The following is a 57,671-nucleotide window of genomic DNA, read 5'->3' as shown; positions in this document are numbered from 1 at the left end:
TTCTTGCATCACCATCGGCATGTCGAAGTGAAACAGCGTGATAAATGGCGTAATACCTTGTGCCAGCAGTTCGTCAATCACTGCGTTGTAAAACGCGACCGCCTGCGGGTTCACTTCACCCGTTCCGTCCGGGATCAGGCGTGACCAGCTCAGCGAAGTGCGAAAGCTGTTGTGATTGAGCTGTTTTAGCAGCGCGATATCCTGCCGCCAGTGGCGGTAAAATGTCGAGGTCTCCTGCGGCCCAATCTGCTGATGAAAACGCCACGGTTGGCTGGCGTACCAGGCATCCCATGTGGTGGCGCTTTTACCGCCTTGCTGGCTTTCCCCTTCGGTTTGCAGTGCCGAACAGGCGCTGCCCCACCAGAAGTTTTCGGGAAAAAGATATTTCATACCGACTCCTTAATTACTGCTGACTGTTTCCGTCATGGGTACATTGCTTTGTGCTTTTTGCTCTTCTGTTTTGATAAGTGACCGTTCATAAGCGCGCAGGAAAGGGAGGTAAATCAGCGCAGACATCACCATACAAATCACACACATCACGACCGGACTGAACGCCCAGTTTGCCGCCCAGGACGCGCCAATCGGTGCCGGTGTCGTCCACGGGGTGAGTGACACAACCTGTGCCAGCAGGCCCATTTTGGTCGCGGCGTAAGCAAGGATTGCGTTAATCAGCGGAACGCAGACAAAAGGAATAAACAGCATCGGGTTCATAATGATCGGCGCACCGAACAGAATCGGTTCGTTGATATTAAAGAAGCTCGGTACCACGCCCATTTTGCCGATAGTACGCAGATGTGCGACGCGGCTGCGCAGCAACAGAAACGCCAGCGGCAGAGTGGAACCGACGCCGCCAATCAGCAGGTAGTGATCCCAGAAACCTTGCAAGTAGACATGCGGTAGCGCTGCGCCCGCTGCCAGAGCCGCCTGGTTTGCGGAGAGGTTAGCCATCCAGAACGGATTCATGATGCCGGTGACAATCAGCGAACCGTGAATACCCGCGAACCAAAAGATTTGGCACAGCAATACAGACAGCAGAATTGCCGGCAGGGAATCGGAGGCAGAAACCAGCGGTTCCAGCAGGTGCATAATCGCCTGCGGCAGGATCATCCCGGTCTGCGCTTCGATAAACAGGTTCAATGGATGCAGGGTCGCGATAATCACCAGCACCGGGATCAGGATCTCAAACGAGCGCGCCACACCGGTTGGCACCTCTTTGGGCAGGCGGATAGTAATGTTGTGCTGCTTGAGCCAGGCATACACACGCGCCGAGTAGATTGAGGTTAGCAGCGCAGTAAAAATGCCCTGGCCGGAAAGATACTGGGTCGAGATTTTGCCGTCGGCATAAGGTGCCGCAACGAGCAAAAACGCCATAAACGCCAGCAAACCGGTCATCACCGGATCAAGATTAAACTGGCGACCCAGGCTTGCCCCAATGCCGACAGAGATAAAAAATGTCATCACCCCCATGCTGAGGTTGAAAGGCAGCATCAGCTGTTCACGGTACTGTTCTGAGAAATCAAGCCACGCGCGGGCGAAACTATTGGTTGTTTCTGCAGAAAAAGGCGGGAAGATAAACACCAGCATAAAGGAGCCGATTATCATAAAGGGCAGCGCAGCGGTAAAACCATCACGGATAGCAATAACATATTTCTGCTGCCCGAGTCGCCCTGCCAGCGGCGTAATCGTCTGCTCAATGGAGTTGATCATTGATTGATAGAAGGAACTCATAACAACACCTTTTTAGTTTGCCGCGCTGATAAGCGACAGTGCGAAGTCCAGGACCTTTTCGCCACGCTGCATGCCGTAATCCATCGGATCAATGGGTTGTACGGGAATGTCCTGCGCGGCGGCCTTTTCAGACAATGTTTTTAACATGTATTTAACTTGTGGCCCGAGCAGCACCACCTGGTAACGCGGGAATTGCGTGTCAAACTCGGCGACGCCATACGCGTCTATTTCAACGTCTAAGCCCCGTTCTCCGGCTGCCTCCACCATTTTTCTTACGAGTAAGCTGGTGGACATACCGGCAGAGCAACACAACATAATCCTGAACATCGGCTACCATCCTCAAAATGTAAAAAGTTATTGCGGTCTTAATTGGATATCATAAGGAAACCGGTTTCCATTGCTTCGAACAGGATCTGTGAGGCTTGTCAATATCCAGTATTTATAAGGACTGGTAATTGGATTTACATCACAGCTTTTGATGCTTTTTTGATATCAATTAAGACGAAATGGAAATTCGGTTTCCACGAAAAAGGGAAACCGCTATACTGCGTGTGGTTATAGTTTGAACTGCTGTGGTACTTGAGTAAGCGCAGGCGCGTTGTTCGCGTCTGCCAGGGGAGAAAGATGTCTACAATCAACGATGTATCACGTTTAGCTGGGGTGTCCAAAGCCACAGTCTCACGGGTGTTGAGTGGTTCGCGTGGCGTTAAGGAAGCCAGTCGCCTCGCCGTACTGAAAGCGGTCGAAGAGCTGAATTATCGGCCCAATGTTATCGCGCAGTCGTTGCTCAGCCAGTCAACAGGCTGCATCGGCGTGATTTGCGCCCAGGACAACGTTAATCAGACTACCGGCTATCTCTACGCGCTGGAAAAACATCTCAGTCAGTGCCAGAAGCATCTGCTGTTGCGCTTTGCCAATAGTAAAGCGGAGGTGATGAGCGCGCTGGATGAACTGACCTGCGGGCTGTGCGACGATGTGCTGATCATCGGCGCTCGTTTTCCGCTAAACATTGATGATGAGAATGTGATTCTGGTGGATTGTGATGAGTCCGCGGATTCCACGCCAAATAGTATTCAGTTCGATCACGCCTTTGCTGCCGAAACTGCCTGCAATTACCTGATTAGCCAGGGGCGGCGGCAAATTGCGCTTATTCATCCAAACAGTGCTGCCGCAGAGCAGGTTCTGCTTGGTTATAAGCTTGCGCTGGAAAATAATTTTCTGCCGTTTAATCGTAACCTGGTGTTTATGGATGACACATCGTCGTCTGTGGCATTACAGGTACTGTTGAACAACGCGACGACGCTGAATTTTAATGCCTTGCTGGTGGCAGACGAGCAGGAAGCTCAGCGCGTGATCCCGCAGCTGCAGGCGTTTAATAAATCGGTTCCGGGCGACATTATGGTCTTTAGTCTTGCGGGTTCGCTGCATTTACCCGGCATTCCCGTGATCCCGGCTATCGAATATTCGATGGATGCCATGGCTGCGCGTATTGTGGCGTGGTTAAACGAAAAAACGCAAAGCGTGCTCGGCTCGTATCGGATGCGCGGTGATTTAATTATCCCTGACGTTCGGAAGCGCTAAAAAGCCTCAGTTGAGGCTTTTTTATAAATGAGGTGAATAAAAAATAGCTGTTTTATTTGCCGGAGTGTTTTAAAAAATCAATCATCCCCTCGCTTTTTATTTTTTATAATCAACCTGTCAACGTTTCTTTCGTTAGCGTGATTTTTCAGCGTTGTATCAAATCACTGCTGCTCAATATTTATAGATAACGCATATAATCAGATATACGCTGTTTTTGAAACGCTTTTCGCCTGTTTGCTCATTTGCTTAGGTCTCTTTTATNTTTGCTTAGGTCTCTTTTATTTAATAATATTACATCGTATACATAAATATACTTTATTAATTATTGACGTTCTGGCGTAAATAATAAGCACTTTCTACGCTGTGTAACGGTATGCATTCTAAAAAAATAAATTATTTATTATTAAATACAGAATAAATTAAGAGGCAACATGCAACGGATAATACAATTGTTAATCATTTTAATGATTCCCAATATCGCCCTGGCGCATTCATTTTTTGATGCGTCAGGCAGGCGAGTGCTGGATGTTAAAACCAGCACATTTAAAAATGGCACGGATATTCTCCTGTATACGCCCTATGGAACAGAAAATCAGAATTTTATTTATGATGCCGGGCAGTTTAAGCTCGCCACCCGGCAGTCGTTTTGCCTTGATGTCAGCCGTAATAAAAATTACAAGTATAATCAAATAATTTTGTGGGAATGTAACGGTGGTCAGAATCAAAAATTTACTATTGCTAACGGTTTTATCTACCCGCACGACAACCCGGTACAATGCCTGACTTATTCCACTGCTGGTGCATTAACCGCTGCGGATTGTAAACGGTCGGCTAATCAAAAATTCGTTGTGCCAAAAGTGTGTCTTTATAAGGATGCAAATTATAAAGGTGCGGCAACGTGTTTAAAAGAGAGCAAAGCTCTGGTCGATTATAATGATACCGCCTCTTCTGTCAGTGTGGTTAATACTGTCGCGCGCTTATACCAGCATGCTTCTTATCAGGGAAAAAGTCGCAGAGTCGATAGTAATATCAGCTGGCTGGGCAAGGCTGAGGACAATATGGTTTCCAGCGTTAAGATCCCAACGGAAAGAACGTTTCTGATTACGTCAGACCCTCAGTTAATCTGTACGAAAAGCTGCGGCGTATCTACCTCCACCTCGCTTGATAATATCCGTCAACAATATACGTTTTTTGCGCAGAAATACCCTGATGTTGACGCTGTAATTATTAACGGTGATGAGACGGAGTATGGTCATAAAGACGAGTGGGATAAGTTTGAAGAAATGGCCGGTTATTTGAAGGGGCTTCCCTATTATTTTGGCCTGGGCAATCACGATATCTTTAATAATCTCAATAACTGCTATGAAAACAATTGCACGATCAGGAGTTTTCTCAAGCTAAAAGATCATGTTCGGTCAAAAAAGAATGTCTATTCATTTGATATGCTCTTTACCGCCGGGTATGTTTTTCCAACCGTCAGGGAAACCTTAAAAGGATCGTTTTCCTATTCGCTGGATTTTGGCGATGTGTTGGTTATTCAGCTAAACGACTTTGAGAAGAAACGCAACCCCATCAATATTGATCAGTATTCCAGTCTTGCGCCAGCCCAGGGCGGTAACGGGGCACAACGTTTTGTTATCGAAAGATACCAGGATGCGCAATATCAGTGGTTAAAAAATCAGTTAGAGCAGGCAGACATTAAGAACCAGGTGGTGATTCTGAACCAGCACCGCGATGATGCGGATGCCGGAAAACTGAATGAGCTTCTGAGTAAGCATAATGTTAAGTTACGTTTTTCCGGCCATTATCACTATAATGTTCTGAAGACAAAAAATGGATTTTTTACTTCCGGAAGTACTGCTCGCGGTGATTATCTCAAGCTTAAAATAAACACCCAAAAAAGAGTGGTTGAGGTTTATAAATATAAAAAAGGAACCACGGCGCAAGGGCAGGAAGAATTGATGGAAAAAATAAACATTTCTACCAAAAAAGGGCCTTCGCAATTAACCAGTGCGCCTGTTCGTATCAAAGTGAAAAATTCCGGTGCCTATATCTCTTTTGTGAACGTAAGATGGATTGATAGCAACGGGAAGTACCATAATGTTTCCTCCGGTGATTTATATGCAGGTAATGTTTATGATTATACTGTTCCGGCAGGAGGGAAACTGTCTCGTCTTGAAAGCAGTAACTACACGGGTTTATTATGGGAGCCCACCAAAAGAATTTTTGATATTTACGACCGGAAAAGTGATATCTGTATTAATACCTGGGGAACTACGCTAAGCCCCTCCTGGGATCAGACATCCTGTTATTAAATTAAATAAGCGTTACCGCTTTCAGTTATAGACTAAAAGCGGTAATACCTTACGGGTTATATAAGAGTTCAAGCTGCTGAACGGCCACTATGCCAGGCGTCGTTGCAATAACCGCTAACTGGTTAACCCGTAAACCCTCTTCTTCACGCAACTGGTTTAGCCATTTCATTAGGTTATTGAAATCCACTGGCTCTAAATCTATCTGAATAATGCCATCCTGAATTTGGATATTCTGAAGGGTGATGTCGAACTTTGCTGCCCTCCCGGTAATTAGCTGAGATAAATATTCAGGCATATCTTTCTCTGTTTCAGTAATGTTTTTCCTCAACGGCATGCTTTTTTCATGAATATCAAGTCTGGATTGTAATTGTTCAAGCTGCTGCTGCTCTGTTTTCTGTTGTTCTATACTTATATTGACTGGTTGCCAGAATATCCAGAAATAAACGCTGAGTAAAAGAAGAGTGGCCGCAATGACTATGCCTTTTTTCTCCCTTTCCTGGCGAGGTTCCCAGTAACGAAGCCGGAATGTATTCAGGGTTTCAGGATGTTTCATCGTTTGTTTGTAAAAAAAGGTGCATAAATTAAGTTTCATTATCGTGTTTTTTCCCCAGTGTAAATCCCAGAATGACAGCATTATCCTTATTCTGGACGTCATTTTGTTTAACCTGGAAAGCATGTGAAAATGCGTCATGTAATAGTGGAAAATAGTCATAAGCGGGCACGCGCAACTGCAAAAAAAGAGACTGCTGCGGTTGATCTATTTTTAAACTAATAATGTCAGCGTGCTGTTGCAGAGGAGCCAGCGTTGAGGCTACCAGCGGCAAAAGCATCATAACTTCGTCATCCAATGGCTGTTGGCTACTGTTGCGTAACGCTGTATTAATCTGCGCGCGTAAATTTACAATGCGTTTTTGCGTCGGGAACAGTTGCTGAAATGTATTTTCCACCCGCAGCTGGGTTTGCTGAACCTGAGAATGAAGACTCCACAACGCCATACATCTCTCCACGCTCAGCAACACAAAACCGGCGGCGACGGTAAGAATGATTTTTCGCCAGCGTTGCCATTGCTGCCGGTAATCAGTGCGCGGTTTCCATCGTCCCCATAACAAGCTTTCGCCAACACTGTCTGCACGCGGTTCAGTCTCGTACTGGCTGGAAAGCGTCGCGCCATTTTCCGTTAGTAACGCCGCTAGCGCAGGAGGTAGTTCGTCGTCATAAAAGACCCGGAGCGGCTGCGGATAATGCTGAAGCTGGGCAGCAAGGAACACAGATGCCAGCGCCAGAGGGCAACTCCAGCCGAGCCAGGATGTGGCCCTGAACAGGCAGCGACCATCGCGAATCAGCAGCGTCCCGCAGGCAAGCGCCATCCAGTCCGGCAACACTGTGCAAGACGCGATATTTGCTGCCTGCATCCACGCCGTTATTTGCTGCATTTTCTGCTGTGCAATGACCGCGACGGTGGCCTGCTCGCTTTCCAGATCCAGTAAAGCAAAATGCAGGTGCTCAATACTTTCGCCAACATCCTCTTCAAGTAAAGCGGGCAGTAATGTCTCAGCCTGTTTCCTGGCGCCACGCGGAAGCTCGGTTTGATGAATACTCACCCATTCACCGGGTATAAATACCCGCACCGTCTCCTGGTGCAGGAACGCCTCTGGTATGGTCGCTTCACCGCAATACTCGACGGGGACACTCTCCGTGGCGGCATAATATTTTCCCCGTACAGCGTCGCTGTCATGTAGCGGGAAAAAGATATCTAATGCAGGGTTCACTCTATTTCTCCCGTCTGATGCCATAAAACTGAAAATTGCTGTTCGGCGACCCGGCTAATAAGCGAACGCGATACCAGTGCCACCTCAGCGAAATGTATTTCTGCGCGCACCAGGAAATAATGGCTCTGCACGCTTAAGTCGTTTTTAAGCTGCATTTTTATTGCGCCATCAATCTGTGCAAATGGGCGTTGGTTAAGAAATTGCTCAATGCTCTCCCAGCCTGCTTTTGGCCGTTGCTGGATTAATGCACGCGCCTGGCTAACCCTTAATTCGGGGGCGAAAAGCGCGGCCAGCACGACGCTCTGCTGTTCATTCAGCGTGTTGATATTGATCCGCAGGCGAGTCTGGGGCAGCGCACACATAAACGGCGCGATCGTTTTATACAACCCGGTATCCATACCCGTTATAGCGCGTAATTCACTGATATCTGACAGTAATATCCCGGCGTTGCCTTGCTCAGGAGGGTTAATGAGTTGCCGAAGTGCGTCTGTGAACGCTTCAGCCTGTAATGCCGGGACGGCCAGCAGCGAGAGCAGAGCGACGAGCTGTTTGCGCGCCTGTGCCTGGTATTCGGGCGAACTGTTTGCCAGCGCGTTAATATTAAAACAGCGCTGCCCGTCGCTCAGCGTTGCGGTAATGGAACCTTGCGGGACGGGAAAGCGCAGTGTCTTTTCCGCCCAGGGCCGCTCTGTGTGTGCGAAATGCTGGCGTAAGGTGGCGAGCGCCAGGCTTTCCGCGCTGGTGAGATACCAGCTTGCCTGCTGATAGCGCTGCGTGTCCGTTGCCAGCATGGTCTGCTGTGAAAGCCGTGAAAAGAGCTGGATAGCGAGGGTTGTCATCACCACCATTAATACCAGTGCTGTGATCAGCGCCATGCCGCGTTTAGGCAGCCCGTTCATTGCTCACTCACCGTGCGGCCCTCTGAGCAACCAGATGCGTTCGATAACACCAAAATCCGCGGTGACGAGCTGCATTTTTATGGCCTGAGGAATCGCCTGTTGCGCCTGCCAGTAACTCATCCACAGGCTGCCATCATAATATTGCAGCGTGATACGGCGCGCAGGCATCAGCCGTTGCACCACAGGTGAAGCTTCTGGCTGCGGCCAGCTTAATCGCTCAAGAAACCCCTGGCGTATACGATAGCCGACTTTCATCAGATGGCTCTGCGCCAGGGCCATTTGCGGGTTGGGAACACCCGCACGAATAAAACGAAAACTCACCGTTTCTGTGTCGTTCTGCTGAACCTGTAATGCAGGCTCGATGCCCTCTGCGCTGCGCACGGCACGCGGCACCATTTGCGTGACGTCGTGGCCTAAGAGCTGCATTGTCCGGCGCGCGATACGAAGCTTCTGCTCGTGCCCGGCGCTTAATGCATCGGCCCGCAACATGCCATCCGTTACCTGCTGGCCCAGTAAGGCGAACAGCGCGAAAATAGCAATCGCGACCAGCATCTCCAGCAACGTGAAGCCGTGGCGGTTAGCTGCCATGGCGCTCATCTTCTGCGGCAACAAACCAGGCTCTGAGAGCACTCCGTGTGTGGGTAAAAGCGGGATCATCGCTCACTTCAACCTCTAGCGCTTGCAACAAGTCGCCGGTTGTCGCGACGGGAGACGCCTTCCAGTACCAGGTCGTACCGGCCATTTCGCTCTGCCCGGTCTGTGGCAAAATTCGCTTATGCGCGGGCATCAGGGCGAGCAGCGCCATTTGGTTATCCGCCACCCAGCCCGCCACCATTTTCTCCTGCAACAGTTGCGTGTTGCGCAGCGACACACTGGCGACGTGCATTGTTGCCAGCGCCGTGAGCGCAAAAATAGCCAGTGCCACCATAACCTCCAGCAATGTGAATGCGCGTTTCATACTTTTTTCTCCCGGCAGGTTTGTAAATCGACCTCTGTGCTTACGCGCAGGGAGACTTCCCAGCAGGTATGTTGCTGGCGAAATTGCACGCTAAAAGGCACCGGCGGCGCATGTGGCGAAAACCACACCTGTGGCGTGAAGCCGTCTGATTGCTGCATCTCAAGCTGCATATCCTGTAGCGTGAGGCGGTGTTCCTGGTGCCATAAATGCAGAGCAATCTGCACCGTTTGCGGCAATGAAACATCGGTGGGAACGCGTAGTATCGCCGGTTGCCACTCGCCTTGCGCATATTGCATAAAGCGATAGCGCCGGTTATCCACCCGCACGCCTGTGATGCGCCCGGATATTTGCGAGCTGTCGCGCAACTGCGTTAACAGGCCATAAAACCGTTCGGCAGCTTGCTGCGCTGGCGGTGACTCTGCCCGCATCATTGTCGGTACGATAAAGGTCGTCACCAGCGCAATCAGAAAGATGACCAGCATCATTTCCAGCAGGGTAAAGGCATGCCTGAACACTTAGGGTTGAAACTCCTGAATGTTCCAGTTACCGATATCCGCTGCGGACCCGTCACCGTTTTCCTTGTTATCTGTCCCCAGGGTATAGATATCCACCGCGCCTTTTTCGCCAGGGCTTAAATAGAGGTAGGCATTGCCCCAGGGATCGGTAGGTAAGCGTTTGATATAGCCACCCTGGCGGTAGTGACGCGGCTGCGGGGCGCCGTCTGGTTTATTGACCAGAGCCTGTAATCCTTGCGCGGTGGTGGGGAAGGTGCCGTTGTCCAGCTTGTACATCTCCAGGCCGTTTTCCAGCGCGATAATATCCGTGACCACTTTTTGCCGATCGGCTTTTTCTTTGTTTCCCAACAAATTGGGAACCACAAAGCTTGCCAGCACGCCGAGAATGACAATGACCACCATCACTTCCATCAGGGTAAACCCCCGGTGAGGGCGTTTAATCAGGGAAATTGAATACATATTTTTGCTCCGAAGTTAGTGACTTATCATATTGTTCAGTTGCAGCATGGGTTGCAGGATGGCCACCACAATGAACAAGACCACGCCCGCCATCACCACGATCAATGCGGGTTCAAACACGCCGAGCGCCAGCCCGACTTGCATATCAAACGCTTTGTCCTGGTTCTCTGCCGCCTGCGCCAGCATGGTGTCCAGCTCGCCGCTTCGTTCACCGCTGGCAATCATGTACAGCATCATTGGCGCAAACAGCCCCGACTCTGCCAGCGACGCTCGCAGGCTGCTCCCCTCGCGTATGCGTTCAGCGGCGAGTAATAACTGTTGTTCAACGTAGTGGTTGGAAGAGACGCGGGCGGCGGTTTGCAGGCTGTCCAGTAGCGGCACGCTGCTGGCCGTGAGGATGCTCAGCGTGCGGGCAAAGCGCGCGGTATTCAGCCCCCGACTTACCCGGCCAATCAAGGGAAGATACAGGACAAAACGATCCCAGCGCAGCCGCCACCGGGCGTGGCGCAGTACTTTTTGGGCCGCCATCAGAAGCAAAAAAACCACGGCCAGTATCGCCAGCCCGCTGGCTTGCAACATATCGCTGATGGCAATCAGCAAACGTGTGGAAGCGGGTAACGCGCCGCCGAGATGCGCAAACTGCGCAATAACGGTGGGCACGACCACTGTCAGCAAAATGCTGACGACCGAGATGGCGACCAGCATCAGGATCACCGGGTAGAGAGCGGCCTGCACAAGTCGGTTTTTCATACGTTGCCGCTGCTCAGTGTAATCAGCCAGCCGGTTCAGCACATTGTCCAGACGGCTGGATTTTTCCCCGGCGGCCACCATGGCGCAAAACAGAGAATCAAAGACCTGCGGGTGTTCGCGCAGGCTATCCGACAAGGTATAGCCCTCCTGAATTCGGCTACATAGCGACAGGGCGAGGCTTTTCATTGCGACCTTCTCGCACTGCTCACCCACGGCGCGCAGGCACTCTTCCAGCGGCATCGCCGCCTGAATTAATGTTGCCAGTTGGCGGGTAAAAAGCGCCAAATCTGCGCTGCGCACACGTCGCTGAAATATGCGTCGCTTCGTGTGGTTTGCGCTATTGGCGTGGCGTTCTTCCAGTTTGAGCGGCGCCAGGTCCTGGCTTCGCAGCAGCTGGCGCGCATGGCGGGCAGAATCCGCCTCAATCATTCCTTTGTGCTTCTGACCATTGCGCCGCAACGCGTGGTAATAAAAGAGCGCCATTACGCCTCCTGCGTGACCCGTAGCACTTCATCCAGCGAGGTTTCCCCGCGCAGGACTTTGTCGAAACCGTTGCGGCGTATGCCTGCAGTTGCCTGGCGAAGATGGCGCTCGATTTCATGCTGCCCGGCCCGGCGATGGATCATCTCCCGCAGCGCATCATCCACGGTCATCAGTTCATGAATCCCCGTACGGCCACGGTAGCCCTTGTGATGGCATGCCGGGCATCCGGCGGGGTGATAGAGGGTGATAGCACGGGCGTTATCGATTCCCAGCAGGCGTTTTTCTTGCTCAGTGGCCTGCATCGGGCGGCGGCATGAATGACATAACGTTCTCACCAGACGCTGCGCCATCACCCCGACCAGGCTTGAGGCCAATAAAAAAGGCTCGATCCCCATATCCTGCAAGCGCGCAAGGGTGCCGACTGCGGTATTGGTGTGCAGCGTGGAGAGCACCAGATGCCCGGTTAATGAGGCCTGCACGGCGATTTCTGCGGTTTCGGTATCGCGGATTTCCCCGACCATGACCACATCCGGGTCCTGGCGCAAAATCGCCCGTAAGCCGCGCGCGAAGGTCATGCCGATCCGTGCATTGACCTGCGTCTGGCCAATCCCTTCCAGGGTGTATTCGACGGGATCTTCGACGGTGAGAATATTTCGGCTACGGTTATTGAGTTCCTGTAAGCCAGCATAAAGCGTCGTGCTCTTTCCTGAACCGGTCGGGCCAGTCACCAGCAAGATACCGTGCGGTTTTTCCAGCAGGTGGCGGAACTGACGAACTAACGCTTCGTTCATGCCAAGCAGGCTTAAAGAGAGGCGCGCCTGTCCTTTATCCAGCAAACGCAGGACGACGCGCTCCCCCCAGGCCGAGGGCATGGTCGAGACACGCACATCAATAGCGCGTCCGCCGAGCAGCAGCGAAATACGGCCATCTTGCGGCACCCGTTTTTCCGCAATATCTAAACGCGCCATGACTTTAATGCGGGACACCAGCAAAGGAGCCAGCTTGCGCCCCGGTTGCAGGACTTCTTGCAGCGTGCCGTCCAGGCGAAAGCGGATCGCCAGGCGTTTTTCGAAGGTTTCAATATGAATATCCGAGACGCCTTCTTTGATTGCCTCTGCCAGCATGGCATTGATAAGTTTGATAATGGGCGCATCATCATCGCTATTGAGTAAATCCTCCGTCGCGGGAAGCTCTTCGGCGAGGCTAAAAAAATCATCATCCGCGCTAATACCTTCCATCAACTGCCGGGCTTCAGATGAGTCGCGTTGCCAGAGCGTGTTCAGCACCTGTTCAAAATGCACTTCGCTGACCTGTTGCAGCTGAAAAGTGCTGCCCAGTTCGCGCTGCAATTCCAGCAGGACCGGGAGGGAAAGGGGGTGCACATGCAAGACGCGCAACGCGTCATCCGCTATGGCAACCAGGCTATAGCGGCGACTGAAGCTGTAGGGTAAACGTTGCGCGCTCATCACCCGGCTTTCCCGGCATTCAGGAAGGCGCGGATCTCGGCGGGCTGCTGCTGATTATTACTGTAAATCGGCAAGACCGGCTGCCTGGCCTGTGGCATCAGACTAATGCCCTGTTCATTGTGATAAATTTGCTCGGCGCGCAGGTAGTTATATTTACGCCGGGAAACTTTCTCCGCCGCCATACCGTTGCGTAAAATGGTCGGGCGAATAAATACCATCAGATTGCGCTTCTCTTTTTTATCCGCAGTGGATTTAAAGAGATGCCCGATAAGCGGAATATCGCCCAGCAAAGGTACTTTCGAGACGGCTTCTCCGGCCTGATCGTCAATTAAGCCACCGAGCACGATCATTTCACCGTCGTCCGCCAGCACCGTAGTTTTGAGTTTGCGCTCAGCAAACACCACATCCACACTGGTTTGCCCTTCGACTTTGGACACCTCTTGTTCAATATTGAGCTGGACGGCGTCGCCTTCGTTAATTTGTGGAGTCACTTTCAGCATGATCCCGACCTTTTTACGCTCGACGGTATTAAACGGGTTGCTGTTGTCCGCGCCGGTTGTTGAACCGGTGAGCACAGGTACTTCCTGCCCGACCATAAAAAACGCTTCCTGGTTATCCAGCGTGGTGATACTTGGCGTCGAGAGGATATTGGAATGGCTATCATTTTTGACGGCCTGAACCAGCGCCATCCAGTCGCCTTTGATAACGCCTGCGGCGGTACCGTTAAAACCCGCGAGCAGCGTATTGAGTGCGCTGGTGTCGCTATTGTCCGCCGCCGTGGCGTTTTCACCGCCTGCGGTCTGTTGCCTTAAGGCTGTCCCCAGGCTGCTGATGGGGATCTGGGTTCCGTTGGCAAATTGCATAATGCCGACATCTTTCGACGCCCACTGCATGCCAAAGTTGATATTGCTGCCTTCGGCCACCTCGACGATGAGCGCTTCGACATGCACCTGCGCCCGGCGAATATCCAGTTGCGCAATTACATTTTGCAGCGATTGCATAATGTCCTGTGGTGCGGTGACGATGAGCGCATTACTGTACTTGCTGGCAGCAATGGACACCATGTCGCGGCTGTTTCCGCTGAGTCCTTCGGCTTCCTCTTTTGCCGCTTTTAGCGTGCCGCTGACCTGCTTGAGAACCTCGACCAGCTCGTCTGCTTTGCTGTATTTGAGATAAAACACCTGGCTGTTTCCCTGGCGCTCCATTTCTGCGTCAAGGCGATGAATCAGGCGTTTCATTTTTTCTCGTATGGCCGGATCGCCGCTGATGACTACGCTGTTGGTACGCTCGTCCGCCACGGCTTGCGCGCGCTTACTGGCCGGTTGATTTTCGCTGCTGTTTTTGGTCAGATTTTCCAGCACGCGGGCAATTTCAGCGGCGGAGGCATTTTCCAGCGGCACCACTTCTTCCGATTTATCTCCGGCCAGATCAATACGCTTAATCACCTCATTTAAACGTGCGACGATTGAGGCGCGTCCGGTCAGCATAATGACATTAGACGAATCGTAATTGACGATATTCCCCGACCCCTCCTGGCCCATCATTTGCCGCAAAAGTGGGGTCAGTTCGCCTACCGGGACATTATGAACAGGGACAATACGGCTGATGATTTCATCTTCGCCGTAGTCCGCGCTGTTTTCCTTTATCAGCGGCACCGGCTCTGTTTTAGCCACTTCCGCTTTGACTACTTTTAAAACATTATTTTTCATGGGCACAGCGGCATAACCGTGTGACTCAAGAATATTAAGGAACAGCTGATAATATTGCTGCTCATTAAACGGGGTAACGGTGCGAACGCTAATTTTTCCCTGCACTTCCGGTCCGATAATAACGTTTTTATGCAGATTGTTACCCACGGTCTCAATAAATATACTCAGCTCGGTATCTTTAAAATTGGCGGAAAACTCCTCTGCTGCGAAAGCGGGAAAACAATAGCTCGCCGCCGCGACCAATAGCATTGAAAATGCGCTTTTACGGAGGTTGTATTTTTTTGTTTTTGCACGTTGGCTATTTTTATGCGCAGTAAATAAATGCAAAACACGCCACATCATGGAAAGAGATCTCCGGGATTGTTGTTATAGTTAACGGCAGCTTTATCAGCGGTGATTTGTGCCTGAAAATTGCTATCCGTTTCGCTATCGGCAAGGCTTAATCGTTCGGTTTCACCCTGGTAATAGAGCAGCAGGTGGTCACGAAATATTTCACCAACCGTTGCCGGATAAGCGGCCAGCGCGTCACCCTGCCGATACATATTCTGCTGCCCGCTCTCCTCAATCACCGCTGCGGGATTGGCACCATAAGCAATGCCGCGCAACACAAGGTGCAGTTTGGTTTCTGCGACCGACGCCGTGGGGCCTGGCGCAGCAAGCTGGTGCTGACCAAACCAGGTCTGTTCATAAACACTCTGCCAGGGCGACTTATCCAAAGGCGCACCCTGATGAACGGATGGCTCTGAGACCTGCTCGTCTGCCGGCCTGTTTTCGCTATTCCAGGCAGCATACAACCACAGGGTGGCAATAATTTTTACGCTTATACCTGCAAGCCCTGAATAGAGCAAAGTAAGAACATGAGTGCGCAGGCGATCACCGCGAAAATATGCCACGAATATTCGTGTGCAAGTTCGTACTACACCAGAAAAATAGTGAGCAGCATCGCCACGATAAAAAGGAATAGCCAAAATAGAATTCCCGTTATCAGGAATGCACAGCGCTACAGGTTTGTGCATTTAAAATAAAGGGTTGTAACGTATCAACAGTGATTTGATACGTTACGCCTTTCTCCTGCAACGCCCGTACGCCGGGTTGCTCACACATTTTATTCAGGAAGGTTTGTTTAAATTCCTCTTGCGATAATTTCGTGCCTGATGCATTTTTATTAATAAGCGTAATAGAAATCACCGTGCCTTTATTCTGTGCCTGAACCCATGTGTAAGTACCGGATGCCATCGGTAAATGTTGACGAATAAGGGCCGCCTGGCGTGCGGCAAGACGCGCCGCTTCCGGTAAAGGCTCCCTGGTTGCACACGCACTCAGTAGTGCAAAACTGCACAATAAAAATATTTTTATTAATGCATGATTAATAAACTGTCTGTTCATTAATAATTGTCCATGAATAAGATGTTTTACCGGCCAGGTTTTAATTAATAAAGGTAAATACCCTGGTAATATACAACAGCAAGTGCTGCAATGCTTAAGCAGGGGCCAAATGGCATCGGCTCTCTCAGGTTTCTGCTAATAATCACAAATACAATACCGCAGGCGGAAGCGAGAAGGGCAACCCAGGGAAGAAAATAAGCGCTGGTCCAGCTTCCTATCCCCGCAAATAACAGAACATCACCTAACCCTAATGCTTCCTTTTGAAAAAACAGGCTGGACAGAAAGCGGACGCTATAAAATGTCAGGAAACCCATAATTGCCCCCGCGACCGCCTGATGTAATGTCAGTGGACTAATATGCAACCATGCGGCAATTAATCCTCCCCAGAGCGTGCAGTGAGTAAGAGAATCCGGCAACCATTGATGGTCAATATCAATAAGACTTGCCGTAATTAATAGCGCGGATAAATACATTACCGCAATACTCCAGCCGCTCTCTCCCCACACCAGCGCGGCTGCGCCAAAAGAGAGTGACGTGCCGAGTTCCACTAAAGGATAGCGTTTACTGATGTGCCTGGCGCACGCCCGGCAACGCCCGCGAAGCAGCAGCCAGGAGAGCAGCGGAATATTGTCAAACCAGCGAACCGGGGCCAGGCAATGCGGACAGTGCGAACGCGGAGAGACCAGATTGAACGTGGGTATCGCCATCGGCGGCAATGCGGAAAGCGCTTCTGTTTCTGCCAGCCAGCGTTGCTTAAGCATTAATGGATAGCGGAAAATGACAACATTTAAGAAGCTGCCCACCACTAATCCCAGCCCCAAAACCAGGTAGAGGAGCAGTAGCGGATGATCAAAAAATAACGCAATCATGCTGTCACCTTTTACCATCCTGGCAGTACGCAGAAATAGCATCTGGTTTAACACTATTTGCCGTAAGGAAAAATATTTCTCGTGGGTAGCTGTACTGATTTTTTGCTGTCTGTTGGTGCGTTAATTTATATTTCATATTGATTTGTTTTTTATTATTCATATTTTTTATAAATGTTTTGCGCGGTGATTATTCACCAGGTTAATCCGTGCGTAACATTTTATAAGCATCATTTCGGGCAGTATGACTGTATACAATGTTAATAGCTACAGGGAATAGCGCGCACTATTAGCCTTATACCTCGCTAATTAGCGGCTGGTGGCTGGTTTAGGGACGGTAATGCTTTTTTAGGCGCCTGCTTGTATTGTTTTTTTGCACATTTCATATGCTGTTACGATTAATAATGCAAAGCTCCGGGCGGTGACAAATAATATTTCTCTGATAAATGGTAAAAAAGTTTAAAAATATTTTACGGCTGTATGTAAAGATTTTGTCACCCATTGGCGTAACCGTGGTGGTCGCGGAGAAAAGGTTGAGGGTTTGCGCACTGATACGAACGAACCAGTCGATGAAAATTCTCATTTTCCTGCATGCATTTATCCGCTCCTTCTTTTATGCATTGGGCCATTTCCGACACTCACAAATAACAATCAGGCCAGATTTTAGTGACCGCTTGCAGGCTGTTCTATGCTTAACAGTCCTGTCTGAATGTTAAGGAGAGCACGGTACATGAAAGCACTTACTTACCACGGCGCGCATAAAGTCAGTGTGGATAACCGGCCTGATCCGGTTATCCAGGCATCGGACGACATTATCCTGCGGGTGACCGCAACGGCAATTTGCGGTTCCGATCTCCATCTTTATCACGGCAAAATCTCTGGTACGAACCACGGTGATATTTTTGGTCATGAATTTATGGGCGAAGTCGTGGAAACCGGGCCGGGTGTGCATGCAGTGAGCAAGGGTGATCGGGTTGTTATCCCGTTTGTGATTGCCTGCGGCGAATGTTTTTTCTGCAACCTGCATCAGTACGCGGCCTGTGAAAAAACCAATGAAGGCAAAGGGGCGGCACTGAACCGTAAGGGGATCACTCCACCCGCCGCGCTCTTTGGCTACAGCGATTTGTACGGTGGTATTCCGGGCGGTCAGGCGGAATACGTGCGTGTACCGAAGGCCAATACCGGGCCATTTAAAGTACCCGATTCGCTGCCGGATGAAAAAGTCCTGTTTCTCTCGGATATTCTGCCTACGGCGTGGCAGGCGGTGAAAAACGCCGACATAAAACCCGGTTCCAGCGTGGCTATTTACGGTGCCGGGCCGGTAGGCTTGCTCAGCGCGGCCTGTGCCCGTCTTCAGGGGGCGGAACAGATATTTATGATTGACGACAGTGATTACCGGCTGGAATTCGCCCGGCAGCGCTATGGCATCATACCGATTAACTTTGACAAACATGACGATCCGGCGGCCTGGATTATTGAAAACACTGCGGGACACCGAGGCGTAGACGCGGTAATTGATGCCGTAGGTTTTGAAGCCAAAGGCAGCACGACCGAAACGGTACTGAGCACGCTAAAAATTGAAGGCAGCAGCGGAAAAGTCCTCAGACAGGCCATTGCAGCGGTACGCCGTGGCGGGATAGTCAGCGTGCCTGGTGTGTATGCGGGCTTTATCCATGCGTTTATGTTCGGCGATGCATTTGATAAAGGGCTGAGCTTTAAAATGGGTCAAACCCATGTGCATGCATTTCTGCCGGATTTGTTAGCGCTGATTGAGTCCGGCCATCTCAAGCCAGAAGAAATTGTTACGCATCATATGCCGCTTGAGGATGCGGCCCGCGGCTATGAAATTTTTGATAAACACAAAGAAGATTGCCGTAAAGTCATCCTTGTGCCCGGCATGGGCGCGGAAAAAGCAACGCTGTAAAATTGCCAAAAAAGGGAGGGTTTGCCTCCCTTTGAAATTTTTAAATAAAAGTGAAAATTTCATTACGCGGCAGGCGCGACTTCGGTAGCGCGGCATTAAAATCTTTTTCGCTGCGAAAACCTAACGAAACCAGCACCACACTGGTTAACCCTTTCTCACGTAAACCGAGCGACTGATCCAGCGCGCGTTGATCAAAACCTTCCATCGGTGTGGCATCAATGCCGAGCATCGCGCTGCCCAGTAGTAGCCCGCCTAACGCCAGGTAAACCTGCTTTTCCATCCACTGCGGTATATCGCGCAGCTCGTAGCGATGCATATCAACATAGGCGCGGCGGCTCTTGTCCTGCCCTTCTCTGGCGCCTTCGGCGATAAAGCGGCCATCTTTTTGTTCTTGTTCGAGCACTTTTTCCAGATGTTGTTCGTCAAGATCGCTGCGCATGCACAGCGCAATCACATGCGAAGCATTAAGAATTTTGGGTTCGTTATAAGAAAATGCGGCGGTCGCGGCTTTCGCCATCGCTGCGCGGCCTTCTGGCGTAGAGGCGACAACAAAGTGCCACGGCTGTGAATTCACCGAAGAAGGACTATTTTGCAAAACGTTCAACAACGTTTCGATTTTATCCTGCTCCACCGTCTGGCCCGGCTCGAACGCTTTTACGGTGTGGCGGGCAATCACGGCATCATCAAGTGTCATCATGTTTCTCCAGATTGAAATGTGCAGGGCGCAGTTGCCCCATGCTGTTTGCTGAGAATAAACGCAAAGCCAGGCGAGATAAATCGTTGTAAAACGTCAGCAGTTTCACTCATGCAGTGAAAATGGATTTGCCTTGCGAGAATTTTCTGGCAAAAAAGAACGGTCAATTCGTCAACGGAGCCACCATGATTCGCCTGGAAGATGTCACGCTGTTTGTGCGCTCGGCAGCGCTGGGTAGTTTTTCAAACGCAGCGCGGGAGGCCGGTCTGCTGCCAGGCCAGGTCAGCGCGGCGGTCCACCGGCTGGAGCGCGATCTCGATAAGCGCCTGTTTGTTCGCTCAACACGCAGTTTGCGCCTGACGGCAGAAGGCGAGAAATACCTGCCGTTTGCCCACGAGATGCTGGAAGTGGTCAATGCCGGAGCGGAAAGTCTGCACAGTGATGATAACGAGTTAACCGGCGAGCTGCGCGTGGCGATGCCATCGGATATTGGCCGCAACGTTTTGCTGCCGCTGCTTACCCATTTTTGCCAGCAACATCCCAGGGTTTCGTTGCGCCTCTCCCTGTCCGATCAAATCAGCGATGTGTTTCGCGATCCGGTCGATGTCGCCATTCGTTATGGTGTGCTGGAGAACAGCAGCTACGTAGCACTACCGCTGGCAGAGATGAACCGCCGGGTACTGGCCGCTTCGCCGGATTACCTGGCAAAACATGGTCGCCCGCAAACGCTGGATGAGGTGGTTAACCACTACTGCCTGCCGTTTGTAATGAATGGCCAGGTTTACGATAAATGGAGTTTCCCGGAAAACGGTATGCGTCGCCAGCTCATCGTCAAAAGCCGTATGCAGTGTGACGATGCGGACGTTGCCCGGCGCTGGGCGATTGAAGGGCTGGGTATCGTCTATAAATCCTGGATTGATATCAGCGCGGATGTACAGGCCGGTCGCCTGGAGGTGCTGTTGCCGCAGCATACCGGCGAGGCCGCGCCGCTTAACTTAATCTGCCCTCACCGCAAACAATTCTCGGTAGCAATTCGCCAGTTACATAGCCTGTTGCGCGAACACCTTCGTCCTATTGTTGCGGCGCTACCCGCAGGCTAAATCGCACGGATGTCCAATAATTAGACGCCGTGGCGCGCGAGTATAGTCCGGTTGCGTAGAAGAATGCGCTGGCATCAACAGGGGTAACGACAAATGATATTACGTTCATTAGGCACCACGGGGTTGCAAATCCCGCCACTGGTCTTCGGCGGCAATGTATTTGGCTGGACCATTGATGAAAAACAGAGCTTCAGCTTACTTGATGCCCTGCTGGAAAGAGGCCTCACGGCGATAGATACCGCTGATGTTTATTCAGCGTGGGTTGCGGGTAATAAAGGCGGCGAGTCAGAAACGATTATCGGTAAATGGCTGGCCAGCCGCCCTGGTTCACGCGAAAAAATCACCCTTTTTACTAAGGTGGGCGCAGATTTGGGTGAGCCGGGTAAAAAAGGGCTTTCCGCTCGCTGGATTGAAAAAGCGGTGGAAGACTCTCTGCGTCGCCTGCAAACGGACGTTATCGATCTCTATTTCTCACACTGGCCGGATAGCGAAACACCCTACGAGGAGACGCTCGGCGCTTATGACAAGTTGCTAAAAGCCGGGAAGATCCGTGCTATTGGCGCGTCCAATCTTAATGCAGAGCAGTTAGCGCAGTCGCTGAAAGCGGCAGATGATCATGGGCTACCGCGCTACCAGGTGTTGCAACCAGAGTACAACCTCTACGACCGTGAAAGCTTTGAAGGTGAGCTACAGGCGCTAACGCAGCGAGAAAATATTGGCGTGGTGACGTATTACAGCCTCGCTTCCGGGTTTTTGTCGGGTAAATATCGCCGCGAAAAAGATCTGGGGCAGAGCCAGCGTGGTGAAGGGATTGCGAAATACCTTAACCCTCGCGGTTTTGCGATTGTCGATGCGCTGGAAACGGTGGCGGCGAACCATAATGTGAAGCCTGCCGAAGTGGCGCTTGCATGGCTGATTAGCCGCCCGGGCGTGACGGCGCCTATTGCCAGCGCCACCAAACTCTCGCATATCGACGGCTTTGTTAGTGCAATCTCGCTAAACCTTTCTGCAGATGAAATCGCCTTATTGACGCAAGCGGGCGCGTAACTTTATCGGGCGCGGGCCGTTAAGCCTGGCCGCGCTCGCCTCTTCTGGCCTAACTAAATAGTGCGCCAGCTTCGGTTTTCCCTACTTATCGGTCTATGTCAGCAAAAACACCGCAACCTTGCCTGCAACATGCAACAAAACGGCGTACTGACATGCCCTGTCAGAGCGATCGTTTATCTTTTGTTGACCAGGTTCGGCTGATTGTTCAAATCAGGCATTGTGAGCTGAAATTTTATTTTAGTTTTCATGTTTGCTGCCGTTAACCCCTATAACAAAAACAAGGTTTTACCTGTAAATCAGGGCCGTGGCGCGATGGTCAGGCCGTACTCGTTTAACGTCTTCTGAGACTTTGTATTCCGGAACAGGGAACAATGAAGGAAAGCCACGACAGAAAACACGACCTGTTGATTGAGCGGCTCTGTGAAATTTTTGCCGCGCTTTACCAGGGAAAGATAATAGATAAGACGTGGCTATGCGATAAGTTCGGGATTACCGAGCGTACCGCCTACCGTGATCTCGCGCGCCTGGGGCATATCCTCGATCAAGTTTCTCCCGGGCGTTATAAACTTAGCAGTCATCTCCTTCCATCGTTACACGTTGGACAACTGGCGGAGTTCGCCGACTTTACCGGTGTATCGCATCTCTTTCCGCGCAGCGATGGTCAGTCGTTGCGCAACAGTATGAAAAATCGCGGTAACATTGCGTTCAGTTCACCCAGTAGTCGGGAAAATCGATCCATTGAAGAGCTGATTAACCAACTGAATCGCGCGATTTCGGCCCACTACGAAATAGAGTACCGCTATAAAGATAAGTCACGCCACGCGCAGCCTTACCGGCTTATTAATCAGCACGGATTATGGTACCTGGCAGCCGTGGAAAAGGGGCGTTTAAAGGCGTTTGAACTGGCACGTATCGAAAAATTTAATCTCATCAATAAGCGATTCACTCCTCATCCGGAAGTGATAGACGAGTTAAAAAATAGCGTGGGTATTCGCTTTGGCGCGCGAATGGAAGCGCTGTTACAGGTTTCTGCCCATGCCGCAGAGTATGTCACGCGCCGGGCGCTATTTCCCTCACAACGTATTATTGAACAACACGACGACGGTAGCCTGACCCTCTCCACGGCTATCAGCGACCCTCACACCTTATTCCGCTGGTTACGCTACTGGTTGCCGGATATAGGCATCGTCTCGCCCACTTCACTGCGTGAGCAATTTGAACAAGATTTACAGCGACGCTATACCCGCGCTTTCGCAGATTAGTGGTAAGCAGTAATAGCATTCTGTGAAGCAGACAACGTACGGCTGTGGCCGTTGCCGTATGATGTCGGGTTTGATTCCCCGACTAGCAAAGCGTTAACAAGGAGCACAATAATGGAGTTTACAGGGCTTAGCGCATTCCCTCTGACACCGTTGGTAGATGAAAAGCTTGATGAAGCCGCTTATATCCGCCTGATAGAAAGGCTGCGTACAGCCGGCGTGGATTCCATTGGCGCATTAGGTTCGACGGGCTGCTACGCCTATTTTAACCGCACTGAGCGGGCGACAGCGCTGCGGCTGGCCACGGAGTATTCTGGCGCGGTACCGGTGATAGCCGGCATTGGCGCTGTTCGTACTCGCGACGTGCTCGGATTAGCGGAGGATGCGCAAAAAGCCGGTGTGAGCGCCGTGCTGTTGGCGCCGGTCTCTTATCAACCGTTATCGGAAGAAGAAGTCTTCACATTATTCGAAACGGTAACGCGCGAGCTTTCAGTCCCTTTGTGCGTTTATGATAATCCGGCCACAACGCACTTCACCTTTAGCGATACATTGCTTGCACGCATCGCGCAATTACCTCATGTCGCCTCTATTAAAATTCCGCCGCCGCCAGCCGGGAGCGCCCGACAGCGTGTTGAGACACTGCGTGCACAAATACCGTCATCTGTCACGTTGGGGGTCAGTGGCGATGCCAGTGCTGCCGAGGGGTTAAACGCGGGGTGCGATATTTGGTATTCGGTAACGGCTGGGTTATTCCCGGAGGTTGCCCTGCCTGTTGTGCGTGCGGCGCTCGCAGGAGATGCGGCCCAGGCCGACGCGCAATCAACAGCGTTGAAACCGTTATGGACGCTGTTTTACCGCTATGGTGGCAGTTTACGTGTTATCGCAACGATTGCTGGGCTGTTGGGTGTAACCGCTCCGGCCTGCTTGCCGGCTCCACTCAGTACATTACATGGCGATGCTCGCCGCGACGTTGCTGATGTGATTGCGCAACTTGGGCTTAACCTTTAATTGTGAACTGTGAAAATATCTGAATTATTCCATTTAATGGAATAATGGCGGGAATAAGAAGTTTGCTGAGCGTTATTTGATAGAAGATTGCAACATAGCGCTCTAGTTTGGTTAGCGCTAAAAATTATAGCAGTTTCGTTCAGCCAAACTATAAAAGAGAATTATGATGCCAATAGCAAATGTAAAATCTCATTCACCGCCAGTTACCATTGAAAAGCATTTTGAAAACGCAACGGTAAAGTCTGTTCAGAGCCAGCGAGTCAGTACCTCAACGCTGAAAAATCTTATTCAAAGCATAAAGAACACTTCTGATCAATTATCTCTCAAAGGCTATGAAGAAATTTATTATCAGGCTTACTTCCTGAATAAAACCCTGGAAAATCAGGAATCTAAGCGTTGTGACATTAAGCAATACCACATCGATCATGCGCTGGATTTAGCCGCTGGCAAGCTATCGCTTGAAGCCAGAAAAGAGATTAGAAATCAATACTATGGCCGCGATGACATTCTCTACCCTGGCGAGATTATTACGGATAAAAAAGTAAAACGTTTCCGTGATATCAAAGAGCTGGTCGGCCAGGTTAATGAGATTGAAAAGAAGATTAACCGGTTTAATATTCACCAGCGTAATTTACGTGATAGTGTAGGCGCTATCAGGGAAAATTTTTTGCGCTATAAAGAGTTGGGTAACGAGTTAAAAGGAGTCATTACCAAAATTAATAGCGCATATAAAGATATCGACAGCTCCTCTTATCAGCATCATAAAGGGAAGTTGACGACCCTGGATCGTCTGTCTAACACTGCAATGGAATTACATTATACATTAAAGAAAATGGCAAGCTAATTTAATTTCAGCCAATCAATATTATTTAATAACGATTGTCATAAAGCATTTTATTATTTTAAGAACTCTCCTTAGGAAATCTTTTGACAGGAGAGTTTTATTTTGTTGTCGCTGTTTTGTCCATAAAAGTGCGCGAAGTGTGCATATCTTCAGGCTAAATTTTCGCTGGCTATTAGCACTTTTCCTTCTGGCATACAGCCGGATAAATCGGGAAAAACCAGGCGAAATTACGGAAAATGCACGCGGAAATAGGGCGATTTTTTGTTGCATAATTGTTGTGACTATAAGAATTCCTGCATTAAAAGCTGTATCTATGCCCCGGACAGTTAATCTGAGTGCCTGTTTTGTTCCGCGATTAATTATTTTAACTATTTGATTTATAAGATTTATAGAAAATGTGCTTTATCATCCGCATGAAAAATCCTAAATAAATTCTGATAAACTTGCCTTTTGAAATGCCGCTGACTAATTTTTTATTACTTATTGGCGAGTAAAATCTTTGGCCGATAAAGCGTACCGAGTTAATTCAATTACTTGTTGCGTGATGTGATTTTCCTCATTTTCTGTAGATAAATTTGATGACTGTTGAAGGTTTTTTCTGGTGAAATAGTACTTGTTCCTGTTTTTTAAGGATGTTAACTTGCCAGAAAGTAAAAAATAATCATAAAGTTAGGTAGCCGTGTGCAGCTCTGTCAGGTTTTATATTTTGCAAAATAAACCGCAATAGTTCCTGTATTGACGGTTAATGTTTGCCATCTCTGTTTTTAGGCTACCTGAACAAAAAGAAATTGAACCATTCTTTGGCCAGGGCCATGGGCGGTAGCGTGTCACCTACTCAGCAAAACGAATTAAACATCTCGTCGCTGGTGGTGTTGGCGGATGGGCATCCTTTTCCATATCCGGAAGATTACGGTTGAGAAGGATGTCCGTATTGTGCTTATAAGATGGTACTGGAACCAGCCATCCCAGCTAGCAGCCTTTACGCTATTCGAAATTTATTGATAAGCCTGGACATAAACTTTATCTGGAGGTTGGATATGTATATCATCTCTCAGGATAGCTATTTCGTATTGGGAATGGATAAGCTGCTTAAATCCATTAACCCATACGCTACGCACACACTAATAGCGTTCGACCGTGGTGATGGCAAAATTGTTTTTTTCAGCGTGGAGGCTTTGCTATTTATTCTGGCTGATAAAAAAACAAGTTTTCTTTCTTTTATTTGTACCCGATTTATTAAAATTGATAAATGCTCATCAATGCAGTTTATTGAGCATGAAATAAAAAATGTTCTCAAATTTTTAAAGGGCAGAGAAAAGTCGCATCGTATTAGCGAAATTCATCTGAGTACTGTTGAATATAATATTATATTACAGGTACTGGATTGTCAGTCTAATGACAGTATTTCTCAGTCGCTGAGTCTTGATAAGAAAGTTGTGAGCAACTATAAAAATTCTATTTTGCGCAAATTAGGTTTAAACAACCTGGCTGAGCTAATTTTGATATATAACAACTGGAATGAGTGTTTCTGTTCCTCGGATGGCTCGGTACTTTCTGATATTATGATTATTCCTGAGATTGAAACGAATGAGCTGAAGATGGTGAAAACCGTGGGCTAATAAAGTCCGTCTGTTTTACCGGTCGCTCTGAGTATTATTGATATGTTATTTTTTCGCTAAGGAAGGCCAGAGAAAGGTTAGAGAATCGAATCGTGGGAGTTGGGTTGCAAAGACGTTCACCGCTTTGGTTGACGATGTGAAGAAGCGCTCAGGCAGGGTGCTGAGAAGCGTTTTGTCAAAGAGCGCGTACGTCAAAGGTGGAGTGGCCGGAAGCCGTGGATAACCACCGTCGCAGCGACACTTTTCCAGGTTTTGTATTCTGTTCAGGGTGTTATGTTTACGAGACTACAGACAGCAATATTTCATGTATCGAGACGTGTTGCCAGGTTACGAGCGTTAATATAAGTGATACCCCGGCCAGTGCAATTTTGGCAGGTATCGATAAAGATTGTCTGAATACGTTTAGAAATAAGTTCTTAGCGCAAAACAGATCTTTTAAACGCCGGTTTTTACCGGCGTTTTTGTATTTATAAACAAAAAGCCAGGCACGTTATTGTGCTGGTTGCTTTTTACCACAAAAGCTTTAAAAAATAATCCTCTCAACTCAGCCGTTCACCTTAATAGTCTCGTGTATTTCAGCTACCGGCTTATCAATCATAAAGTTTCTGCTGCTTTTTTTGCCGCGAAGTGAGCGCTGTTTTTGCTAACATAACTGGTTAACCTGTTGCTACGTATAAAACAATGATCAGGGTAGCCCGTAAAAACGTATGAATGTCTCTGCCGATAAAAATTACGCGATGAGCTACGCGATTTTTCGCTTATATAAAATATCATGCATGCTCATTTGCTTATTCGTTGTGCAATTCAGTCGCGTCAATTAACAGCATGGCGGGATTGTTCGGGAAAAAAAACGCGCTGAAAATAAGAGCAGATTTAGCTCCGATGACGGGCCTGCCAGCGGAGAAAAACGCGCTTACAGGAATTCACTGCTGAATCCTGTAAGCTTAAAAGTGCTGAAATACGCGGTGACTGAGGAGATAAACCACACATTAAAAAGGGGCATTGCGCCCCTTTTGTTATGCCAGCGCTTCAGCTATTTGTTGCGGAGTGGCGTGAAACTGGCGCTTGAAGTAAATCAGCCCCTGGCCCTCCTCTGTCAGCACGATATCTTTAATCTCCAGCAGGTAGACATGGTGCGTACCGACCGTTTGCACTTGCTGGATTTCCCCTTCCAGGCTCACCAGCGCGCGCTGCAAAATAGGCTGCTGCAAAGCGCCGTCTCGCCAGCCTTCCAGCGTAAAGCGCTGCTCCATCGTTAGCTCGGTCATTCCCGCGAAGTGGCGCGCCATCTCTTCTTGCTGATCGTTTAGCACGTTCACGCACATACGACCATTCTGGGCGAACACCGGGTTCATGGCGCTTCGGCTATTTATGCACACCAACACAGTCGGCGGCGTGTCTGTTACTGAGCAGACCGCGGTCGCGGTAATACCGCATCGCCCCGCTTTGCCCTGCGTGGTGACGATATTTACCGCCGCCGGTAAACTGGCCATTGCGTCACGAAAACGCAGGCGGTGTTGTTCTGGATCGTACATGGCGGCCCCCCTTATTTCAGTATGCGGTCGAGTTGGTTGATGTCTGCATTGTTATGCAGGCGCGAAACGTTCCAGCCGTGGCGGTCGTAATCCGCCAGGCAGCGATCCACCATCTCCATCATGTTTTTCATATTGCCCGAACCCTGCGCGTGGCGCAGACACTGCAAGCGCACCTCGTCCTGGCTTCCGGCATAGTTGATTTCATACAATTCATGGCGTCCGCCAAACTCGCTGCCGATGGCATCCCACATCAGTTTCAGGATCTTGATGCGCTGTTCATGATCCATGCCGTTGGAGCCACGAACGTATTGCGCCAGGTAGCGATCGATCTCAGGATTATTCAGATCGCGCACGCTGGACGGTAAATAGATAAGCCCGCTGGTGACATTGCTTTCAATAATGTTTTTGATTTTGCTGTACGCCATCGGCGCCATCACGCGGTAGGTCTGCATCGCCTGCATATCCGGCAGCCAGGCGCCGTTTTTCCACGGCTGCGCTTCAGCGGCCATCGCATCGCTAAGCGACCAGAACAAATTACGCCATGCCACCACTTCGCCGAGTGCGGCCTGCACGCCACGGAACTCCACAACCCCCGTGCACTCCAGGCTTTTTTGCAACAGCGCAGTGATAAAGTCGAGTTTCACCGCCAGACGCACACACGCTTGCATCGGGTAGATACGCGCAAAACCTGCTTCTACGCTCCAGCGGCGGCAGCGATCGAAATCGCGGTAGATCAGCACGTTTTCCCACGGAATTAACACCTTATCCATCACCAGAATGGCGTCGTTTTCATCAAAACGGCTGGATAACGGGTAGTCGTACGGCGAGCCAAGCGCTCCGGCGGCCAGTTCATAAGAGGCGCGTGAAATCAGTTTCACGCCGTCGGCATCCATTGGCGCAACAAACATCACGGCAAAACTGGGATCGTCACCCATCACCTGTGCCGAGCCAAAGCCGATAAAGTTATAGTGCGTTAGCGCGGAGTTGGTGGCGACCACTTTCGCGCCGCTGACGATGATCCCCGCGTCGGTCTCTTTTTCCACCTGAATATAAACATCTTTCACTTCATCAGCCGGTTTATGGCGGTCGATGGGCGGGTTAACAATCGCGTGGTTAAAATAGAGCCCGGACTCCTGAATGCGTTTGTACCAGTTGCGCGCATTGTCGGCATAGTCGCCGTAAAACTCCGGGTTTGCGCCCAGCGAGCAGCCAAAAGCGGCTTTATAGTCCGGCGTGCGGCCCATCCAGCCGTAGGTCAGGCGTGACCAGTCGGCAATGGCGTCGCGCTGCTGGCGAATTTCCTCTGCCGAGCGGGCAAAACGGAAAGTGCGGTGCGTGTAACCACCGTTGCCGGTATCAGTCTGCCAGCACAGCTTGTCGTGGCTTTCCGGCGCGTGCAGCGCATCATAGATTTGGGCGACGGAACCTGCCGCATTACGAAACGCCGGGTGCGTGGTGACGTCTTTCACGCGCTCGCCATAGATATAAATTTCGCGGCCATCCTGCAGGCTCTTTAAATATTCGTCGCCAGTAAAAGGGCGTTTCGTGTCGGTGCGATGGTCTTCAGGTTTCATCTGTTCTACCTCATAAAGGATAACGACGCCTGTAGGGTGACGTCTGTTTGTTATTTATATGTTTAATTGGTGTTAATTGATTTAAGTACTCAAAGCGCATTACGGTAAGAGACGTTTCAGGCGATTTCCGGTACTTTTCATTTGGGCGCGGCAAAGTGCGAGCGAGATCAAGCCGGGGAAAAAGAGGGCGGTACACACCCTCTCGTCAGGGGAGGGTTAGCGGCTGCGAAACTGGCTTGGCGAGCATCCCGCCATCCGGTGAAAAAAGCGGGCAAAATAAGCCGGGTCTTTATAACCCAGCGTGTAGGATATCTGGTTGACGCTGTCGGTACTAAACAGTAGCTGCCGCTTGGCTTCGCGCAGCACGCGTTCAAAGATCAAGCGCTTAGGTGATTGGTTAGCAAAGCGGCGGCACAGCGCGGTAAGCCGCGACTCGCTGATGCCTAACTCGCGGGCATAATCCGGCACCGCCAGATGCTGGCGAAAATGGCTGTCTACCATACGGTTGAAGCGCTGAAATTGCCGCATTTCCCCCCGCACATTCCCCGCAGAAATACCTTCCGGCGGTACTTCTCGTAAAATTTGCGTGAAAATAGCCTGCGCCAGCGCATTGAGCACCAGCTCTCTGCCCGCAGCCTGGCGGGTGAATTCTGCCGCCACCAGCGGCCAGTAGTGATTGAGCGCACGTAGCGTTTCGGGCGACGTCCCCAGCGACAAGCAGACGCCGTTGCGGTTAATCGCTTCCGCTTGCCCCGGCCATAGTTTCTCAATCAGCGGCCAGATAAGCTCCTGGCGCACGGTTAACACATGGCCGTCGGCATCCGGCTCGGTAATAAAAGCATGGGGCACCGAGGGCGGCGTCAGCACAAACAGCGGGGCTTTCACGTTATAGAAGTGATCGTCCAGTTGCAGGGTAATTTTACCCGTGGCCAAAAAATGCAGCTGGAAATAGCGGTCGTGCCAGTGCGGGCGCATGTCGCGCCCGAAAAAGCTCGCCAGCCGGGCGAAGGTTTCGTAATGCACCTCTTCGTCGGCATAGCGCGTATCATATTCTTTACTGATATCAATATTCTCGTACCCGCCCTCCATTGCGCCTCCTTTATTGCGCCTGCGAAGGTCGCGCGATCGCCGGTTCTGCGGCGTGGGATTTGCGGCCATTCATCGGAATACGCGTCAGCACCAGCGCACCGATAACCAGTAACCCGGCGACGAACCATAACCCGGCGTTAAAGCTGCCGGTCATATCCCGCAAAATACCAATCATTAACGGGCTGACCGCTGAACCGATGTTACCCACGGCATTGATAACCGCCAGCGCCACAACGCGCGCCGTATAGCTGATAACCTGATCCGGCGTCGTCCAGAAGATAGCCATCGCGGTAAAGGCACCAGCTGACGCCATCACAATTCCGAGCAGTTGCACCATTGGGTGGGCAGTGGCCGAGGCCAGCAGCCAGCCCGCCGCCGCGAAAAGGTAGGGCAGCAAAGTGTGCAGCTTGCGCTCTTTGCGGCGATCGGAGCGGCGGCTCCAGAGGATCATTGCAACAATGGTCACCAGTTGCGGAATGGCGGCAAGAATACCGATAACAATATTGCTGCTGCCCTCGTTAAAGCTTTTGAGTATTTGCGGCGTCCAGATATTGATAGCGCTCAGGGTGTTGGTGAGGCAGAAATAGGCAAGCGTATACAGCAACACTATCGGCGTCAGCACTTCCCGCCACACAGATTTGCCCACCGCAGGCGCGCTGTGTACCGCCCGCTCACGTTCCAGCATACCGTTCAGCAGGCGTTTTTCTTCATCGTCCAGCCAGCGCGCCTGTTGGGGTTTATCATCAAGGAAAAACCAGGTCGCCACGCCCAGCACCACGGACGGAAGCCCTTCAAGCAGGAACAACCACTGCCAGCCTTTCAGGTTCCACACGCCGTCCAGCTCCAGAATATAGCCCGAGAGCAACGAGCCGAACATCATGGTCACCGGCATCGCAATCATAAACAGCGCATTAGCCCTCGCGCGATAGTAAGCCGGAAACCACCAGGTGAGATAGACCAGAATGCCCGGCAGAAAACCCGCCTCGGCAATGCCGACCAGCATTCGCAACACGTAGAGCGATTTGGCATCGGTGGCGAACATCGTGCAGGTGGAGGCGATACCCCAAAGCACCATGATCCCGGCAATCCAGCGTCGCGCGCCGACAATGCCGAGCATGATGTTGCTGGGAATACCACACAACACATAGGTCACATAAAACAGCGTCGCGGCGAGGCCAAACATGGTGGAGGTCAGGCCAATATCCTCGCCCATTGTCAGCCCGGCGAAGCCGATATTAATACGATCGAGAAACGAGAAAACAAACAGCACAAACAGGAAAGCAATGAGGCGTCGGAACAGCTTTTTCACCACTCTCTGCTCGGTTGCAGAGTGATGATTCTCCTGCGATAAAGGCGTGGTTGCGGCCATGATGTTCTTCTCTCAGAATTAATAGACTCCAGGCTCTGTGCCGGGTGCGCACAGCGGTAGTTGCGTAAAGCGTGACGCCAGCGCTTCGGCGCTACGGGCCAGCAGAGTGGTATCCACACCCACGGCCACAAACAGCGCGCCCAGCTCCAGATAGTGCTGCGCCAGTTTTTCGTTCGCCATCAGAATGCCCGGCGCTTTGCCCGCCGCACGGATGGTGGCGATAGCGTTGGTGATGACGCTCTGCACTTCCGGGTGCGAAGGATTTCCGGCAAAGCCCATGTCGGCGCTCAGATCCGCAGGCCCGATAAACACACCATCGACCCCTTCTGTTGCCAGTATCGCGTCGAGGTTTTCCACGCCCTGGCGCGTTTCAATTTGTACCAGCACGCAAACATGATCGTTCGCCCGTTGCAGGTAATTCGCTTCCCGGTTCCAGCGTGACGCCCGCGCCAGCGCGCTGCCCACGCCGCGAATACCGTGCGGTGGGTAACGGCACGCGCGCACAGCCAGCGCGGCATCGTCGGCGCTTTGCACCATCGGGATCAGCAACGTTTGTGCACCGGTATCCAGCAATTGTTTAATGATGACCGGGTCGTTCCACGGCGGGCGCACCACCGGGTGGCTGGGATAGGGCGCGATGGCCTGTAATTGCGTGAGCACGGAGCGCACATCATTCGGCGCATGTTCGCCATCAATCAGCAGCCAGTGAAACCCGGCTCCGGCCAGCACTTCTGCGCTGTAGCTGTTTGCCAGCCCCAGCCATAAGCCAATCTGCGGCTGTTTATTGGCTAAGGCCTGTTTAAAGGTGTTATCTAACATATTGCCTCCTCAAACAAAACGGCAGCTAATTGCGCCCATCACACCGTAATCGACGTGGAACGTGTCGCCTTTTCGCGCCGGAACCGGGCGAGTGAAGGAACCGCCGAGGATTATCTGCCCGGCCTGGAGTTGCACATCATGTGCGGCCAGTTTGTTGGCAAGCCACGCTACGCCGTTTGCCGGATGATTCAGTACCGCCGCCGCCACGCCGGACTCTTCAATCACGCCATTGCGATACATCAGCGCAGAAACCCAGCGCAGGTCGAGCGCGTCTGGTTTGACCGGTCGCCCGCCGAGTACCACGCCTGCGTTGGCGGCGTTATCAGAAATGGTGTCGAACACTTTGCGCGGGCGCTGGGTTTCGGGGTCGATACCGTGGCAACGCGCATCGATGATTTCCAGCGCCGGGATGACGTAATCCGTGGCGTTATACACATCGAACAGGGTGCAATTCGGGCCGCTCAGCGGTTTTGCCAGCACAAACGCCAGCTCGACTTCCACACGCGGAACGATAAACCGGTCGACAGGAATATCGCTGCCTTCGGCAAAGAACATGTCATCGAGCAGCGCGCCGTAATCCGGCTCGTCGATTTGTGAACTGGCCTGCATCGCTTTCGAGGTGAGGCCAATTTTGTGCCCTTTCAGGCTTCGGCCTTCGGCAATCTTCGCCGCTACCCATTCGCGCTGGATAGCGTAAGCATCATCAATAGTGATTTCCGGGTAGCGCAGCGAGAGCTGGCGCGTCTGTTCACGATTTTGCTCGGCCTGGTGCAACTCGCGGGCGAGCGCTTGAAGGGTCTGGCTATTGAGCATCGGAAGCTCCTTCTGATGGCGTGCGAAACAGGGCATGGACGTTGTTCTGCTTGAAATTGAGCACCGGGTGCAGCTCTTCCACCACCAGCGAGAGCGCCAGATAGCGCTCGGCCATCAGGCTGGCGAAGTGTTCTTTTATCATTTCAAACAGAGAGGCGATGACCGGCTGTAACTCGTCGAGCGCGCGGCCATGACCAATCTTCAGTGTCATATGGACAAAGGCATAATCGTGCTGACCATCGGCCATTTGAAAGGTATCTATCCAGTGCGCCCGGCTGCGAATGCCGCCCAGCGGGAAGATGCCACTGTCGGCGAGCAGGCGGTTCACCTTCGCGAAAAGCGCGGGCAGCTGAGCCTGTTCGCGAATGTTTTGCGTACATTCTGTAATAAAATGCGGCATGGAAAACTCCAGAGTCTTCGCGCTGACTGTGACGCCAGCGCGTCAGGATTACAGGGTGTTACCGAGTTTGAAGCCTTGCTCAGTGTCGCCTTTGCGCGTGTAAGAGAAGCCGTCTGCGCCCACGGTGACCGCCATTTCGCTCGGATCGCTGCGTTCAATCACCGGCTGCGGCGTACCGTCGAGTTTGAGCACCAGCGAACCTTCGCTGTACCAGCTCGGCACTACCGGGCTGCCCCACCAGTCGCGGCGCTGGTTGTCATGCACATCCCAGCTCACTACCGGGTTATCCGGGTCGCCGGTGTAGTAGTCCTGGGTGTAGATTTCGATGCGATGGCCGTCCGGGTCGCGCAGATAGAGGTAGAACGCATTAGAAACACCGTGACGCCCAGGGCCGCGTTCGATCAGGTCTGATTTACGCAGCGCGCCGAGCTTGTCGCAAATCGCCAGAATGTTGTGTTTTTCATGGGTGGCGAAAGCGATATGGTGCATGCGCGGGCCAGCGCCGCCGGTCATTGCTGTGTCGTGCACGGTCTGTTTACGGCGCATCCACGCAGCGTAAACCACGCCATTTTCGTCACGAATATCTTCCGTGACGCGAAAGCCAAGTCCCTGGATGTATTCCACCGCGCGCGGTACGTCCGGGGTGATTTGGTTGAAGTGATCCATGCGTACCAGCGCGCCCGGCGTGTAGAGGTCATAGCGCCAGGCGAGGCGTTCAACATGCTGCACGTCATAGAAGAACTCGTACGGGAAGCCGAGCGGGTCTTCCACACGCACCGAATCACCAATCCCTTTCACAAAACCGTTCACGCGGCGCTCGGTTTTACAGCCCAGCGCCTCGAAATACGCCTGCGCGCGATCCACATCTTCCGGCGTACGCACGCGAAAGGCGAACGCGGCAACGGCGGCGATCGGCCCCTGGCGCAGCACCACGTTATGGTGGATAAACTCTTCCAGCGAGCGCAGGTAGAGGGTGTTTTCATCTTCTGCGGTCACGAACAGGCCGAGGATATCGACATAAAATTCACGCGCCGCTTTCAGGTCGGTGACCTGGATTTCCATATATGCACAGCGCACGACATCCGGCGCGGGCAGGGAGGTTGTCAGGGTATTTTTCGTCATTGTTATCTTCTCTGTAGGGTCAAAACTGGCGGTTTTTCACACGCCCCATTTCGGGATCGGATGATCACCAAACGAGATGCAGACGTTTTTCATTTCGGCAAACACGTCGAAGCTGTACTCGCCGCCTTCGCGGCCGGTGCCGGACGCTTTTACGCCGCCAAAGGGCTGGCGCAGGTCACGGACGTTTTGCGTGTTGACGAACACCATCCCGGCTTCGATATTGCGGGCCAGGCGCAGGACTTTGCTGACGTCCTGCGTCCAGATATAGGAGGCGAGACCGTACTCCACATCGTTGGCGAGGCGCAGACCTTCGGCTTCATCGCGAAACGGCAGCAGGCAGGCGACAGGGCCGAAAATCTCCTCTTGCGCCACGCGCATGCTGTTATTCACATCAGCCAGCACCGTCGGTCGCAGGAAGTGGCCGTGGCTCAGGCCTTCAGGTTTATCCGGCCCACCGGCCACCAGCGTCGCGCCCTCTTCCACACCGAGGCGAATATAGCCGGAGACTTTTTCCCTGTGCTGCTGGCTGATTAATGCGCCGACCTGGGTTTGCGGATTGGTCGGATCGCCAACGCGCAGGCGATTTGCTCGCTCGGCAAAACGCTTCACAAATTCCGGGTAGATACTTTGCTGGATAAAAATGCGCGAACCGGCGGTGCAACGCTCGCCATTAAGAGAGAAGATGGTAAACAGCGCGGCATCCAGCGCACGCTCGATATCGGCGTCTTCAAAAACCAGCACCGGTGATTTCCCGCCCAGCTCCATCGAATACTTTTTCAGCCCGGCGTTTTGCATGATTCTGCGCCCGGTCACCGTGCCGCCGGTAAAGGAGACGGCACGCACATCGTTGTGACGCACCAGCGCATCGCCCGCCGTGGCGCCGTAGCCCTGCACCACATTCAGCACGCCTGGCGGAATACCGGCTTCCAGCGCCAGCTCGCCCAGGCGATCGGCGCTCAGCGGCGACAGTTCGGACATTTTCAGCACCGCCGTGTTACCCAGCGCCAGGCACGGCGCGGTTTTCCAGGTCGCGGTCATAAACGGCACGTTCCACGGCGAAACTAACGCGCAGACGCCAACGGGCTGCACCAGCGTGTAGTTGAGCATCTTGTCATCGACCGGATAGGTGCGGCCGTTCATCTGCTGGCAGATTTCGGCGAAGAACTCAAAGTTGTGCGAAGCGCGTGGGATCAGCACATTTTTGGTCTGATGAATCGGCAGCCCGGTATCGGCGGTCTCCATTTCGGCAATGGTCGGAACGTTTTGATCGATAAGCTCGCCGAGACGGCGCATCAAACGCGCGCGCTCTTTCATCGGCGTGTTAGCCCAGCCTGGAAACGCCTGCTTTGCCGCTTCTACGGCCTGGTGGATCTCTTTCTCTCCGCCGGAAGCGACCTCGGCCAGTACCTCTCCGGTTGCCGGGTTGGTGGTGGTGAAGTACGCCTGGCTGGCGACGTTTTTCCCGTTGATCCAGTGGTTAATTTTTTTCATTTCAGGCTCTCCTCAAACTGTTCTTCACTCACGATGCGGTTGACCAGGCGGCCAACGCCTTCGATCTCCACCACCACCTCGTCGCCTGGTTTGACGTCTGCCAGCCCTTTTGGCGTGCCGGTTGCGATCATGTCGCCCGGTTGCAGCGTCATAAATTCGCTCAGATAAGCAATAAGGAAAGGCACATCGAACACCATGTCGCGCGTGTTGCCGGACTGGCGTAACTCGCCATTGATCCAGGTGTTGAGTTGCAGGTTTTGCGCATCAGGAACGGTGTTGCGGGGAACGACGGTTTCGAGCAATGGCGTCAGGGTGTCGCGGTTTTTTACCCGCAGGTTCGGGCGGTAGTAATTTTCCAGGTAATCACGCACCGCGTAGTCGTTACAGACGGTGTAACCCTGCACATAATCCAGCGCGTCTTCACGGCTGACATTGCGCGCAGTCTTGCCGATAACCACCACCAGTTCGGCTTCGTAATGCATATAGTCAACGTTATCCGGGCGGACGCTGACGCTATTGTTGCCGGTGATGCTATTGGCAGCTTTGATAAATACCAGCGGCTCATCGGGCGCTTTAAACGCCAGCTCTGCTGCGTGATCGGCATAGTTCAGACCGAGGGCGAACAGCGTGGGGTGGCCGTCCGGTTGTGTCTGGATAGCTTCTTGCTGCGTGCAGCGGTTTTGCAGGGAAGGCAGGCCCGCCGCTTTAATCACCACCTCGTCGCCCGGCGCAAGAGCCACGCGCTGTTGCGGCGTGCCGAGCAGGATCACATCTCCGGCTTGTAGCGTGGCGAACTCACTGAGCGCTGCAATTAATTCATGCGCGCCACGGTGCAGATCGGCGGTTGACCAGCGCTGTTTCTCCACGCCATTCACCTCGGTTATCACCTCTACGTTGCTATTGGCAAGCGCAGCAACTTCACCGATGGGGCAGAAACCATCGCGGCACTTTGCTTTGATGGCCGGGCGGTAAAAACTCTCTTCTTCAAGGCTGATATCGTTCGCCAGCGCGTAACCCTGGATGTACTGCGCGGCATCGGCAGCAGCCACTTTGCGCGCGCGTTTTCCGATAACGACCGCCAGCGTTCCGCCGCTGAATGTGGGCAATGCAGGCAGGCAGATGCTGTCGCCGCTGCGGCGGTACGTATTGCGCGGTTTGATAAACCAGACCGGTGTTTTTGGCGGCGTTTGGTAAGGAGACTGATGGAAGCGCGCATCCCATGCCTGCGTTTGCGACGGGTGGTTGAGTGCGACGGCAAAAACGGATCGTTTCATGGTGTTTCCTTGTGCCATATCAGATATGAATGCTCATTCATTAATATGTTAATGAAATATTATTAGCGCGTTTTTACCATAGCGGTCAACAGAACTTTACGTTTACTTAACAGGGTGTTTTGGCAAAGGATATATGTTTTAAATCCTAAAAACAGAAGGTTATCGTTTTATCATGTCTCATTTTGTTAAGTTTTTGTTATTTTAATTGTGATGAGCGTCACTTTATTAATCTATTAATATTTGTGCTTTTATGGCGGGTGTTATTATGGCGATGTTGGCGTCGGTGGCGTCAGGAAATATACTGCGGTATTCAGACGGTTAATCCACTTAAAGCGGTACTGATATGTATGACTCCCTGACGATTGCGTTACTCCAGGCACGCGAAACAGCAATGGGCTTTTTTCGCCCGATCCTGAACCGTTATGGCCTGACCGAACAGCAATGGCGCATTATCCGCATCCTTGCCGAGCATCGCTCGCTGGATTTTCACGCGCTGGCGCAGCAGGCGTGCATACTGCGCCCCAGCCTGACGGGGATTTTGACGCGCCTTGAGCGCGACGGGCTGGTGTTTCGCCTGAAACCCTTAAACGATCAGCGCAAGCTTTTTGCCTCGCTGACGCCAAAAGGGGTGGAGATGTATCAACAGGCCTGCACAGAAGTTGATGCGGGGTATCAGCAAATTGAGCAGCAATTTGGCATACAAAAATTGCATCAGCTCAAGCAGTTGCTGGTGGAGTTCAATACGCTGAGCGCCACAGATGACGCGCCAGAGGAAAAAGATTTAACCGGTTAACCAGCCTCAGACAGGGACGCTCTGAGCGAAACCCACGCCCGGAGCCGCTATGAATTCGCTGTTTTCATCGCTCAATATTAGCCAGCTCAGAACGCTTTCCATCATTCTTAAGTATCGCAACCTGACCCATGCGGCGACCGTGCTTGGCAAAAGCCAGTCTGTGTTGAGCAAACAGCTGGCTCAGTTTCGCGAAGCGCTGGACGATCCTTTGCTGGTGCGCCAGGGAAAACAGTTTTTGCTAACCGATCGCGCCATAACCCTTGCCGAACCGCTGAATAAAATTCTGCTCGACCTGGATAACCTCAGCCAGGCGCCGGTGTTTGATCCCGGACTTTGCCAGCGGCGGTTTTGTCTTGCGGCGTCGGATTACGTTGCCGAACATATCCTGCCGGATTTAATTGAAGATCTTGCCCTGGTCGCGCCGAATGTTTGCATTGATTATGTGACCTGGCAACCCAACCGCTACGACTGGCTGGCGAGCGGCAAAGTCGACCTTGCCACCACGCTCGTTGAAGATGCCTCGGCTGAGTTTCATGGCCGCGTCATTGGCGACGATATCCCGGTGTGCTGCCTGCACCGGGAACACCCTTTAGTGGAGTGCGACAAAATCTCTCTCGACGATTACCTGCGCTGGGGACATGTGAAAATCAGCGGCGGCGGCGATAAAGATAAGTTTATTGATGACTTGCTTAAGCAGAAAAATACCCACCGCACCGTGCGCTTGTCGGTACCGTTCTTTTCTGTAGCGCTCGATGTTGTTGCCCGCACGCAGAATTTACTGACTATCCCGAAATATTTGCTGGAAAGAAGCACCAACCAGCGGCCCATTACCTGGCGTCCGCTTGCATTTACAAGTTACAGTTTCCGCTACTGGGTGTTATGGCACCGACGCACGCACGGCTCACCGGAACAGCAGTGGTTCCGGCAATTTGTTTACCAGCATTGCCAGTCTTCTCAGGCACTTAACCCTCGTCGTAGTTAATCAGCAAAGTATGCTGTTTCGGCATGGCGACTATTCATATTCTGCCATGTTCAGCTTACCCGCCAGCTGCTAACGTTATTTAACAGTTTTGCAACAGATTATTCGACTGTCTGTTAAATAACCCTTTCGCAAACTGAATAACGATAAACCTCATACTCCCCTACACGCCGGGTGGATATTAAGCAGCCATCTGCCTGGCAAAGCGACGAAGGAATTTTTATGAAAAACCGTGATCGCGAAACCCACCTGATGACGGGTGGTGATGCCATTGTTGAATCCCTGAAAGCGCAGCAAGTTGATACCGTCTTTGCGCTGCCCGGCATCCAGATTTATGGATTAATGGATTCGCTGGCCCGTAACAGCGACGCGATTCGCACTGTCGGTGCGCGTCATGAGCAGGCCAGCGCCTATATGGCCTATGGCTATGCCCGCTCGACGGGTAAGCCGGGCGTTTGCGCCGTGGTGCCAGGGCCTGGCATCCTCAACGCCAGCGCAGCGTTACTCACCGCGCAGGGCTGTAATACCCCCGTGCTGGCGCTGACCGGCGATGTCGAGTCTGGTTACAAAGACCGGGGGCGCGGCCAGTTGCATGAATTACCCCGCCAGCTGGATATGCTAAAGAGCCTGGGGAAATGGGCGGAACATATTGAGCAGCCGTGTGATGCGCCGTGGCTGGTGGCCCGCGCGTTTCAGGAGATGCAGTCCGGCAGGCCAGGCGTTACGGCGCTGCAGGGCGGCTGGGATTATTTTACCAAGTCTGCGCATGTTGCGCCGGTTGACCCTTTGCCGCTTCAGCCCAAACCTCCGGTAGACAGCGATGCCATCGAGCGTGCTGCTCGCTTATTAAAAGCGGCGAAAGCGCCAATGATTTTCGTCGGCGGCGGTGCGCTGAACGCAGCCGCAGAAGTCCGTGAACTGGCTGAAACCACCGGCGCGCCGGTAGTGAGTTTCCGCAGCGGGCGCGGCGTTATGCCAGACGATCATCCATTAGGTTTCAACGTAGCGTCGGGCGCGCGCGTCTGGCCGCAAACCGATGTGGCCATCGTTATTGGTTCGCGTTTCGAACTGCTGGATATCGGCTGGAATTACCGACCGCAAGGGTTGCAGCTGATCCGTATTGATATTGATGCGACAGAAGTTCGCCGCCTGGCGGTGGACGTCAATATTATCGCGGATGCCGCTGACGGCGCGCTGGCGCTGGCGCAGGCGGTTGCAGCAAAAGGCGCACCGGCTCGCCGCGACGGGCAACTGGCGGATGTGAAAGCCTCTGCCGCTGCCGCCGTCGGGCAGATCCAGCCGCAGATTTCTTATCTACAGGTTATTCGTGATGTGCTGCCGCGCGACGGTATTTTCGTCGATGAGGTCTCTCAGGTTGGGTTCACCGCGACCTTTGGCCTGCCGGTTTACCACCCGCGCACGTTTATATCTTCAGGGCATCAGGGCACGCTCGGCTATGGCTTTCCGACTGCGCTGGGCGTCAAAGTTGCCAATCCGCACAAAGCGGTTATCTCTATCGCTGGCGATGGCGGTTTTATGTTTGCCGCGCAGGAGCTGGCGACGGCGGTGCAATACGGCATCAATCTGGTCACCGTGGTCTTTAATAACCAGGCATTCGGTAACGTCTGGCGCGATCAGCAAGAGCGCTTTGATGGCCGTGTCATCGGTTCCGAGCTGGTAAACCCTGACTTTGTGAAGTTTGCCGAATCCTTTGGCGTACAGGGTCATAGCGTGAAAACGCCAAAAGAGTTCCGCCTGGTGCTGGAAAAAGCCTTTGCGGCAGATAAGCCAGTACTGATTGAAGTTGTTATCCCGCGCGGCGGCGATGCCAGCCCGTGGACGTTCCTGCGCCCGACGTTTCCAGAGGTATAACCATGCTTTTTGAACATTTGCAGCCTTACCCCGGCGATCCGATCCTCTCATTGATGGATAAATTCACCAGCGATCCGCGTGAAGAAAAGGTGAATCTGAGCGTGGGTTTTTATTATGACGAGAACGGCAAGATACCGGTGCTGGACTCGGTGCGGGAAGCCAAAAGACGCGCGGATGCGCGTTTTACCCAAACCAATGGTTACCTGCCGATGGATGGCGCAAGCGACTATTGCCGCGCGGTGCAGCAGCATTTATTTGGCATGCAAAATAACCCGGAAACAATTGCCACCATCCAGACCATCGGCGGTTCCGGCGCGTTGCGCATCGCCGCTGATTTTTTATACAGCGCCGACTACGGTGGTGAAGTCTGGATTAGCGATCCGAGCTGGGACAATCATCAGGCCATTTTCGCGCGCGCAGGCTTTACGGTTAAACGCTACCCCTGGTTAAACGCCAGCGCGGATGACATCGACTTTCCCGCACTGTTGCAAGCTTTGCAGGGGGCCGCCGCGCACAGCGTGGTGGTGGTGCACGCGTGCTGCCATAATCCGACGGGCTTTGATTTACAGGAAAATCAGTGGGATGCGCTTTTTGAACTCTGCCGTGAGCGCCAGCTGATCCCGCTGCTTGATGCCGCGTATCTGGGGATGGGGAACGGGTTCGCGCAGGATGTCAGGGCCGTGCGTAAACTGGTTGCCCGCGGCACCACCGGGCTGGTGACGAACTCCTTTTCAAAAGTTTTTTCTCTTTATGGTGAGCGGGTTGGTTCGCTGTCGGTAGTTTGCGCAAACCGTACCATTGCCGACAATGTGCGCGGGCAACTTAAAGCGACTGTTCGCGCGAACTACTCCAGCCCACCGCGCTTTGGTGCGGTGCTGGTAAGCGAAATCCTTAATGATGAACCGCTGCGCCAGGTCTGGCAGGAAGAGGTCGAGCTGATGCGTGAGCGAATTGTCAGCATGCGCCAGGGGCTACATACCCGGTTAAGCGAACTGGCTCCACAGCATTCGCACGATTATTTGTTACGCCAAAAAGGGATGTTCAGTTTTACAGGGCTGTCGCCGGAGCAGGTACGGATGCTGCGCGAAGAGTACGGTGTTTATATTATCGGTAACGGGCGGTTGTGCGTGTCGGGGTTAAATCAACACAACCTGGATATTGTTGCCCGCCGTATTGCCGCGGTTTTGTAAGCGTACTGAAACACGAAAGGCTCACCCTGCGGTGAGCCTTTTTGCATTTAAGACTGTTCTAACTGGGGATTCAGTTGAGCAGCGTTGCTTTTTTTACATCGATACGCCGCATATAAAAGTACAATCAGTACCGGCATTGAATAAACCGAAATACTGATACTGCTGTTCATCAACATCATGCAAATAATCAACGCTAAAAAGGCCAGGCACAGATAATTAGAGAGCGGTGAGAAAAAAGCCCTGAAACTGGAAGTTTGTTGGCTCTTCTTCATGGCGGCACGAAAGCGCAGATGGGTGATGATAATAATTGTCCAGTTGATAATCAGCGCGGCGGTAATCGCGCTCATTAATAGCTCAATCACACCTTGCGGAATCAGGTAATTGAGCAAAATGCAGAACGCGGTAAAAATGCCTGGCAAAATCGTTGCCCGGACCGGTACGCCGCGATGGTTCACTTTGGCGAGGAATTTGGGCGCATTACCCTGTTTCGCCAGGCCATACAGCAGGCGGCTATTGCTAAAAACGATACCGTTATAAACAGAAAGTACCGCGGTTAAAATAACAAAGTTCAGCAAGCTGGCGACTTTTTCCTGATTACCCAGCGCGGAAAAAATCATCACAAACGGACTGTTACTATAGGTATCACCTCCGGCCTGGAGCGAAGCAACCAGCTGCGGCCAGGGCAGCAAAGAGAGGATCACGGCAAAAGAGCCGATGTAGAAAATCAGCACCCGTGCGATGACCTGGTTAATCACTTTTGGCAGAACTTTGTCGGGGTTACGCGCTTCGGCGGCCGCGAAGCCGAGCATTTCCAGCCCGCCGAAAGCAAACATAATAAACGGCAGCGCCATCAGCAGGCCGTGCCAGCCTTCCGGGAACATTCCGCCGTGCGCCCACAGGTTACTGACCGTTGAGGTCTCGCCGCCTTTACCAGAAAGCAGTAAATAACCACCAAATAAGATCATGCCGACAACCGCGAATATTTTAATTAAGGCAAACCAGAATTCTGTTTCGCCATAAATCCGCACGCTAATAAAATTAAGCCCATTGATAATGACAAAAAATACGGCAGCGGTGACCCAGGTAGGAATTTCCGGCCACCAGAATTGAACGAATTTACCGGCGGCGGTTAATTCCAGCATGCCCACCAGTACATATTGCAGAATAAAACTCCAGCCTGACAGAAAACCGGCAAAACCGCCGAGATATTTATTGGCAAAATAGCTAAACGAACCGGCGACAGGTTCAATGACTAACATTTCACCCAAAAAACGCAGCAGCAAAAAAGAAAAAATGCCGCCCATCACATAGCCCAATAAAATACCGGGACCAGCTAGCTCAAGGACGCCAGCTGACCCCAGAAACAGGCCCGTGCCAATGGTGCCTCCCAGTGCGATAAGTTGTAAATGCCGGTTTTGCAGGTTGCGCTTTAGCGCTGGCTCATGTCTTACGGTATGGTTCATATCGTACTCTTTTATAGTGATTATTCTCTGGCAGTAAGCACACTCTACCCACTGCCTTGATCAACCCGAGCTGCTCCCTGCATTCAAGCCTAACAGGCGTGCGAAAGCGCATTACATTAACTTGTTAATAAAGTGATCTTTGTCGCAATAAAAATAACAATCAATTAACATATTATGTCTGTTTAAATTTAATTGGCTGATATATTTATCTATTTATTTGAGGTGATTTAGCTCACAGTTCTGATTTTTGAAGTGCTTTATTGGTTTGTTAATATGTGAATGGTATGTCTTTCGGTGTTCGGTGGGGGAGTGTGGTAACAGGAGTGAGACCAGAAAAGAGCGATAAGGGAAGATATTTTCAGTTGAATTTAAGTGCGAAACGCCCCTGCTTTACGCCATATATAACGTGACATGAGAGAGGGCGAATTGACGACAACGTTTCCGGGCAGAGACTTCGTTTTCAGCCTCGCGCAGAACACTGATTATCTGTTTGTCATTACAGGAAGCGAATTAAAAGCGGTATGTGGCTCATTACAATAGCATTAGCCCCCGACTGGCGGGGGCTAAAAATTTATAACAGACCAGGTATTGTTGATCGGTTAGTACGGGAGTGCGGTTGCTGTTTTTGTTTGAGCGACTTCTTGTAAACCAACATGATACATACCGTCCGAAGACCTGGAAATGTTCGTTACTTTAAAGTTAGCCAGAGGAGAATAGAGTTTTTCCCCTTCTTTGTTTTCAAATTGCAGGCCGCCGCGAACAACCAAACTGTGGCTGCTGTTTCCTGTCACTTTGAACAGTACCTTCACATCGTCATCACTGCGTTTTGCAAAATCGCTGGCAACTTTGGAAATTGTCGATGTGGAAAAGAACTGCCCGGCTTTATAGACAGTTACGTCATTATTGTTTTTATCGGTATTAAATTGTTCAATTAACTGATTAATACCTTTGTCAGTCATTCCCTGACCACGGTGTGTGACGATATTTTCATTTCTTGGCGTGTACAACGCTTTCGCGGAGGCCTTAGCCAATGCAGCTAAATTACCACAGTTTGCGCTAATGGTACTTTTCATCTCGGCATTGCCTTTGCCAAAAATATTGCTGCCATGCACACTTTGATATTCAGACAGAACATCACTACTGCGTAATCTGCCACCGCTGGATGCATTGCCAAATTGATAGCGAGCTTCAGCATTTAGCGCTGCGCAACCCGCGTTGCTTTGATAAATAGCGGCAAAAACAGCGCGTTGTTCCTTGCCTGCTGCATTTGCTTTATTGGCGTCAGCTTCACTTTTAGCCAATGATCTTATTTTTTCTTCTATGCCCATCTGCCTGGATTGAAGATCACGAAGTTCCGTTTTATGGCTGGAAATTTCTTTATCCAGTGATTCCATTTTATTGTTTGCGGAATGAATTTTGTCATTAACAATTGAAATTGCAGAAGAAACGGAAATTTCACTGCTATTGACATTAAATTTTTGCGCAGCAGCTTCACGTTCAAGCTGATAACGACTGCCGTTAAATACTTTCGCAAAGAAACCGGTCGGTTGGCCGAACTTAAACTGATCTCCTTTTAAACGTACAGAGGCATCCTCGCCATGTTGTGAAGAGATATTCTTAAGATTATTCAGTACTGATTGATCCGCATTAACAGTTCGCGCAGTCTTTTTTTGTTGAACAGCTAATTCGGCTATCGAATTTTCAAGACGTTTAATATCTGCGGTTAGCTGAAACCTTTGGTTACCTAGTTCATTTTTTGGCGAAGTCGCCACGGGCATAAATGAAGGCCCTTGGGAACGGGAAATAGAGATCATGAGGTTAGATTATTCCAATAAATTACGTGAATATTAGTTGATTAAAGTTTTATTGAAATTAGAGTAACATGTATTATTGTGATCAATATATCAAAAAACGGTTTTCATCATCCATCAAAGGAATGTCAGCGTTAATCTAATAAAAATAAAAGATTATTTTCAACAAAAGCGCTTGTTTTAATTGGTTCTTTATTTGTGTACATATGTTTTCATGCCTGGCCTGCTGCTGCAGGAAATGTCTTAAACAAGCGCCTGGCAATCGGCGCGGATGACGCTGTTATTGATTACAGCAATGTGATTGTCACTACAGGGCAATAATAATATCAAGGCTATTGAACCTATTAATCAGCGGGCTGTAATAATGAGCAGGAAAATTTCACAAAGATGTTACGTCCGGCTAAAGGATTCATTACATATCCTGGGAATATCAGCCGGTTATCGGTTTGCTTTGAATATACGTTCCCCCTGTATATAGTTATTATAAAACTCTTAATTAATTATTTTTCATAAATAGTAAGTTTTAATGGTGTGTAAGGTTTTCTTTTTTTGTTAGCAACACTATGAAATTTTTTTCACAAGCAAAAGTAAAACGCTTGTTCAATAAGCTATAGATATTTAAGTATTAAAAGTTTTATAATTTAAATTATTTAATGATATAACAAATCAATTACAAAATATGGGCCAGTTTTGTCGTCGGGTGAATGACAGAGAGGGGCATAGGATAATGAAGATTATTTACTGGCGTTCACTGTCGCTTCAACAGAAAGAGGCTTAAAGATAAGAGTAGGCCATACGTTTAGTTGAAGTCATAAATAGAAGGATTTTTAACTTTTTTTAAACTGGAGGACATTTAAACAGGGAGGCATTTTGGCGGAAGATCACAGGAGTGCTGCTTTCTGCTTAACTAATTGATTTATAAAATAGATTTAGAAATGTGAATATTCTTTTATACACTTTCTTATACATATCTGGTTAAGCACCCGTCTGCTCTCATTATTCATTGCAGTTTTTTATGGTAATGGTGAAAACAGAGAGGGTGGTACTAGTATCCTACTCGAGTTATCCGTGAGAGCGTTTGTTAAAAAATCTTTTTCCAATTATCTGTTCATACTCTTCACTTTACTTTTAATTTTATTTATATCAGTAACATAATTCGTGATGAGTCAGTGAAGAGTGAACAGTTTACTCTTCACTTTTGCTATGTTTCAAAGCTATAACCCAGGCTCGCTAACTCTTGAAGCCTTCTTTACTGAGAGTGATCTCTGACTGAGCTTCATCAACAGTAATGTAAAAAGCAGGAGTCACTTTTTGTGGCTGCTCCCATCGCTGTTCTGCCCCTTCAACAGAAACCCGATGGTAACCAAGCTGGGTAAGATATTGTTCAAGTGCATGAGTATCAGCTGTACCGGCAAATACAATAGCGCTGATGCCCGGTTTCCCGCCGTCCTGCGCCCTGAACAGGAAATGGTAATTTTTGGATATCCTTGGAGCGTCCTTTACCTCCTGGTCTGTATAAAAATAATATGACCAAAAACTGTCTTCGGTGAAGCCTTCCTGAGACTCTGCTTTTTTCTGCATACTGCAATCAAACAGTAAAAATGCAATGGCTAAAACAATTGCCGCCGCTATCAATCTCTTTAAGTATTTCAATCTATTCTCACTCCATTAATGATATTGACTACGCTGGCTTTGTCGAAAATACGTACAATATCTGAACTAAAATTACTGAACGGTTGAATCCGCGTCATAAAATTCGGGAGGTTACTTTTATAAGGGGTATGGGAAACGGTTTTATTTTGCGGATCGGGGAAAAGTAACGGGCGAAATCCTTTGTTTTTGTAATTTCCGATGGGCCCATAGTAGTCCCAACGCCTCAAGGCTGCTTCTTTGCTTACCGGCTTTAGCTCAGGCCAATAGTTACGTGGAATAATGGCCTTATAAAACCCCAGCAGATCGGAGACCAAATCCTCTCCACTGAAGCCGCTATCTGTATACCAACTGAAAAAAGGCATACTTTGCCAGTTTTCAAAGGCCGCCGCGGTCTGCATCATCATAGCGAGTAATATGCTGTATTGTTCCTGTTGTGAACGGCCATTTTTGATATTCCAGCGACAAAATCGACCTGTGGAAATTCTACCCATAGACATGAGCTGTTGATAGGTCACAAGGTAATAAGGTTTCCCACTGCGCTCTCCTAATGTGAACTGGTTTAACACAGCACGGATATCATCTCCTCGAGCATGACCTAAATCGATCCACCCCAGTACTTCAGAATAAATTAAACCTTCACGCGGTTGCTGGCCTGACCGGTATTTATCCGGATCGATGATGTCTTCCCGTTTACTCATGGAATACCTTCTCCCTGATTACGTATCACTGTGATTTTTTTAAAGGTAAATAGTTCGATTAACCGGATGATCCTTATCATTATTTATTTTTAAATGATATCGGTTTTAGCTTAAACAAAGGAAGTGAAAGAGAAGCGTAGTAATAGAGTATCAAAAAAACCGGCCGAAGCCGGTTGTGTCAGTACATATGCTCAAAGACCATCACACTTTGGCAGCCAGTCGCCGTTGCTTTCTTCTTTCAGCGTCAGGTTTGTCTGCATCCCCTGATTAGTGCGCCGTTTGTCATAATTCAGCCCGTACTCTTTCAGCATGGCGGGCAGCCCCTTACCGAACATCGTCAGGCTGAGAGTATTTTTGTAGCCGTGCGCCTCCATGTACACCAGATAGGCATGATAAAGATAAGTACGCGGCTGGCGTGGAATAATATTGGCGTTCCCCATAAACATGCCGCCCGCATCTGGCAGTGCTTCAAGGTAACCGCAAAAATCAAACGCCGGGTCAGCGTCGCGCTTGATGCTGAGCGCTTCATCAGAGTTCTGCTGCGACTGGAGCAGCGCGCGGGCGCTCATTGGGTCGCTGAACCGCTGCATAAGCTGGCGAACAATCACGGCCAGCTCACGGGCAATCTTGTCCTTAAGCTGCGGGTCGCGCTCCTCGGGAGCAATTTGCTCCGGGAAGTGCAGAATAACCCGGCGACGGGACACACCGCCGCTGCGGTCGGTGAAGCGCATCGGGTTATTGTTCACGGCAAGAATCACCGCCGGAATATGTGTTGAATAGGCGTCGCGGTATTTCGGGTCAACCGACACCGCATCGCCGCCAGTAATGGCCTTGAGTCCTGCGCCGTCACCGCTCCATTTCTCCTGGTCAGGTAGCCGGATAAGCGAAAAGCCAATCAGCGCGGCGCGTTCGCGCGGGGATTCCAGCGTTTCGATGGTGGCCGAAGTGGCGTTATCCTCCCCGGCGAGCATGGTCGCGATTTCGGCCAGAATGCTTTTACCGCTGCCGCCTGGCCCGGTCACTTCGAGAAAAAGCTGCCAGTCGTAGCGGTTCGCCAGCACCATAAACAGCGCGGCGAGAATAATGTCGCGCTTCTCTTCGCGATAACCGGCGGCTCGGTCGAGCCAGCGCCAGAAATACGGGGCATGAGTTTCCAGCGTTTCGCCTGCCACCGGCGGGGTGAAATCCACCTCGCACAGGGTACGCAGCCAGTGTGATTTGTGGTGCGGGCTGAACATGCCGGTGGCGGTGTCGAGCACACCATTACGAAAGCCAATCAGACGGCGCGCCGGGGCTTCCTGCTGCGGAATAATCAGTTTCAAAGTCTCCACCACAGAGGCAATCTTCCCCGAGGAGAACGGCGCACGCAGGCGCTGAAACAGTCCGGCCACGTCGCGGGCAAAGTCAGCCGGGGAAATCACTTTCCACGCCCCGGCCTCGTAACGTGACAGGAGCTGGCCGTTCGGGTCAACCGCCAGCGCTTCGCCATAATGCTCATGCACCCGCATCGCCTTCTCACTGGTGCTCATGGCGGTGAATTCCGCTTCGCTCATAGTATCGAACGGGCTGACGACCGGTGGCTTAATAGCTTCGTAAAGCGCCCGGCGGGTGGCTTCTTCTCCCTGCTGCATAAATGCATCATTCCAGTCACCGAACACCGATGGCAGGGCGACAGTGCCGTTACAGGCTTCTGCGGCTGCGGTGGCTTTTATCTGGCCGTCGCCATTAAGGTCACGGTCAGCGGCGAGCACTATCTGGCAGGCCGGGGACTTTTGCCGGGTAAGGCTCGCCAGAGAAAGAAGGTTCACCGACGACAGTGCCACCATCACGGTTTCACCAGTGAGGTGATGCACGGTGAGTGCCGTGGCGTAACCTTCCGCTATCCACAGGCGTTTTCCTGCCTGCTTCTGGCCTTCAATAATGTGACATGTTCCCTTAACCTGGCCGCCTTTCAGGGTGCGTTTGAGGCCGTCTGCGTTAATCAACTGGAGGTTAACCAGCGTTGCGCTGTCGTCATACAGCGGCACCACCAAATCACCGGCGCGGTAGGTCACGCCGCCGGTTTGATGTGGGGTGGTCAGCATCCGGCATTCAGCGGCAGGAAAGCCCTTGCGCGACAGATAGGCGTTACCGCTGGCCGTGCGGGTGGTGGTGAGCAGACTGGCCGCCAGTGCGGCGGCCTCCTGATGGCTGGTGTCGGATTTTTTGTCAACCGGTATTCCGGTCGCGACCGCCGGCAGATTACTGGTCACTGCATTCACCCGGTCTGCGGCTTCACTTATCGTCACGCTCAGTGCCTTTTCAACCAGGCTCAGGCCGTCGCCCGCGCCGCACTGGTTGCAGAACCACGTCCCGCGCCCTTCCTTATCATCAAAGCGAAAGCGGTCATTACCGCCGCAAACCGGGCAGGACTGATGACGGTTTTTAATGACCTGCACACCCAGCGCCGGGAGAATGCGCGGCCAGTGGCCGCGTGCCGCTTTTTCAGCGTCCGATACGTTCATTTTCATCATTATTTTCCTCAGTGCCGTACCGGCTTTTTGAGATGGCGGGCGCAGAGTTCATCCATCACTGCCAGCCCGAGAAAGGAGAGCGACGGTGCGGCTTTAAGCGGGCTGGCGTTAATTAAGTCTTCCAGCAGGGAACAGGCAATCAGGCGGCCTTTCTCCTCGCCGTGCTGGCGCAGGTAGAAGCCTTCAAGCTCGGCGGCAATGGCGCTTTCCAGCGCCTCAAGCGTGAGGTTTGGGTAACGATGCTGGTGCTGGCATACAACCAGCCAGGCGCAGGCAACAGCGCGGCGATAGAGAGCGGCGCGCAGTATGGGCGGTAACGGCTGTTTCATGCGTTATTCTCCCCACCTAGCCAGAGTTGATTGCAGCGTTCAACCACGCCATCAAGCTGGGCGGTCATCAGGCTGACAAGCGAGGTGAGCTGTAGCTGCTGCGCCGGATCGCGATGAAGGGTGTTACTGTCCTGGAACTGCGCCATTTCAGTGACCAGACGGCCAACGTTGCGCAGGTGCTCCAGACATTCAAGATCCTGAAGAGTGATGGAGGGCTGTTTCATGCGCGAACCTCCGCAACCGGCAGACGCCCGGCAAATGAGAGGACGTAATCGCGAACGAGGGAACGGCGGGCGGCGAGTTCATCACCGGCAACGGTGCGGAGCATACAGATACGGGGATTGCGGTCAGCGCGACGAACGGCAGCAAACACAAAGACAAACTGCGGGTGAGACAGGGGGAGGGTCGTAGCCATAACGACAATTTCCTTGAAGTAGTTTGTAAAACTACCACCGGAAACGCCAATTTCACTGGTGGCAGCCCGAACGGGGTTGGCGTAACCGGCCTTCAAGGAAACCGGCCAGCCCGAAGGCTGCCCCGCCCGGACTACCATTATCTGAACAGAACCATGATGCACGCATATACACCACAGCCCGGGAAATGGGTGTGCCTGAGCAACGACATAAAAAAACACGCATGGCGCGTGTCGTGTCGCCTTGAAGTTATTCGGGACGCCAATCCCGGCTGCCGATTTTGCGACAGCGGAAGGACTATACCTGGAAACGGTAAAAAGATGCAAGCCAGGGAAAGGGCTTTTTTGCAGAACGGGTATCATCATGCGTCACAGCCCTGGCTGCGGGCGGCGATGCGATCGGCCATCCATGCGGTGACTTCAGAAAGCACCCAGGCAACGTTTTTACCACCGAGGGTGATCTGCTGCGGGAAAGCATTCCGGCTGATGAGGTCTTAAATCGTGGAGCGGGACAGGCCGCACAGATGCATTACTTCGGGAAGCCGTAAAAAGCGCTCCTGAGTAACTTCACAGGCAGGCATCAGCGGTGCAGCAGGGGCGGAAGAAGGAGAAGAAAAAGCAGTGTGCATCGGGCTACCTCGTTACAGTCCATACAGTGCCGGGTGTGTCTTTCCGGCTTCGGGTAGCTCCCTATTGTGTGAATATTTTTGCCTGTTGCAACAGGGTGATTTTTTGCCGGATGCTTAATTAATGAGCTTATTTATTTTCGGGTTTGCCAGCGTTTGCCAGCGTTTGCCAATAATTGTCAACGTTTATCAATATTACTCAAAAACAAGATTGCAAACTTATTTCCTCGATTAATTAACTACTCATTAATAGAAATAAACAGTAAAAATAATTTATCGACGTAACTGGTTGAGTGAACAGTGGTGAACAGTCTGTGAAGAGTATAATTTCAACTATTCATCTATAATTTACTGTAATAACTGTATTTTTTATTTCAGTGAACAGTAGTGAATAGTTATATACAGAAAAATAAACAGAAAAGAACTTTGCCGCATCCTTTTCCTGGCAAGCCGTCTTTTTATGCGCTGTCTGTGCCATGACTGCCACAACTGCAATCAATCGTCATGTTGTGTGAGGCAGAGCAGAATCTCCTCATCTTGAAGAGGAGCGATAACATGACTGATACCCCCCATATGCCTGATTACCTGAAGCCTGCGCTGGAAAAACTTGATGCGACCAGAGCCGCTCACCTGGAAAATGGCCGCCTGCTGGATGAAACCCTTACGGCGATCACCCGCGCGAAAGAACAGAAAGCAGAGCTTGAGCAGGAAAACGGCAGCGATGCCAGCGCCTGGCGTACCGCTTTTCGTACCGGTGGCGCTGTGCTCACCGATGAGCTGAAAAACCGCCATATCGAGCGTGTGGCGCGCCGTGAGCTGATACAGGAATGCGAGAACCTGGCCGAGGTACTGGCCTTCGAAAGTGACCGACAGAAAGCTGTATGCAATGGTTCAGCCGGAGCATACCGTCAGGCGCACTTTGCCGCGCTGAGTCAGTATGCGGAGCACGAACTTGATACCGCCCTGCGTGAAACCTGCGGTGCGCTTGTCCGGGCGATGAAAATCAAAACACTGGCGCTGGAAAATCCCCTTGCCAATACCACCGGTCATCAGGGCTATATCGAGCCTGGGCAGGTTGTTATGCAGCAGGTAAAATCATGGCTTGAGACAGAGCTGAAGGGCTGTCACATCCGTCTGACCGATGAGCCTGTTCTGTATAAAACCGGATTGTCGGCTGCATCGCTGCCGCATATGGATCACAGGATTGCCGGAACGCCAGCCTCCCGTCAGAGCTGGGCCAGAAAAATGGCTGACCGCGAGACCGACCTGAAAGCGCGTGGTCTGCTGTCATGATGCACTGCCCGTTCTGCAAAAAGGCGGCGCACACGCGTACCAGCCGCTATTTATCGGAAAACATCAAGATACGCTATCACCAGTGTACAAATATTGCGTGCTCCGCAACTTTCCGCACCCGTGAATCCATAGACGAAGTGATCCATTCACCGGCGTTGCGTCAAACGCGCGGCAAGTGCACCAGAACAGAGGGAAAATAATCCATGAATACCGCCACGTTACAGCAGGCCTTTGAAGCCTGTCAGGCAAATAAATCCGCATGGTTTAACCGTAAAGCTGAACTGGATGCGGCAGAGCGGGAATACCGCGAGCAAGTGCAGGCCGGTGAAAAACAGTGCGCACGCCGGATGCAGGAATTACGCAATATTACCGACGTGAAAAAGTGGGAAATAAATCAGGCGGCCGGTCGCTATATCCGCTCGCATGAGGAGGTACAGCGCATCAGCATCCGTAACCGGCTGGATGATTTTATGCAGCAACATGGCGCAGAGCTGGCCGCCGCGCTTGCGCCTGAACTGATGGGCATCAGCGCTCAGACGGTGCTGATAAAAAACCGTGCCCTCGACCGTTCAACAGAGTACCTGCGCGTAGCACTTTTTTCCTGGCTTGCTTCCGGTGCAGAAATTAAATATTCATCACAGGACAGTGATATTTTAACTGCCATCGGATTCAGGCCTGACGCGGCTTCGCGGGTGGATAATCAGGTAAAATATACACCTGCGCAAAACATGATTTATTCCCGCAAACGTGCAGAACTGGCCACACGGTCGCCCGCCTGAAAATCACCAAAAATCCCGCTATTTTTCCTGATAAAAGCCATGCATGCATAAGGTGCATGGCTTTGCATGCGTTTTTCAAACCTCTTATCACTCGTCAGCGCCAGCTCTGGTGCGCTCTGCACCGATTAATGCCTTTGCATTAAAACCAACCCATAAAGCGGGCAGGCGAGGCGGGGAAAGCACTGCGCGCCTGAATAATAATTAATTATTTTAATTTACCGCACCGCCGGTACTTCATTGCTGCAATAAGTCACAATAAATAGGATAGTGTTCGGATATTTATTTGCTGCGTGTGTGATGCTTCTAAGAACGTCAGGAAGTGTGCAGAGAGAACAATCCATGCAGTCGATTGGGGGAGAGCCGATAGTTTCCTGAGTTATCTCTTTAATGCATTTGCACAAAAAAATAACCCATCAAATGGACAGTGTGTGCATGGCTTAACGTGATTTCCGCAGACCAGTCGAGAAGTTGAGTAGACATCACAATTTTTAATCAAAGTTGTCGTTATTGTCAGATCTTATGGAAATGAGCTATACATAACAACAGAGATATCAAGTTAAACATTTCTTATGTAAGGAATTATTATAAGTTAACTATTGTAACTTCTGATGATTGAGGAGTGAACAGGTGAGGATTACTCAAATTACAGAGCTGCCTAAAGATTCTACGACGCTCCTGGAAGGAGGAAGTGAGAAGATGACCACGATGCCATTAGATGAGCTAGTTATAGGACTTGTTAGCTCTGTGGGAACAAATCTCGAAGCAATCACAGCTAAATTTAAGGAAAGGCTTTCTTTATATAAGTTTGAATGTATAGAAGTTCGAGTATCAAAGGATGTCATAATCCCCTTTACTGAAAAAAAAGAATACTCTACTGATTATCAAAGGATCGATGATCTTATGACTAAGGGAAATTGGTTAAGAAAAGAGAGCGGTTGTAATTACATATTGGCTCTAGGAGCCATGGCGAAAATAAACGAAATAAGGGCTAGCATACAGCACTCCACGTTAAATAAAAAAGGCATTGCATATGTAATAAGTTCAATAAAGCATCCTGAGGAAGTATATAAGTTAAGAGAAGTATATGGGGCCGGTTTTTTACTATTTGGCGTTTTTTCAGATGAGCAACGCCGACTTGATAATTTGACTATTAATAAAGGGATTCCTGAAAAAGATGCGCGGAAGCTCATTTTTAGAGATGAAGATGAAGGTGCTGGGCATGGGCAACATACTCGAGATAGCTTCCATTTGGCTGATTTTTTCTTAAGCCAAGATGGACGTGATGATAAATTAAATAACGATATCAAGAGAGCTTTTGATCTTCTCTTCGGAAATCCATTCATCACTCCAACTTTTGACGAGTTCGCAATGTATATGGCTTTTTCCTCAGCATTAAGGTCTGCCGATTTATCAAGACAGGTCGGGGCTGTGCTTGCCAAGAATTATGCGATAATGTCGACTGGTGCTAACGATGTTCCGAAGTTTGGTGGTGGATTATATTGGCCTCAATTTAATGAAGCCAAAGGTGTTTATGAAGATTTTCCAAACGGGAGAGATTATGTCCGAGGGTATGATTCTAACGCTAAACAGAAACAACAAATAACCGATGATATTCTTGACAAACTCCCTAAAAGCACTCGAAGTAAAGTTGCACAAGTTCTTAAAGATAGTTTAATTCAAGATATTACAGAATATGGTCGAGTTGTTCATGCAGAAATGGAAGCTATTTTGGCATGTGCAAGGACACAAATAAGTACACACGATGCAAATATTTATTGCACTACGTTTCCTTGCCATAATTGTGCAAAACACATAATTGCTGCTGGTATAAAAAGAGTTGTTTATATTGAACCTTATCCCAAAAGTAAAGCTTATGATTTTCATTCTGAATCTATAAGTAGTGAGTATAGTGAATCAGGGAAAGTAATATTTGAACCATTTATAGGCATTGGGCCGAGGGTTTACTTTAACTTATTTTCTCTTGTGAATGGGAATGGTAATAAAATTAAAAGAAAGGATAGCAATGGAAATGTTTTGGTTTGGAGTGAATCAAATGCTATGTTGAGGCATAAGCTTCAACCCGTTTCCTACTTGGAAAGAGAGGAGTTTTCTGTTAGCTTATTCGCAGATATTATGGGGGTTTGAAATGACTGCTGAAAATAAGTTTATTAAACATATAGTTGAAACCAAGAGGGGTGTGAATGAATGGCCTGAGTGGAAGAGGAATTTACTTGACAGTGATGATAATCCCTCAAAATCCTTCAAGATCTTAAGTTCTTCTGAAATGAACATGAGAAAAATTAGCGCGAGCAAAAAATAATATAAAGCCCCAGAAGGGGCTTTATATACTATAGAGGATTGTTAACAGTATTGGATAGGCTATGGATATAATTAGAATACCATTGAACCATTTGGCGTCTTTTCTCTAAATATTGAGCGTGATTATAGATTCCACGGATAGTATTTTTATCAACATGCGCCAATTGTATTTCAATCCATGAACTATCAAACCCTTGTTCGTGCAATATTGTCGACATAGTATGACGAAAACCGTGACCTGTAGCGCGTCCTTTGTAACCAAGTAACTCAATCACCTGCGACACGCTTTCTTTAGAGATTGGTTTGCTACGGTTATTCCTACCAATAAAAATGTAGGGATAATGACCGGTTATTGGTTTGAGTTGCTTGAAAAGATCGATCACCTGAGTAGATAGGGGCACAATGTGAGGCCTACGCATTTTCATCCGTTCAGCGGGGATTTCCCATATACCTTTCTCAAGATCTACCTCATCCCACGTAGCAAAGCGCATCTCTTGGGTTCGGACACCAGTTAACATAACTATCTTTGTAGCATTCTTCGTAATGATGCTGCCGGTATATGCTTCCAGATCTCGAATAAAATGAGGTAACTCTTCTGCGGATAAAAAAGGATGGTGTTTTTGCTTCGGAACGGCCAGAGCGATGGCTAAATCGGGCGCAGGGTTGTATTCAGCACGGCCAGTTATGATTGCGTAGCGATAGACCTCGCCGCATCTTTGTCGCACTTTTCTGGTTTTCTCCAGTGCCCCACGCTTCTCTATTCGTCGTAGCACCTCAAGCAATTCTAACGGTTTGATTTCGCTGATAGGGCGTTTGCCAATGAACGGGAACACATCCTGCTCAAATGTCTTAATGATTTCTTCACGATAGGCCACAGTCCAGCGGTCAGCTTTGTTAGTGTGCCATTCTCGACATATGGCTTCGAATGAGTTCTCTGTTGAGAGTTGCTGTGAATCGCCACGGGTTTAACAGACACCTCAGAGTCATTTAAAATGGCTTAATGAGAGGTGCACATGAGCAGTAAGCGTTATCCTGAAGAGTTTAAAATTGAAGCTGTCAAACAGGTTGTTGATCGT

At 50.6% G+C, this 57,671-nt stretch carries 54 protein-coding genes (1 of these 54 running past the window's edge); 17 read left to right on the top strand and 37 right to left on the bottom strand.

Features of this window, described 5'->3' with window-relative positions:
* The 3 genes in view from ACTU3N_RS12495 to ACTU3N_RS12485 are tightly spaced (at most 12 nt apart) and all read right to left on the bottom strand, a layout consistent with a single transcriptional unit that may run on beyond the window.
* A protein-coding gene (locus ACTU3N_RS12495; RefSeq protein ID WP_443086455.1) for a glycoside hydrolase family 1 protein crosses the window boundary here: on the bottom strand, positions 1-390 show its beginning. 999 nt of this gene lie to the left of the window's left edge; the window shows 390 of its 1,389 coding nt (coding positions 1-390); its start codon is at positions 388-390; its stop codon lies off the left edge, out of view.
* Positions 391-399: 9 nt separating this feature from the next.
* On the bottom strand, positions 400-1,728 hold the full coding sequence (locus tag ACTU3N_RS12490; RefSeq protein ID WP_443086454.1) for a PTS sugar transporter subunit IIC: 1,329 nt from the start codon (positions 1,726-1,728) through the stop codon (positions 400-402).
* Between the two features lie 12 nt (positions 1,729-1,740).
* Positions 1,741-2,055, bottom strand: coding sequence for a PTS sugar transporter subunit IIB (locus ACTU3N_RS12485; RefSeq protein WP_443086453.1), 315 nt, complete (start codon positions 2,053-2,055; stop codon positions 1,741-1,743).
* 297 nt (positions 2,056-2,352) lie between these two features.
* Between ACTU3N_RS12485 and ACTU3N_RS12480 the strand changes: the two genes are divergently transcribed.
* Together ACTU3N_RS12480 and ACTU3N_RS12475 are read left to right on the top strand one after the other, a co-directional pair.
* Positions 2,353-3,309: a LacI family DNA-binding transcriptional regulator gene (locus ACTU3N_RS12480; protein WP_443086452.1), complete on the top strand. Its 957-nt coding sequence runs from the start codon at positions 2,353-2,355 to the stop codon at positions 3,307-3,309.
* Positions 3,310-3,758: 449 nt separating this feature from the next.
* Complete coding sequence (locus tag ACTU3N_RS12475; protein ID WP_443086451.1) at positions 3,759-5,624, top strand: ricin-type beta-trefoil lectin domain protein; 1,866 nt, start codon at positions 3,759-3,761, stop codon at positions 5,622-5,624.
* A 49-nt stretch (positions 5,625-5,673) separates the two neighbouring features.
* Here ACTU3N_RS12475 and gspM read toward each other — a convergent pair whose 3' ends face one another.
* The 13 genes from gspM to ACTU3N_RS12410 form a co-directional block, all read right to left on the bottom strand.
* Entirely contained in the window at positions 5,674-6,216 is a 543-nt protein-coding gene (gene gspM / locus ACTU3N_RS12470; RefSeq protein WP_443086450.1) for a type II secretion system protein GspM, read from the bottom strand.
* The gene (gspL, locus tag ACTU3N_RS12465; RefSeq protein ID WP_443086449.1) at positions 6,206-7,393 is read right to left on the bottom strand and encodes a type II secretion system protein GspL; all 1,188 of its coding nucleotides are present in this window, start codon (positions 7,391-7,393) and stop codon (positions 6,206-6,208) included. The genes gspM and gspL overlap by 11 nt, the downstream gene beginning before the upstream one ends.
* Positions 7,390-8,292: a type II secretion system minor pseudopilin GspK gene (gene gspK / locus ACTU3N_RS12460; RefSeq protein ID WP_443086448.1), complete on the bottom strand. Its 903-nt coding sequence runs from the start codon at positions 8,290-8,292 to the stop codon at positions 7,390-7,392. The genes gspL and gspK overlap by 4 nt, the downstream gene beginning before the upstream one ends.
* 3 nt (positions 8,293-8,295) lie before the next feature.
* A complete protein-coding gene (gspJ, locus tag ACTU3N_RS12455) occupies positions 8,296-8,880 on the bottom strand; it encodes a type II secretion system minor pseudopilin GspJ (protein WP_443086447.1) in 585 nt (194 codons plus the stop codon).
* Positions 8,870-9,250, bottom strand: coding sequence for a type II secretion system minor pseudopilin GspI (gene gspI / locus ACTU3N_RS12450; RefSeq protein ID WP_443086446.1), 381 nt, complete (start codon positions 9,248-9,250; stop codon positions 8,870-8,872). The genes gspJ and gspI overlap by 11 nt, the downstream gene beginning before the upstream one ends.
* Positions 9,247-9,765, bottom strand: a complete 519-nt coding sequence (gene gspH, locus ACTU3N_RS12445; protein WP_443086445.1) for a type II secretion system minor pseudopilin GspH — start codon at positions 9,763-9,765, stop codon at positions 9,247-9,249. Before gspH ends, gspI begins: the two co-directional genes overlap by 4 nt.
* Positions 9,766-10,224, bottom strand: a complete 459-nt coding sequence (gene gspG, locus ACTU3N_RS12440; RefSeq protein WP_443086444.1) for a type II secretion system major pseudopilin GspG — start codon at positions 10,222-10,224, stop codon at positions 9,766-9,768.
* 15 nt (positions 10,225-10,239) lie between these two features.
* On the bottom strand, positions 10,240-11,457 hold the full coding sequence (gene gspF / locus ACTU3N_RS12435; RefSeq protein ID WP_443086443.1) for a type II secretion system inner membrane protein GspF: 1,218 nt from the start codon (positions 11,455-11,457) through the stop codon (positions 10,240-10,242).
* Positions 11,457-12,923: a type II secretion system ATPase GspE gene (gene gspE / locus ACTU3N_RS12430; RefSeq protein WP_443086442.1), complete on the bottom strand. Its 1,467-nt coding sequence runs from the start codon at positions 12,921-12,923 to the stop codon at positions 11,457-11,459. Before gspE ends, gspF begins: the two co-directional genes overlap by 1 nt.
* A complete protein-coding gene (gspD, locus tag ACTU3N_RS12425) occupies positions 12,923-14,881 on the bottom strand; it encodes a type II secretion system secretin GspD (protein ID WP_443086441.1) in 1,959 nt (652 codons plus the stop codon). The genes gspE and gspD overlap by 1 nt, the downstream gene beginning before the upstream one ends.
* 89 nt (positions 14,882-14,970) lie before the next feature.
* Complete coding sequence (locus ACTU3N_RS12420; RefSeq protein WP_443086440.1) at positions 14,971-15,600, bottom strand: type II secretion system protein N; 630 nt, start codon at positions 15,598-15,600, stop codon at positions 14,971-14,973.
* A 16-nt stretch (positions 15,601-15,616) separates the two neighbouring features.
* Positions 15,617-16,018 carry a type II secretion system pilot lipoprotein GspS-beta gene (gspS2, locus tag ACTU3N_RS12415; RefSeq protein WP_443086439.1) on the bottom strand — a complete coding sequence of 134 codons (402 nt, stop codon included), beginning with the start codon at positions 16,016-16,018 and terminating at the stop codon, positions 15,617-15,619.
* Positions 16,019-16,062: 44 nt separating this feature from the next.
* Entirely contained in the window at positions 16,063-16,887 is an 825-nt protein-coding gene (locus ACTU3N_RS12410) for a prepilin peptidase (protein ID WP_443086438.1), read from the bottom strand.
* A 727-nt stretch (positions 16,888-17,614) separates the two neighbouring features.
* On the opposite strand from ACTU3N_RS12410, the gene ACTU3N_RS12405 reads away from it, so the two are divergent.
* Positions 17,615-18,808, top strand: coding sequence for a zinc-dependent alcohol dehydrogenase (locus ACTU3N_RS12405; RefSeq protein ID WP_443086437.1), 1,194 nt, complete (start codon positions 17,615-17,617; stop codon positions 18,806-18,808).
* A 40-nt stretch (positions 18,809-18,848) separates the two neighbouring features.
* Here the strand turns inward: ACTU3N_RS12405 and nfsB are convergent, their stop codons facing one another.
* Complete coding sequence (nfsB, locus tag ACTU3N_RS12400) at positions 18,849-19,505, bottom strand: oxygen-insensitive NAD(P)H nitroreductase (protein ID WP_443086436.1); 657 nt, start codon at positions 19,503-19,505, stop codon at positions 18,849-18,851.
* A gap of 182 nt (positions 19,506-19,687) precedes the next feature.
* Between nfsB and ACTU3N_RS12395 the strand changes: the two genes are divergently transcribed.
* The 6 genes from ACTU3N_RS12395 (at position 19,688) to ACTU3N_RS12370 (ending at position 26,379) form a co-directional block, all read left to right on the top strand.
* On the top strand, positions 19,688-20,602 hold the full coding sequence (locus ACTU3N_RS12395; protein WP_443086435.1) for a LysR family transcriptional regulator: 915 nt from the start codon (positions 19,688-19,690) through the stop codon (positions 20,600-20,602).
* 93 nt (positions 20,603-20,695) lie between these two features.
* Entirely contained in the window at positions 20,696-21,649 is a 954-nt protein-coding gene (locus ACTU3N_RS12390) for an aldo/keto reductase (RefSeq protein WP_443086434.1), read from the top strand.
* Positions 21,650-22,020: 371 nt separating this feature from the next.
* Positions 22,021-22,911, top strand: a complete 891-nt coding sequence (locus ACTU3N_RS12385) for a helix-turn-helix transcriptional regulator (RefSeq protein WP_443086433.1) — start codon at positions 22,021-22,023, stop codon at positions 22,909-22,911.
* Between the two features lie 111 nt (positions 22,912-23,022).
* Positions 23,023-23,916, top strand: a complete 894-nt coding sequence (locus ACTU3N_RS12380; protein WP_443086432.1) for a dihydrodipicolinate synthase family protein — start codon at positions 23,023-23,025, stop codon at positions 23,914-23,916.
* 163 nt (positions 23,917-24,079) lie between these two features.
* Positions 24,080-24,760, top strand: a complete 681-nt coding sequence (locus ACTU3N_RS12375) for a hypothetical protein (RefSeq protein WP_443086431.1) — start codon at positions 24,080-24,082, stop codon at positions 24,758-24,760.
* 1,037 nt (positions 24,761-25,797) lie between these two features.
* Positions 25,798-26,379 (top strand): LuxR C-terminal-related transcriptional regulator, encoded by a 582-nt coding sequence (locus ACTU3N_RS12370; protein WP_443086430.1) that lies wholly within the window; start codon positions 25,798-25,800, stop codon positions 26,377-26,379.
* Positions 26,380-27,395: 1,016 nt separating this feature from the next.
* Here the strand turns inward: ACTU3N_RS12370 and hpaC are convergent.
* The 10 genes from hpaC to ACTU3N_RS12320 all read right to left on the bottom strand — a co-directional run bounded on the left by hpaC (position 27,396) and on the right by ACTU3N_RS12320 (position 37,865).
* Entirely contained in the window at positions 27,396-27,914 is a 519-nt protein-coding gene (gene hpaC / locus ACTU3N_RS12365) for a 4-hydroxyphenylacetate 3-monooxygenase, reductase component (protein ID WP_443086429.1), read from the bottom strand.
* An 11-nt stretch (positions 27,915-27,925) separates the two neighbouring features.
* Positions 27,926-29,488 carry a 4-hydroxyphenylacetate 3-monooxygenase, oxygenase component gene (gene hpaB, locus ACTU3N_RS12360; protein ID WP_443086428.1) on the bottom strand — a complete coding sequence of 521 codons (1,563 nt, stop codon included), beginning with the start codon at positions 29,486-29,488 and terminating at the stop codon, positions 27,926-27,928.
* A gap of 216 nt (positions 29,489-29,704) precedes the next feature.
* The gene (hpaA, locus tag ACTU3N_RS12355) at positions 29,705-30,577 is read right to left on the bottom strand and encodes a 4-hydroxyphenylacetate catabolism regulatory protein HpaA (protein WP_443086427.1); all 873 of its coding nucleotides are present in this window, start codon (positions 30,575-30,577) and stop codon (positions 29,705-29,707) included.
* A gap of 10 nt (positions 30,578-30,587) precedes the next feature.
* On the bottom strand, positions 30,588-31,946 hold the full coding sequence (gene hpaX, locus ACTU3N_RS12350) for a 4-hydroxyphenylacetate permease (protein ID WP_443086426.1): 1,359 nt from the start codon (positions 31,944-31,946) through the stop codon (positions 30,588-30,590).
* Between the two features lie 18 nt (positions 31,947-31,964).
* The gene (gene hpaI, locus ACTU3N_RS12345; RefSeq protein ID WP_443086425.1) at positions 31,965-32,765 is read right to left on the bottom strand and encodes a 4-hydroxy-2-oxoheptanedioate aldolase; all 801 of its coding nucleotides are present in this window, start codon (positions 32,763-32,765) and stop codon (positions 31,965-31,967) included.
* A 9-nt stretch (positions 32,766-32,774) separates the two neighbouring features.
* On the bottom strand, positions 32,775-33,578 hold the full coding sequence (gene hpaH / locus ACTU3N_RS12340) for a 2-oxo-hept-4-ene-1,7-dioate hydratase (RefSeq protein WP_443086424.1): 804 nt from the start codon (positions 33,576-33,578) through the stop codon (positions 32,775-32,777).
* Positions 33,568-33,978: a 5-carboxymethyl-2-hydroxymuconate Delta-isomerase gene (locus ACTU3N_RS12335; RefSeq protein ID WP_443086423.1), complete on the bottom strand. Its 411-nt coding sequence runs from the start codon at positions 33,976-33,978 to the stop codon at positions 33,568-33,570. The genes hpaH and ACTU3N_RS12335 overlap by 11 nt, the downstream gene beginning before the upstream one ends.
* Positions 33,979-34,026: 48 nt before the next feature.
* Complete coding sequence (hpaD, locus tag ACTU3N_RS12330; protein WP_443086422.1) at positions 34,027-35,100, bottom strand: 3,4-dihydroxyphenylacetate 2,3-dioxygenase; 1,074 nt, start codon at positions 35,098-35,100, stop codon at positions 34,027-34,029.
* A gap of 36 nt (positions 35,101-35,136) precedes the next feature.
* Entirely contained in the window at positions 35,137-36,591 is a 1,455-nt protein-coding gene (hpaE, locus tag ACTU3N_RS12325) for a 5-carboxymethyl-2-hydroxymuconate semialdehyde dehydrogenase (RefSeq protein WP_443086421.1), read from the bottom strand.
* Positions 36,588-37,865, bottom strand: coding sequence for a fumarylacetoacetate hydrolase family protein (locus ACTU3N_RS12320; protein WP_443086420.1), 1,278 nt, complete (start codon positions 37,863-37,865; stop codon positions 36,588-36,590). Before ACTU3N_RS12320 ends, hpaE begins: the two co-directional genes overlap by 4 nt.
* Positions 37,866-38,208: 343 nt before the next feature.
* Between ACTU3N_RS12320 and hpaR the strand changes: the two genes are divergently transcribed.
* The 4 genes from hpaR to ACTU3N_RS12300 all read left to right on the top strand — a co-directional run bounded on the left by hpaR (position 38,209) and on the right by ACTU3N_RS12300 (position 42,699).
* Complete coding sequence (hpaR, locus tag ACTU3N_RS12315; RefSeq protein ID WP_443086419.1) at positions 38,209-38,658, top strand: homoprotocatechuate degradation operon regulator HpaR; 450 nt, start codon at positions 38,209-38,211, stop codon at positions 38,656-38,658.
* A gap of 49 nt (positions 38,659-38,707) precedes the next feature.
* Entirely contained in the window at positions 38,708-39,640 is a 933-nt protein-coding gene (locus ACTU3N_RS12310) for a LysR family transcriptional regulator (protein WP_443086418.1), read from the top strand.
* 219 nt (positions 39,641-39,859) lie between these two features.
* Complete coding sequence (locus tag ACTU3N_RS12305) at positions 39,860-41,509, top strand: thiamine pyrophosphate-dependent enzyme (protein WP_443086417.1); 1,650 nt, start codon at positions 39,860-39,862, stop codon at positions 41,507-41,509.
* A gap of 2 nt (positions 41,510-41,511) precedes the next feature.
* Entirely contained in the window at positions 41,512-42,699 is a 1,188-nt protein-coding gene (locus ACTU3N_RS12300; protein WP_443086416.1) for an amino acid aminotransferase, read from the top strand.
* 47 nt (positions 42,700-42,746) lie between these two features.
* Here ACTU3N_RS12300 and ACTU3N_RS12295 read toward each other — a convergent pair whose 3' ends face one another.
* The 9 genes from ACTU3N_RS12295 to ACTU3N_RS12255 form a co-directional block, all read right to left on the bottom strand.
* Positions 42,747-44,162 (bottom strand): amino acid permease, encoded by a 1,416-nt coding sequence (locus ACTU3N_RS12295; RefSeq protein WP_443086415.1) that lies wholly within the window; start codon positions 44,160-44,162, stop codon positions 42,747-42,749.
* 599 nt (positions 44,163-44,761) lie between these two features.
* Positions 44,762-45,940 (bottom strand): ADP-ribosyltransferase domain-containing protein, encoded by a 1,179-nt coding sequence (locus ACTU3N_RS12290; protein WP_443086414.1) that lies wholly within the window; start codon positions 45,938-45,940, stop codon positions 44,762-44,764.
* 1,263 nt (positions 45,941-47,203) lie between these two features.
* Entirely contained in the window at positions 47,204-47,626 is a 423-nt protein-coding gene (locus ACTU3N_RS12285; RefSeq protein WP_443086413.1) for a hypothetical protein, read from the bottom strand.
* Complete coding sequence (locus ACTU3N_RS12280) at positions 47,623-48,324, bottom strand: hypothetical protein (protein ID WP_443086412.1); 702 nt, start codon at positions 48,322-48,324, stop codon at positions 47,623-47,625. The genes ACTU3N_RS12285 and ACTU3N_RS12280 overlap by 4 nt, the downstream gene beginning before the upstream one ends.
* Positions 48,325-48,515: 191 nt before the next feature.
* Positions 48,516-50,837 (bottom strand): primase-helicase zinc-binding domain-containing protein, encoded by a 2,322-nt coding sequence (locus tag ACTU3N_RS12275; RefSeq protein WP_443086411.1) that lies wholly within the window; start codon positions 50,835-50,837, stop codon positions 48,516-48,518.
* Positions 50,838-50,845: 8 nt separating this feature from the next.
* The gene (locus ACTU3N_RS12270) at positions 50,846-51,166 is read right to left on the bottom strand and encodes a DUF5375 domain-containing protein (RefSeq protein WP_443086410.1); all 321 of its coding nucleotides are present in this window, start codon (positions 51,164-51,166) and stop codon (positions 50,846-50,848) included.
* A complete protein-coding gene (locus ACTU3N_RS12265) occupies positions 51,163-51,390 on the bottom strand; it encodes a hypothetical protein (RefSeq protein WP_443086409.1) in 228 nt (75 codons plus the stop codon). The genes ACTU3N_RS12270 and ACTU3N_RS12265 overlap by 4 nt, the downstream gene beginning before the upstream one ends.
* Complete coding sequence (locus ACTU3N_RS12260; RefSeq protein WP_443086526.1) at positions 51,387-51,941, bottom strand: host cell division inhibitor Icd-like protein; 555 nt, start codon at positions 51,939-51,941, stop codon at positions 51,387-51,389. Before ACTU3N_RS12260 ends, ACTU3N_RS12265 begins: the two co-directional genes overlap by 4 nt.
* Positions 51,941-52,066 (bottom strand): helix-turn-helix transcriptional regulator, encoded by a 126-nt coding sequence (locus ACTU3N_RS12255; protein ID WP_443086525.1) that lies wholly within the window; start codon positions 52,064-52,066, stop codon positions 51,941-51,943. The genes ACTU3N_RS12260 and ACTU3N_RS12255 overlap by 1 nt, the downstream gene beginning before the upstream one ends.
* Positions 52,067-52,759: 693 nt before the next feature.
* On the opposite strand from ACTU3N_RS12255, the gene ACTU3N_RS12250 reads away from it, so the two are divergent.
* The 4 genes from ACTU3N_RS12250 to ACTU3N_RS12235 all read left to right on the top strand — a co-directional run bounded on the left by ACTU3N_RS12250 (position 52,760) and on the right by ACTU3N_RS12235 (position 56,421).
* Positions 52,760-53,497, top strand: coding sequence for a hypothetical protein (locus ACTU3N_RS12250; protein WP_443086408.1), 738 nt, complete (start codon positions 52,760-52,762; stop codon positions 53,495-53,497).
* Complete coding sequence (locus ACTU3N_RS12245; RefSeq protein WP_443086407.1) at positions 53,494-53,697, top strand: ogr/Delta-like zinc finger family protein; 204 nt, start codon at positions 53,494-53,496, stop codon at positions 53,695-53,697. Before ACTU3N_RS12250 ends, ACTU3N_RS12245 begins: the two co-directional genes overlap by 4 nt.
* A 3-nt stretch (positions 53,698-53,700) precedes the next feature.
* Complete coding sequence (locus ACTU3N_RS12240) at positions 53,701-54,276, top strand: phage polarity suppression protein (protein ID WP_443086406.1); 576 nt, start codon at positions 53,701-53,703, stop codon at positions 54,274-54,276.
* Between the two features lie 627 nt (positions 54,277-54,903).
* Positions 54,904-56,421 (top strand): anti-phage dCTP deaminase, encoded by a 1,518-nt coding sequence (locus ACTU3N_RS12235; RefSeq protein WP_443086405.1) that lies wholly within the window; start codon positions 54,904-54,906, stop codon positions 56,419-56,421.
* 203 nt (positions 56,422-56,624) lie between these two features.
* Here the strand turns inward: ACTU3N_RS12235 and ACTU3N_RS12230 are convergent, their stop codons facing one another.
* Positions 56,625-57,512: a tyrosine-type recombinase/integrase gene (locus ACTU3N_RS12230; protein WP_443086524.1), complete on the bottom strand. Its 888-nt coding sequence runs from the start codon at positions 57,510-57,512 to the stop codon at positions 56,625-56,627.
* Positions 57,513-57,671 lie beyond the last annotated feature (159 nt).

The organism is Vagococcus sp. WN89Y, from assembly GCF_052220145.1.
GTDB lineage: Bacteria > Pseudomonadota > Gammaproteobacteria > Enterobacterales > Enterobacteriaceae > Kosakonia.
The sequence above is the reverse complement of the archived record's forward strand: the minus strand, read 5'-3'. Positions and strand labels throughout refer to the sequence as shown.

Bases quoted from the DNA above. Each gene is read 5' to 3' on its own strand.
- ACTU3N_RS12390 (WP_443086434.1), top strand. From the start codon at position 20,696: ATGATATTACGTTCATTAGGCACCACGGGGTTGCAAATCCCGCCACTG.
- ACTU3N_RS12265 (WP_443086409.1), bottom strand. From the start codon at position 51,390: ATGAAACAGCCCTCCATCACTCTTCAGGATCTTGAATGTCTGGAGCAC.
- ACTU3N_RS12485 (WP_443086453.1), bottom strand. From the start codon at position 2,055: ATGTTCAGGATTATGTTGTGTTGCTCTGCCGGTATGTCCACCAGCTTA.
- ACTU3N_RS12480 (WP_443086452.1), top strand. From the start codon at position 2,353: ATGTCTACAATCAACGATGTATCACGTTTAGCTGGGGTGTCCAAAGCC.
- hpaB (WP_443086428.1), bottom strand. From the start codon at position 29,488: ATGAAACCTGAAGACCATCGCACCGACACGAAACGCCCTTTTACTGGC.
- ACTU3N_RS12295 (WP_443086415.1), bottom strand. From the start codon at position 44,162: ATGAACCATACCGTAAGACATGAGCCAGCGCTAAAGCGCAACCTGCAA.
- ACTU3N_RS12245 (WP_443086407.1), top strand. From the start codon at position 53,494: ATGATGCACTGCCCGTTCTGCAAAAAGGCGGCGCACACGCGTACCAGC.
- hpaC (WP_443086429.1), bottom strand. From the start codon at position 27,914: ATGTACGATCCAGAACAACACCGCCTGCGTTTTCGTGACGCAATGGCC.
- ACTU3N_RS12240 (WP_443086406.1), top strand. From the start codon at position 53,701: ATGAATACCGCCACGTTACAGCAGGCCTTTGAAGCCTGTCAGGCAAAT.
- ACTU3N_RS12490 (WP_443086454.1), bottom strand. From the start codon at position 1,728: ATGAGTTCCTTCTATCAATCAATGATCAACTCCATTGAGCAGACGATT.
- hpaD (WP_443086422.1), bottom strand. From the start codon at position 35,100: ATGACGAAAAATACCCTGACAACCTCCCTGCCCGCGCCGGATGTCGTG.
- ACTU3N_RS12380 (WP_443086432.1), top strand. From the start codon at position 23,023: ATGGAGTTTACAGGGCTTAGCGCATTCCCTCTGACACCGTTGGTAGAT.
- nfsB (WP_443086436.1), bottom strand. From the start codon at position 19,505: ATGATGACACTTGATGATGCCGTGATTGCCCGCCACACCGTAAAAGCG.
- ACTU3N_RS12310 (WP_443086418.1), top strand. From the start codon at position 38,708: ATGAATTCGCTGTTTTCATCGCTCAATATTAGCCAGCTCAGAACGCTT.
- ACTU3N_RS12290 (WP_443086414.1), bottom strand. From the start codon at position 45,940: ATGCCCGTGGCGACTTCGCCAAAAAATGAACTAGGTAACCAAAGGTTT.
- ACTU3N_RS12335 (WP_443086423.1), bottom strand. From the start codon at position 33,978: ATGCCGCATTTTATTACAGAATGTACGCAAAACATTCGCGAACAGGCT.
- gspD (WP_443086441.1), bottom strand. From the start codon at position 14,881: ATGCTATTGGTCGCGGCGGCGAGCTATTGTTTTCCCGCTTTCGCAGCA.
- hpaH (WP_443086424.1), bottom strand. From the start codon at position 33,578: ATGCTCAATAGCCAGACCCTTCAAGCGCTCGCCCGCGAGTTGCACCAG.
- ACTU3N_RS12280 (WP_443086412.1), bottom strand. From the start codon at position 48,324: ATGAGTAAACGGGAAGACATCATCGATCCGGATAAATACCGGTCAGGC.
- ACTU3N_RS12395 (WP_443086435.1), top strand. From the start codon at position 19,688: ATGATTCGCCTGGAAGATGTCACGCTGTTTGTGCGCTCGGCAGCGCTG.
- ACTU3N_RS12370 (WP_443086430.1), top strand. From the start codon at position 25,798: ATGTATATCATCTCTCAGGATAGCTATTTCGTATTGGGAATGGATAAG.
- ACTU3N_RS12410 (WP_443086438.1), bottom strand. From the start codon at position 16,887: ATGATTGCGTTATTTTTTGATCATCCGCTACTGCTCCTCTACCTGGTT.
- gspM (WP_443086450.1), bottom strand. From the start codon at position 6,216: ATGAAACTTAATTTATGCACCTTTTTTTACAAACAAACGATGAAACAT.
- ACTU3N_RS12305 (WP_443086417.1), top strand. From the start codon at position 39,860: ATGAAAAACCGTGATCGCGAAACCCACCTGATGACGGGTGGTGATGCC.
- hpaI (WP_443086425.1), bottom strand. From the start codon at position 32,765: ATGTTAGATAACACCTTTAAACAGGCCTTAGCCAATAAACAGCCGCAG.
- ACTU3N_RS12300 (WP_443086416.1), top strand. From the start codon at position 41,512: ATGCTTTTTGAACATTTGCAGCCTTACCCCGGCGATCCGATCCTCTCA.
- gspG (WP_443086444.1), bottom strand. From the start codon at position 10,224: ATGTATTCAATTTCCCTGATTAAACGCCCTCACCGGGGGTTTACCCTG.
- ACTU3N_RS12270 (WP_443086410.1), bottom strand. From the start codon at position 51,166: ATGAAACAGCCGTTACCGCCCATACTGCGCGCCGCTCTCTATCGCCGC.
- hpaE (WP_443086421.1), bottom strand. From the start codon at position 36,591: ATGAAAAAAATTAACCACTGGATCAACGGGAAAAACGTCGCCAGCCAG.
- ACTU3N_RS12260 (WP_443086526.1), bottom strand. From the start codon at position 51,941: ATGATACCCGTTCTGCAAAAAAGCCCTTTCCCTGGCTTGCATCTTTTT.
- ACTU3N_RS12405 (WP_443086437.1), top strand. From the start codon at position 17,615: ATGAAAGCACTTACTTACCACGGCGCGCATAAAGTCAGTGTGGATAAC.
- ACTU3N_RS12250 (WP_443086408.1), top strand. From the start codon at position 52,760: ATGACTGATACCCCCCATATGCCTGATTACCTGAAGCCTGCGCTGGAA.
- gspF (WP_443086443.1), bottom strand. From the start codon at position 11,457: ATGGCGCTCTTTTATTACCACGCGTTGCGGCGCAATGGTCAGAAGCAC.
- ACTU3N_RS12320 (WP_443086420.1), bottom strand. From the start codon at position 37,865: ATGAAACGATCCGTTTTTGCCGTCGCACTCAACCACCCGTCGCAAACG.
- gspE (WP_443086442.1), bottom strand. From the start codon at position 12,923: ATGAGCGCGCAACGTTTACCCTACAGCTTCAGTCGCCGCTATAGCCTG.
- hpaR (WP_443086419.1), top strand. From the start codon at position 38,209: ATGTATGACTCCCTGACGATTGCGTTACTCCAGGCACGCGAAACAGCA.
- gspJ (WP_443086447.1), bottom strand. From the start codon at position 8,880: ATGGCAGCTAACCGCCACGGCTTCACGTTGCTGGAGATGCTGGTCGCG.
- gspK (WP_443086448.1), bottom strand. From the start codon at position 8,292: ATGAACGGGCTGCCTAAACGCGGCATGGCGCTGATCACAGCACTGGTA.
- gspS2 (WP_443086439.1), bottom strand. From the start codon at position 16,018: ATGAACAGACAGTTTATTAATCATGCATTAATAAAAATATTTTTATTG.
- ACTU3N_RS12385 (WP_443086433.1), top strand. From the start codon at position 22,021: ATGAAGGAAAGCCACGACAGAAAACACGACCTGTTGATTGAGCGGCTC.
- hpaA (WP_443086427.1), bottom strand. From the start codon at position 30,577: ATGGAGGGCGGGTACGAGAATATTGATATCAGTAAAGAATATGATACG.
- ACTU3N_RS12375 (WP_443086431.1), top strand. From the start codon at position 24,080: ATGATGCCAATAGCAAATGTAAAATCTCATTCACCGCCAGTTACCATT.
- ACTU3N_RS12275 (WP_443086411.1), bottom strand. From the start codon at position 50,837: ATGATGAAAATGAACGTATCGGACGCTGAAAAAGCGGCACGCGGCCAC.
- gspI (WP_443086446.1), bottom strand. From the start codon at position 9,250: ATGAAACGCGCATTCACATTGCTGGAGGTTATGGTGGCACTGGCTATT.
- hpaX (WP_443086426.1), bottom strand. From the start codon at position 31,946: ATGGCCGCAACCACGCCTTTATCGCAGGAGAATCATCACTCTGCAACC.